Origin of the sequence: Bacillus sp. 7884-1 (assembly GCF_002272245.1) — a bacterium.
GTDB lineage: Bacteria > Bacillota > Bacilli > Bacillales > Cytobacillaceae > Neobacillus.
The window spans coordinates 1-49081 of sequence record NZ_NPDD01000217.1; the positions used below are offsets into that span (position 1 = coordinate 1).

A 49081-nucleotide genomic window follows, 5' to 3' on the forward strand; every position below is an offset into this window, starting at 1 on the left:
CACATAAAATAACACTAAATGCGACGCGGTTATGTCTGTTCCTTTTTATCAATTTGATTTTCCCCCTAATATTTGCTTACATTAAGACTTGCATTAAGACTTGCGTTCAGGGTTATATTTTTTATTGTTGTAGATGAACACCATCTTTCTATGTATAGATTTGATCTCTGACCTTTTCCCCCCTTGCATGAAAATGAATATAATTCTAATTGTACATCCTCCTTAAAAAGTAGAGTATTGGGGAATTTCACTTTAAACAATTAATAAATTTTTTATTACTTTAATACTATAAAATGTCATTTAATCCATATTTTAATAGAATTTTCGATTTTTTTTTAGAATAACGTTGTGTGAATATTATAAATTTTCACTTAAAATTCGGGGGAATATGTAAATTTCTCGTAATTTTTTTAGAAATACATTTAAAAATAATAGATTAAAATAGGAAAAAAGTTCTAGGTTGATTTTCCAGTTAAAAAAACCTTGATAACACATCATTTACCAAGGCTCAGCATATAGTGGTTCACCTACATGTTAACTTGAAAAATCAAAGTAATTTCGCTTTAATAATTTTGGGATTTTCATTAATTCTACAAAGTCTATTTTTTTCCGATTTGCTTTGTATTTATTAAAAATAATTGGTCTTCTATCTCTCTTGTGCTTTTTTCATCTTAATAGGTCATCTGACAGTTAAGACATTTAATAGTTGGTGACTCAATTCCAATAGCTCTCGTTCCGTCTGGAGTTCCCAAAAAACAGTACTAACACTTTTCTCTATAAAAGAACCTTCGCACCATTCGCATTTACCTTCCAAATCTATCACCCTCCTATTCTTTTCCATGTGATGTCTCTATAGGTAAATGGTTTTTATCGACTTCTTTAGTTTCCTGGGCCTGAAATTTCTTTTCTTTTAACTCATCCCGTTTTTCCCGCTTATCCTTTAAGGTAGTATGGACTGGATTTTTTTCATAATCATGGCGGCGATTCATTCTTGATAAACCTTCAGGCACCAAATTAAATTACTTGTCATTCATTAAACCTGCAATTCCTGTGTTTGACCGTTTATTTTCCATATCTGGATAAATTTCTTTGAAATATTCTTCTGATCTTCCAGGAATATAGTTTTCAGGTTCCGGATAAGTTGTAATTACACCTTCAAAGTTTCTTAACACTACTTTATTTGTGCTTTGAGAAATAAGGTAGTTTGGCTGCAAGGCGATTTTTCCTCCACGGTGCATCGACAACGAAGGTAGGGACTGCATTTTTTATAATAAGTATAATTAAAAATAGATTTATAGGTTGATATGATGCATTTTATATAAAAATAAAAACAAAAAAAGAACCACTATTTACATCAGTAGTTCAGGTTGATTTGATTTAAAATGATTTTGTCATTGTCCAATATACTAAAACAAAAAATATACTTGGCGATTGGGGCTTACATTATTATTTCGATTAGAATAGATATTTATTAATTTAATATAGTAATACTCATTTACATTTGATTTTATAAACTTATGTAAATCTTTATAAAGCAATTTTTTCTGTAAATAAATATCAGCTTCCGAAAATTGAGTATATCCAGTTAATTTTCCACTTTTTAAAAAATCCATAGCACTAATAAATTGTTTTTCATCATTTTTTGGTAATAGAAAATTATTTTCAGCCAATGTATGTATTGAGTTTTGTATGAGAACCACTGAAAAATATAAAAACAAACAAAATGATCAAGTAAGGTTTCATCATTTATGACACTCCTTTTTTGAGGATAGGGTGTCCTTAAAGTTGTTCAACTATCATGCATTTAAGTTCAAATAGCCATCAAAATAACCGAATACATACAAGTAATGATATAAACTTGTATATTTTCGGCTTATTAGGATTGTACGAAGTGAAAGAATAGCTTGTAAGCATCATATTTTTTAACAATCTTTTTAATAAAATCTTTAGAAGGTTGGAAGAGTGTACAGCAACTTCTCTAAAGATGGATACAAGTTGTCGTATCCTTCATATTCTAATTGATAGCTCCAATAAGAATCCTGCATTTTCTTGTTTTTTATTATTGTTTCACGTTTTCTTTTTATTTCAGAAGGTATGAAGTTAATATTTCTCGTTATTTCATTAGAATCTAAATCAACCCCGCGAATAATAAAACTTAAGTAGCCTCCGGTAAAAGTCTCATCCATTGCCGATTCACTTCCTAAAATAAAAAGTCTAAATTTGTTCCTCTTTAATATATAGGATAATTTTTGTTAAACTATACTCCTGTCTATTGTAGTTTAAACAATAAAACCCTGAAAATATAATACATATGAATAAAAAGGTATATTTTTACGGTTTGTTTAGATCCTTGGTTCTGCTATAAACGCTCTCGTTAGCTAACGAACAGTTTAGTTCCATAGACCATAAATTCCCCCAATAAAGATTGTTTTCCGCGTAAAATTTCAATTTCAAGAGTAGATCCGTTGGAATTGTACTCATTGGAATTGGTGGCTTTTTCAATGCCTATTCCCCTTATATTAAATTGTTATCAAACAAATACTGGCGTATGATTTTTTTCACGACTTCGCTTTTATTACCGCTATTGATACTAGATAGCACTTTGGCTATATCATAATATCAAAATAACATCCCATAGACTTAGTACCCTTAAATAGACTAGCGATTAATTCAGCTGAATCAATATTGCTAGTTTCAATTTCATTCGAAATGATATTACCTTTCATCCTAGCTCTATTGACAATAAAGCTTAATTCCTCTATGGATTGTTCTAAAATAGTTGAATCCTCGCCCTCATACTTCCAGCCACTTTTGCCTCTTCCGTTAGACTTACATCCACTTTTGACTAAAATAACTCGCAATGTATGTTCTGAAATTGATAGTGATTTCGCCAATTTTTTATATGATTTTTCTAATGTCAATTCCAACAATTCTCTTAATGTTATTATTTCTAACAATTCCAATAATTCTTTTTCTTGCACTCTCCCTCTCCCCTTTACTGTTTTTTCAACCTGTATAAAATGTCGCTTGGTATAGCGCTTATAGAAATAAAAGATTTTGGCCTCATTTCCAAAACTCCCACCATTTTTTCTTTTTTTCTTGACGCTCTTCAAATGAAATATTCAACTCTTTGCATTTTTTCTGTAATTTTTCAAAGTGTTAGTATTACTTGATACCCCTCACCCTCTCCTCTTGCAAGAAAAAAGAGATGTAGCAATCCACTATCTTGTGGTTCCCCTAGAATACGTATTAAAGCATTCTTTATATTATGAAAATTAGGATTGCGTCTTAATTTTTTTTATTTCTTTACAAGTAATGTTCATCAAAATTCCTCCAATCTATTATTAATTCTTAGTTTATAATCGGAATATGAACAAATGATGAACATGAAATTACATTTGGCGTGAAATTTAAATGATTTTTGAGAAGATGGTTTCATCTAGGGTATCTAAAAAAGCTGAGATGTATGTAGGCAGATAAAGATTGATTCTAAAACTAAAAAGCAACAAATATACCAGTCTTTGTGCAATGTATAAAAATTCAGCGACAAAATGTAATTGACAAAAAAATAAAGAAAAGCCCCAAGCCCTTGTCTACCAAGGATTTGAGGCTTCTCAAAGCGATGACCTGTGTGGGACTTGAACCCCCGACCCCTTCCCTGTCAATTTTCCAAACTATCTGTTATTCAGTATTTTTCTCGTCATGTCTGGGAAGGCATAAAGAAAAGGTTAGATTAAATCGCCTATCTAAATCGGGTAAAATGCTTTATAAATTTAGAAAAGAAAAAGTGGAGCGAAGCTTCAAAGACTCAAAAGAGCTGCATGGGCTTCGCTATTGCCGGTTACGGGGAATTAAAAGCGCAAGTGAGCAGGTTCTTCTAACTGCAGCTTGACAGAACAAGAAAAAGATTGCGACTCACCTAGCCAAGCACTGCATCATGTCTAGTACCATGCTTTGCTTCGTTTGATTCCGCCATGTTATACCCGAAATCATGCCCAAATAAACGGATGTGTCATTCATCGGGAGTAAGGCGAAGTGCAGAGTATCTCGTTTCGATTTTCTGATAAAGGTAGTCTTACCGCTACAAGAGAGTCCAACCATTAAGTTAAGAGTTTCCACGTAATTCCATCTCCTTTTCTTGAAACAAATGTACAGCAATGTTTTTGAATTAAACTGCAACGTTACTTGAATAAGAAAGGGGCTTTACTCCCTATTGAAGTAAAGCACTATAGTTTAAGTAAAGAAACCTTTACAATCTCTTATACACTTTAACATAATCCAATCTAATTAAATGTATTGTTCTAGAATCTAACTCATTACAAAAAGACGCCTTATTAAAGAATGGCCCCCTTTAATTGAATAAACCACAAAATATTTTTGCTGTTCGAATGGAGGAGAAAATGTAACTAAAGCACCCTTTAACAAGAATCATTACTTTTATAATATATCTTTTCAGAACTTGCATTAACGATTTCTCCATTGAGCAAAATAACTGAAATTAATAGCGAGGTTAGTCCATGAAAAGAATCCCATTTATATTCATTTCCTGTTTGTATCTTTTATCTATTTCCTCAGTTAAAGCAGATACAGTAAATTACAACAACATATCATTCAGATGACAGGGGTCTATGGATTTTTTCGGAGAATAAAGGAAAAAGGAGACCAATATGCGAATACTTCTATGTGTGATCTTGCTTTTCTTTCCAGTTGTAATAAAAACGGATGCAAACGGGGTGAACGATTTGGATTACACATTTAATATGATCCCGACAGCTGGTCCTGAAATGGCGGAACTCGAAATGATCCTAAAAAACGAGGGAGAAATACCGCTCCACTTTGAATTTCCTACTTCACAAATGTTTGAAATTACAATTACCGACCAAACTGGTTCAGAGGTTTATATTTATTCAAAAGGGAAGTATTTTTTACAGGCATTTCAGACCATTAGTGTAAATCCGCATCAAACCATTAAAAGATATGAAAAATGGAACTATCAATTCAAGGGAAAAAGGGTTCCTCCTGGAGAATATACTGTCAATGCTATGTTAAAGCCGACCAGACTAAATGATGAACCCATCCAAAATCGTACGAAGCTATACAGTACTCAAAAACTGTATGTTCCAGAGGAAAACACTACCTTCAGGTTTGTAAAGGTGGCAGGCACCAAAGGAGATTATGTTATTACAGGAGAATTCAGGTCAACAAAAGGTATATTTTATTATTCGGTTGAGGATGGCCATGTGGAGTACATGAAAGTAAAACAGGTTGTTGGTAATGGGAAGCAAGAGTGGAAGCCATTCAAACTTCATATTCAAATTCCAAAAGAGAAACTTTCTTCTAATGGTCCATTAATATTGAATCTTTATGAACGGGATAAAGAAGATAAAATCACTAACCATTACCCATTGATTTTAGAAAAATTTTAATATGAAAAAGCGGAAGCAACGACGCGGGTGCTTCCGCTTTTCTTATTCCAATCTAAGTAATCTGATCAAGCTCTTGTTGCATTTGTTGGAGATGTGCTTGCTCTGCTGCCTATTTTCAACGTTTATTAGACTTTTACGGTGCAACTTTTTTTATAAAAACCATTGATTTTCCTTCGACGGAAATATGTGTTTTGAGTAAACTTTTTTCGAAAAAAAGTTCTACTATTTAACGTAAGAAGTAGGGATTGCCATTAATGAATAAAACAATTGTTGGTGAGTAGAATGTGTTTTGGTACAGATACTTGGACATCGCACACTTTGACTTATCAACCAAAGAACATATCAAGATTGTCACCAAGCCTATTCCAGTAGTTGGAACAGTGATGGACTGCTTAGAGTATGACACAAGCCTAAGAGGTAATTGGGAAGGCTTTGAGAACGATTGGGCATGGGAATAGGAGAAAACCCTTTTACCAGATTATTAATCTGGATAGCATATGTAAGAGTGTCTACTGACTAATAGTAACTTGACAGGCAATTGGGTGCCTTAGAAAAATCATGGTATTAGTAAATCTTCAATTAAGAAATGATTTATTTTTTTTTTATATCAGCCAAAACCTTCTTTGCCGCCATAGCCTCTCTCAAAAGCTTTGGTCTACAAATCAAGCGCCAACGATATTTTAAGGATAATTTTAGAAGGCAGCATTTCCAAATGGACATGGACCGTTCCTAATTTCGTTCGGAATCGAATGGCATTCCGAACTATCTTTTGCCAGTTTAATTATACAAAAATGTACCCTATCATAGACTTTTTTGTGTCTACTCTATAGGGTACATTTTAATTTTTCATCCTGTTTTGACTTTAAAACTTTGAAATCTGCCGAAAGTTTAAAATGTTTAAGCTGCCAATCAACTATAATTGGTGAGAATCAAGTTAAATTGTTTTTCTCAAGCATTGATTTTATTTAGAACAGAAAAGCTTTTAGTCTATCCTGTAGCGATTTCACTAATGTAAAAAAAGTTTCAGCAATAGCGCCCTTTAGTGGATTAACATGACTGGAGCTTTACAACATCAATAAGAAAAAAAAAGAAAAATCCTGTTTAAATTAATACATGCTTTTGATCAAACTTTATTACTAATTTTCAATCTTTATTATAAACGATCAGACTTTATGATATTTAATTAAACTTTATTCAAAATCCACTATTATGCTTAAATCCTCATTAAGCTTTTTACGCCAGCGAAAATCTTTAACGGAGAAAAAATAGAGGTGAGCAACTATAGATAAAAATCAATTACTTCAGCGCGAGTCATCAACAAAGAAACCAAAATACATGACAATCCCATCTGTAAAAGTTGCGGATGTCTTCGGAGTAAAGCCAGAGGAAGTCGAACAAGGACTCGAAGAACTAGTTGCAGATGGATACCAAAAACAGTCAAAGTTGGACAGCCCGCCTTATAACGATATATTTCTGCTGCCTTGAGAATGTAAAAAAGCACATTCCAAAATGGGAATGTGCATTGATTATATTATTTTGGTATTTTATTAACCTTTATCTTTTTACTACTCCGCCAATGCTGGTGATGATTGACCTCCGGCTTTTTGCAAAACCTTCAAGCCGGATCCTATATCAGATGCCAAAATATAGTTCCGGTCTACAAAAACTCCCCAAATATTTGCTCTGCTTGGGATATACATACCAGTTTGTTGTGGTGAAGATGGATCGGTGATATCGACCGTTCTAACTCCACCAGAATAATGTGAAAGATATAATGTATTTCCATGCACCTTTGGATCATGGACAGTAGCTCCATTAGGAATCGTTTCGGTAAAATCCGTCCTAAATGTGCTTAATAGCTTTGGATTGGTTTTATCTTTAATATCATAAATCATCGTATATCCATAAGCAGATTCGAATCCTTCTCTTTTTGGGCCGAATATTTCCCTAGTCTCAACCAGGACAGTTCCGCCTTTTGCAAGATCCATGGAATGTGCTGCTCCTTGAACATCAGAAGCAAAGTCTGTTCTTCCGAGATATACTGGATTTTTCGCATCACTTATATCTAGCATAATGGTTCCTAAATCCCAGTAAGAAAGGAAAGCTGTTTTTCCTGTTACATCTGTTTTTACACTATGGGCAAATGCGACACGCTTTACTCCTTCCTCATCTGTCCAATTGTAACCATCATAATTTTCATCGCTGACTTCAGGTATATAGTCACGTGGATTAAACTCATAAATGGTTTCCGGATTAGTAGGGTTGGATACATCAACAATGGAAACATCCATTTTTTTGCCATGCGAGTAATAGTCAGCATAGCAATCAGCTGTCAGAACATAAACATTATCTCCTTGAACGGTTAAATACAGCTCATGGGTACCCCTTGCTCCAGAAGAAGGTGATTCCCAGAAACCGAGCTTTTTAGGTTCACGGGGATTTGTTACATCATATAGCACAAAACCGCCCTTTGAATTTGGATCTTTTTGATCCATCTTTTGTACACTTACAGCAGCCAAATCTCCTTTGAAGTGTTTAGTGTTTACGGTTTTGACAATTACTTTTTCTTGCCAAGTACCTTCAATATCAGCAAAGGCTGAAACTTCAACAGGGTTAGAAGGATCCTTCATATCAAAAACTCTGACACCTCCCCCTCCGCCATTAGCTCGGTGCGTTCCTAAATAGGCAAACCCTTTATAGGCATATACATCCCCTGTTGAGTTTTTTACACCTTTTCGGATTTCTTTCAAAGGAACAGCCGCCACTTCCTTGAGATTGCCAGTATTCTTACTACCTTCAAGCAATGGGACAGCCAATTCCACACCAGCAAGGTTATCGCCTTTTTCAACTCCTCCCCCAATTTCATCATGGGCTAAAACGGAAGCTCCTCCTGCTGAAAATACTAATGCTCCTGCCAATGCAGTTTTCACAAAAATTCTTCTTTTCAGTGTAATTCCTCCTGTCAAAAAATTAAAATAACCAATTATGTACAAGCATCTTGGTCTCACACTATAACTGTCTGAAAGAAAATTTTCGAGACTGTAAATAGTGTAATTTAAATTATAATGAATATTCTGTCATTTTCATATACACTAGATTTCCTAATGTTTCTACATAAAAAGACATTCCCACCTTCATTCTTAATAACCAGAAATTTTTGGAAAATATGAGGTTTACACTATAACTAACTTGTTTATCACTAGGTCTTTTAACCCTCATCAAGACAATATTACTAGGCACCTTTCTATTAGAGGAACCTCTTAAATACTGTTATCTTCTAAAATTGTTATAACTTTTAGCGAGTATTTGGACTATTGGCTTGATAATCATTCAAAGTCAAATACTGCACCAAGAACTCATGAAAATTATCATTACATGATTACACAACATATAAAGCCCATATTAGGTCATATTAAAATTTCTAAGTTGCAATCATCACACCTTCAAGAGTACTATGCTCAAAAACTTAGCGGCGGTAAATTAGACGGAAACGGTCTTTCAGCTCAATCAGTGAAACATCATCACAGGTTAATTTCTAAAGCCTTAAAAGATGCGATGAGATGGGAATTCATAATTAGAAATGTAGCAGCAGTGATAACTCCACCAAAAACAAAAAAAGTGGAAATGCAGACATGGGATAATGAACAGGTTAAAGCCTTTTTGGAAGCGGCTAAAAGTTCTCCCTACTTTCCAATTTATTTCACTGCCATTAATACAGGGATGCGTCGCGGTGAGGTCTTAGGGGTGCGGTGGCAGGATATTGACTTCGATAATAAAGTGATTTATGTAAGACAATCCTTACAGGAAGTAAAAAAGGTGGGATTGACCTTTAAGGAACCTAAATCAGGTAAAAGTAGGTCTATAACAGTTACCCCTACTTTTACAAAAGAAATGAAAAAAGTCTATAAACAACAATTAGAAAATAAACTTTTATTTGGCCAAGCGTACCATGATTTAGATTTAGTCTTTGCTCAAAAAAACGGTAAACCAATCCAACCAACCGAAATGGCAAGAAACTATCTCATGGTAGTTGAAAGCTGTGGCTTGCCTTATATAAGGTTTCACGATTTAAGACATACCCATGCTACTTTATTGTTACAACAAGGGGTACATCCAAAGGTTGTCTCCGAACGATTAGGTCACTCAACAATTGGTATAACGATGGATACGTACACACATGTCTAACCAAATATATAAAAAGAAGCCGCTCACCAATTTGAGCAACTTATTAAGTAATTTATTTAAAATTAATTCCTTGTGACCAATATGTGACCAAAGAAGATATTTTTTAGTATTCAGCTAGCGAAATCTTCCTTTTTAACCTTAAAAAAATTCCTCAAAAACCTTTATATATCAAGGTTGGCGGGACTGCGTGGGAATCGAACCCACCAGACCTGGCACGCAGGTCTCAAGCAGTTTTGAAGACTGTGGGATAATATCCGGTTAATTATTCCGGTCACTCTGCGTGCAATATCAACGTTCAAACAGGCGGTTAAACAGTTTTAGGCCCATCACCGTTACAGTTTCCGTTCGACCTTTACGGTTTTATTATATTTGAAAGTCGCTGGTATCGTCAAAGTTTGGCAATCTCTAAGGCCAACGATATGTGCAAACTTAATCGTGCATACGCACCTCATCAGATTCAATCCGATTCCCTTTTCCGAATAGGTTCAGAATTGTGGATGAAGAGAGTAATACTTTCACCCCCATTAGCGATTAGTAACCTCAAACCCGCCTTTAAGCCTGATTAATGGATTTCATGTCCTTGTTCATTCACTAACGAATTTAACCAATTCCATATTACTAAAATCTGAATTCCTTGCTTCATCACTATCCATTCCAGCTAATCAATGTGCTTATCTAACCAATTACAAAATTCAAAGTGTTTAACCCAATATTTTTCACCCGCAAAATTTGATCGGCTGAGATTATATCACTTTTAAAAAGACAGAATCAATACATGATGATAAAAACATTATCATACCTCATTTGAACTTTCATAAAAGTGTTCAGGTATCCTGCTTGCAGAAGCTTCATCCAATATAATTGTTGCATTCATATGTAATTGAAGAAATGAAGCCGGGACTTTGGTTGTCACTGGGCCTAAGAAGCTTTGAGCAATTATGTCTGCCTTCTTTTCACCTGTCGCAACCAGGACAATGGACTCAGCTCTTAAGACAGTGCGTAAACCTACTGTGATGGCATGGGTAGGGTCCTTTTCTGAATTCAATCCTGAGAATTTTGGACGATTTTCTTCATCTAGCTTTACCACATAAGTAGATGACGGGATAGCATCTGCTGGTTCAATAAATGCGATATGCCCATTCAGTCCCAGCCCCATTAGCTGCAAATCAATGCCTCCTAAATCTTTCAGTAACTTTTCAAAGTTGCGGCACTCTTCCTCCGCGTCCATGGTTCCACTATTTGGAATAAATGTCTTTTCACCAGAAACACCCAAGCCAGAAAATAAATGTTTTTTCATGTACATTCGGTATGTTTGATCGTGATCCGCCGGCAATCCTAGCAACTCATCTGGATTCACAAATTTTGCACGTGAAAAGTCAATTTGTCTATTCTTTGATCGTTCTATCCATTCCTGATAAATCCCCAATTGAAGCGGCGTCGAACCCGTTGTCATCCCTAAAACGGAGTTAGGCTTCCTTTCAATTTGCCTTTCAACTATATCTGCAACAAATCCAGCAATTTTTTCCTTTTGAACGATTAAAATTTTCACAACATCCACTCTTTCCATTAGTTACTGGCCCTACTTTAAAATAACAGTTTACTAACTTCCTGATTGTTCACCTCCCCAAACTATGAAAAAATTTAAATTTGGTTAAGATGAAATGCAATTTTGTTTTCACCCACTATTTTGTGATTATCATTGTACACAGAACAAGTGGCTAACTGATGCATACGCTCAATTGTTTCAGAATTCTTGTAATTAATTTGTTCCAGTATCGCTGCAACGATTAGAGGCCAACTTTCCTCGGAGCCATCTTCTATTTTAAGGGAAACACCTAACCGTTCTTCCTTCAAACCGAGGCAATATACCCCTTTTGCTCCTCCCTTGGCGACAATGTTTCGGTCTTGAAGCAGTGTCGAGCAAATTTGCTTACTTCCTCCTACCATCGGATAGTTATCATTCATAAGCTGACAAATTTTTCGGATCGCTGTTTGCAGCTCTATATCATCAAGTAAATCCGGACATGCCATACGAACATAGGATATCGCTAGCTGTTTAAGCGGTAGGGCATAGACTGGAACACCGCAGCCGTCGACCCCGCTCTCAATTTTGTCCATCGGATAGTCTGATAATATAGAAAGATGCTGGAGAATTTCTTTTTGAACTAGATGATTTTTTTCCCAATAGTTTTCCTTAGAAACTCCTAATAGCTTGGCTAAGGCCATCATTCCAAAATGCTTCCCAGCACAATTATGGTAGATTCTCCGTTCAGGTTGATTTTTCCAAATCAATTCCTTCCTTGAATCTAGATTCAAAGGATATGTAGGCAAACATAGTAAGTCATGTTCCGTACATTCAATTTTTTCTGCTAATGACTGAAGGGCTTCGACATGATAGCTTTCTCCCCTATGTGAAGCAACAAGCAACGTACTCTCTTTCGGGGTTAAATTAAAAGCTATATCCACTTGCCTACGAAACGCGGGAATTGCCTGAATCGGTTTAACAGCAGAACGATAAAATGTCATGGATTCCACATTACCAAAGAAATAACGAACGGATCCTTGATCATCTACTACACAAATAGAACCGCGATGAACATTTTCTAATACCTCTCCACGATACTCGTTAATTAATACTTCAGACATGATTTGCATCAACCCTTTAAACAAATTTTAGTAGACTTGAAAACTATTGTTTCACCCCTTATATCTACACCTATTACCTTAGCTTTCTAAAGAGGTCAATGGTTTTTTCTGCATCAATAATCCCTTGTGTTTCACTGTTTATAAATGAAATTTAGGGCATGTGTCCAGTTGGTGTCCACTTGAAACACCTCGTAAGAATTTCATTTAGAATTTACATACTTATTTTCGATCTGTTCTCCGTAGTTAATACCATTATCCCTCCAGGAGGACACTTACACATCCTAGAGAAATTGCCTTCCGGATTCGGAGGCCGTTTTTATCGATATAATGTAACCCAACCTCTAACAGTAAAATCATCCTTGAGCAAGCAAGGGTTTAACAGCCCGCTGCGAAAAAAGGAGCCAGTGCTTCCTAACACTGAACCCTATAGGCTTGAATTTAAGCAGTTATCAAAATCACTAGTTCATTTGAATCAAACGTATCTTTAAAGAAAATTCCAATGGCTCGTTTTTCCTTAGCATAAATAAACTGTAATTTTCTTTTGCAATTAAAATATTATCATAATATCCATTTGTCGGTTCAAACGCACAATTGTAATCACCTCTAAAACCACCAGCAGTAATCCACATTCCTAAATAGGGGAGTTTAGTAGAATCATAAAGAATCTTACAATGCATGCCTTGACTTGGATAAATATATCCACAACATCCATGTTCTACTTTCCCGTTGACATAATATTTTATCATTGTATTAGAATTAATATTCGGTACATTGTTGAAGTCATATTCATCATTCAGATTATCATAAATTTTCCCTATTCTTCCAAGCTCCGGACTCTCGAGCACATTAATAAATTCCTTTACACCATTAGGATAATATAGTTGCATATCTTCTTCATAGCGAACAAGACCATGAAAAGCCCAGAGGCAAGGGAAAGCTTCTTCCTCTGTATTAGTGATTTTATATTTGTAAATAACTGATTCCCCATCAAGCATAATCCGCTTATGATAATTATAAGGGAAATTATCACTTGTAAAATTTAGATGTAAAACATCATCTTGTATTCGATAGATGAATTTTTCTCTCCAAATCTCTCCATGATCAGGATATTTCAAGCTTATACCATTCCATTCCAGCATAGCAGCTTCAATTGTCGGAAATGCGTCATCAAATCCTGATGCATCATAATTTGTAAATTCCGCATTGGGTGGTGGAATATTATAGCTATCTTTTTTATTTTGTGCTACCAGTTCAAACGAGTTTGATTTATGGTAAATAGAGGCTGTTTTCCCACCCAATTCAGGTAAAACAACCACTTGTAAAACTTCATTTTCCAATAATACACCTGTGAGATTCTTCCATTTCAAGCAACTTACTACTACCATAGATTTTCCACCACTAAATTTCTATTTTTTCCAAACGAACTAACAAACTATCATAGTCACCTATTAATTTAATTTCTATGCCCATATTCATCAAAAAGGCTCCTGATTTTGTCCATTCGGTACCATTTAATTCATATCGATATAAAGAAGAGCTATTTAATCCCTTAAGTTTTAATCGATGAAACTTTTTACCATATCTTTCATGATCCAAAAAGACAAATAAAGCACTGTTATCTTCCTTTACATACTGAATTGCCTGAATTTCATCCTTTTTCAATGATTTTAATCGATACAAGTATCCAAATTGAACAATCTCTCTCACATTTTTATATTCATCTATATATTTTTTAATTTGCAACAGTTTTTCTTCTTCGGTTTCATTTAAATTTGTACCAATACCTAACGAACCACACATAGCGGTATGCATGCTAAACTTAAGCGGAATAGAACGATTGTTCATTCCAAAATCGTCCGTCAGCCAGGCACGCATATATTTAATTGGGTAAATGAAACTATAATTTTCTTGTAAAAACAGGCGATCGAGGGGATCTGTGTTATCACTAGGCCAAAACTCATCAAAATATGTCATTGAACCATAATCCACTCTGCCGCCACCTGAAGCACAAGCTTCAAATTCAACTTTCGGATGCCGTTTTCTTAATGTTTCAATAACTTTGTAGACTCCTTGGGTATTTTTATACCAGATCGTTTTGTAATCCTCCGGTTTTTGAACGGAAGAGGCTATTTCAGAAGCATAGCGGTTCATATCCCATTTTATATACGCTATATTATTCTCTGATAATAAAGTATCAAAACATCCTATTAGGTACTCTACTACCTCCGGATTCGTTAAATCCAGCATGTATTGGTTTCTTCCCATCAGTACTTCTCTAGAATGATACCTATAAATCCAATCTGGATGTTTTTTATATAAATTACTATTCGCATTGACCATTTCCGGTTCAATCCAAATTCCAAACTCCATACCTAATTCATTTACTCTTTTTATGAGTGGTGCAAGTCCATCAGGAAACTTTTCACGGTCAACATACCAATCGCCTAATCCTGCTTTATCATTATTTCTCCCTTCAAACCAGCCATCATCAATCACAAAAAGTTCAACACCCAGCTTGGCTGCTTTTTCTGCCAGTCTTATTTGATCCGAACATTGTACATCAAATAATGTGGAATACCATGAATTATAGAGGACCGGTAACGGTTTTTCGGCCCAATTTTTAGGCATTATATGTTTTCTCGCGAATAATGCGAGAGTGTTAGACATATCTGTAAATCCATGATTTGAATATCCTGAAAATACGGATGGTGCTTTGAATATCTCTCTAGGTTTTAATATCCATTCAAAATCAGTATCACTTATCCCGATTAGGATACTTACATAACCATTTGGAACGGCTTCCACAACTGTTTTAAAGTTACCTGAATATTGCAACACACCATAATAAACTTCTCCGGTATCTTCGTCTGCATTCTTGTGAACGACGAAAAATGGATTTGCATTATGTGCTGTTAATCCAAACAAACTTTCATATACTTTTTTTCCACTATGAATAAGTTCACTGCTTTGCTGGAATTCCTTACCCCAATGTCCACTATAATTCATCGTCTCAAACCCAGTACCTTCGATTCCATACTCAGCAGAATAAAAACGCTCTAAAATAATATTTTCATTTCCAAAATTCTCTACTTCTCTCCACTTTTCAATAATATTCTCTTTCTCATATACACAATAATGCAGGGTAACTCTCAAAGAATAATAGATATCTTCTAAAACGATGGTTAGCTTGTTATCCGAAACGTTATGTTCTTTTACTTTATATCGAAAATCACGAACTCCATCAGTAAAAGTTACTTTCATGGATGTTTCTTTAAATCGCATTCCACCAAAGGATGAACATTCTTCCATAGATGTTTGAACATTGTTAGCTTTAAGAGTCTGCAGTACTTCAGCACCGTCAAAGTCTTCCATTCTATCTATTCGTTTTCCCCAATATACATTACTAACCAAGTGATGATGGTCAATGCAGATTACGTAGGATGTTTTTTCAGTATTAAGTATAAAAAACTTATCTTGATAAACGGTAATTGACATTGGTTATTCCCTCCAATATAAAACTAATGCTTATTTTATCCCTGAGGTTGCAACCCCTTCGATAAATTGTTTTTGAAATACTATGAATAAAATAATCATAGGAACAATGGCCATTAATGAACCAGCCATTAATTGTGGATAATCAACCGAATATTGCCCCATCAATGTGACCAAACCAGAAGATAAGGTCAATTTTTCAATTGACGAATTCACAACCAGAGGCCACATAAGATCTTTCCATGCAAAAAGGGCGGTAAAAATACCAACTGAAACCAATCCAGATCTTGTCAGCGGCAGCATGATAAACCAAAATATCTTCCATATTGAGCATCCATCTATAATAGCGGCTTCTTCTAATTCCTTTGGAATACTTAAAAAGAATTGTCTAAGCAAGAATGTACCAAATGCACTGACCACACCAGGAACAACTAAAGCTGTAACAGTGTCTAATAATCCTAGTTTACTCACGAGCATATACTGTGGAAGGATAAATATCTGGCCAGGTACCATCATTTGAATTAAGATCAGCATAAAGAAAAAATTTCTTAAAGGAAACTTCAGGCGGGCAAAAGCATATGCCGCCAAGGCACTAAAGAAAACAGAACCTAAACATCTAAAAAATACCATTAAAGATGTGTTGATAAATATTTTCACAAACGGTAATGTTTCATTTACCTTCTCATAGCTATTTAAGCTCCAGGATTCTGGCAAAATTTGAGGAGGAATTTTTAATGCTTCTGCTTGTGTTTTAAAAGATGTTAGTAAGGTCCAAATAAAAGGAAGGACCATACTTATTGCTCCTAGTATTAAAAGGACATAAACGATCAATAGTCCCCATTTTTTTTGTTTCATGTTCCCATCGCCTTTCCTAATCATTATAATGAACCCATTTCTTTTGCAGCTTTAATTGTATTAATGTGAGGATCAAAATAATAACCAATATTAATACTACAATTGCAGATCCATAGCCCTTATTATAATTTTGAAAGGTATAGCGATAGAATAAATATACAATGGATTCTGTATATTTAAAGGACGGACTTTCTGGTTTTAGCATCATAAAAATGTGATCAAAAACTTGGAAGGAACTAATCACCGTAATGACAGTAACAAAAAATAATGTAGGAGATAGTAAAGGTATGGTGATTTTATAAAACTTAGCAAATGCTCCTGCACCATCTATATCTGCTGCTTCGTATAAAGAGCGTGGTATATTTTGTAAACCTGCAATTAAAATAATCATATTATAGCCAACCATACTCCAAATGCCCACAATGGCTACTGCAATCACTGCTAATTCTCTACTTCCTAACCAATCGGGTCCTGGTATCCCAAATATCTCTAATAATTGATTGATTAAGCCGTATTGTTGGTTATACAGCCATCTCCAAACGAGAGCAACTGCTGCTGGGGCAGAAACTACTGGCAAAAAGTAAAGAGACCTAAAAATTCCTTTTCCCTTAATTTTTGTATTTAAAAATACAGCGACTACCAGAGACACAATGATTCCAAGCGGAACAGTTAAAATACAATATAATAACGTGTTTAGTAAAGCTCTGTAAACTTCTGTATCATGTATCAAACGTGCATAGTTATCTAATCCTATAAATTTGGGTGAATTAAAACCCTTGACCTCATTAAAACTATAATAGATTGATTGAATTATTGGCCATAGATTCAAAATAAAAACACCTAACATGGTGGGTGCAATAAAAAGATAACCATAAAACCACGTGGTTATCTTTCGATTTTTCAATAAATGTGGATATTTACTATTCATTTTCTTATGTAATCCTCCCATTCATTTGAAATTATTGTAATGTAGGATCTTTTTATACGGCTATTAAGGCTGTATAAAAAGAGTCCTACATTAAGAATTATCGATATTGAAATTGAAGGAGAATTTTATTTAAGTGCATTGATTTCATCTGTTATTTTTTTCAGCCCTTCTTTCACAGGCATCTTCAAGGAAAATATTTCAGGCATATATTTGTCGATGACTGCTGATGCCTCATTGTTTGTGGTAATCCCAGGACTTGTGTGCCCATAATCAATCACTTTTGCGAAAGGAGTCGTATCAATAGTAGTAAATCCATCAATCCACGGCTGTTGCGTATTTTTATAAGCTGAAATGGCGACACCTGATTTTGATTGAATGAGTTGTGCCTCTTCTGATCCTAAGAATTCAACTAACTTTAATGCTGCTTTTGGATTTTTGCTATCTTTAGAAACCGAGAAAGCCATACCACTTGAAATTGCTGCCCGTTTTTTTCCTTGTGGCAGTTGGGCAATATCAAAGTTAAGCCCCTTAATTGCCAGGTATTCAGGCAACATCCATGATCCTGCAAAAATCATACCCGCCTTACCAGCTTCAAAGTATTCATCCTGGCTTAAGTTAGCAAAATCAGCAACTGTCGGAGTATAGCCTTTTTCTATAAATGAAACGACGTATTTCATGGCTTCGATGTTTTCTGGTGAGTTAAATGTGCTAGTCTTACCGTCCTTGGCAAAAAAATCTCCATCATTTTGCCAAACTAAATTCCAATAAAAATTCTGGCCATCATTGGGTGCTACGATCCCATAGACATCTTTTGATTTATTTGTAATTTTTTCAGCTGCACTAAGCATATCCGCCCAAGTCCAGTTGTCATTTGGATAAGCCACACCTGCTTGATCAAATAAATCTTTATTGTAAGCCAATGCCATCGTTCCTATATCCTTCGGAACTCCATAAACCTTACCATCGAAGGAGAAGTCATCCACAACAAACTGAGGAAAACTTTCTAAACTAGTAATTTTACTCTTAGTAAACATATCTTTCAGATCCATAAGCTTTCCGCCTTCAGCGTATTTACTTACTTCATCAGGATGCATAACAACAATATCGGGCATGTTTCCGCCTTGTGCAGCAGCTTGGAGTTTAGTCCAATATTGTTCCCATGGAATCGTTTCTACGGTTACCTTGTAGTCGGGATTTTTCTTCATAAAAGAATCAGCCATGGCTTTGAGTCCCTTTTCTTGGTTACTATCCCAGAATACCATTTTTAATTCATTGTTCTTACTGCTGGTTTTTCCATTAGTAGAACTTGAGCTACATCCTACCAGCGCAAACAACAATATAACACCTACTAAAATACTGAGCATTCTTTTACACATTTTAAAAACCATCCCCTTTTCTTTTTTTTCAGGAATCCACCGTATAAACCGCTTACATTTTTGACGTTGCAATCAATTTTTCTTATGAATTTGTTTGCTATAAGAATAAAGAATGCTTAAACAAAATCGATTTTGTTTTTATGTACATATCATACAACTTTTATCTAACTTATTTATATAATTAATACTTGAATTCATTTATACAAATCTTGCATAAAAATGTTCTCTGAGAAATGGGTTTCAAAAACAGAACTTTTTACACTTTCTATTAATCATTAACAAAAGTGTTCTTCATAAAAATATTAAGAAAAGTATTGTACCCAAAATAAAAATCGTTCCTATGGTGGGAACGATCTTTTAACCTTTTTTTCTACTACGGTATTTGGAAGGTGAAAGCCCCATAATTTTACGAAATAGCCTCGAGAAATAATAGGGGTCGTTAAATCCTAATTGTATACAAATTTCTTTTACCGTCCATTCGCTCAAATCAAGATATTGGCAGGCTCTTTGTATTTTTAGCCGCAGATAGTAATCAATCGGGGTGTACCCTGTTTGTTTTTTAAAAACCTGAATAAAATGAGGTTTGGAAAGATTAGTTTGCTCCGCTAATTCCTTCAATGTTAAGGATGATTCAATGTGATCCAGCATGATTTGAATCGCATATTCGACCATATCATGATTAATTAGCTCGACTGAAGACTGTCGCTGATGAATAAAGATATGACTTAATAAATGTCCCATCGCCTGTGTAACACCTATTAAATTATTAATATAGTAGCCTCTTTCCAATAGCCCATAGCATTCATAGAATATTTCTATAAACCTTTGTCCCTGATTAGGAGGTAAGATTACACCTTGCCCTAGTATGTGTTCTGGAAAGTAATAAGAAGAATTCTTTCCTTTAATATGAAACCAGTAAATACTCCAGGGATCCTGTTCATCGGAACCATAAGTATGGCCAATATTCGGGGGAAGTACAATAATATTATTTTTCTCAATCTTCTGATGCTCACCTTTATAGGATATCCACCCTTTACCCCCAATGCAAAACAGGACAATATAAGAGTCACACCCACCTTCCCGTTCCCTATAATGATACTGCGCCCTTGGAAAAAACCCAATATCTGTAACGAACATCGATTGTGTAAGTGGATGTTGGACTAGGTCCTGAAGGGCAGATTCCGGCAATACTATAATTTTTTGATGCCTAAAACCATCGCTTTTCTTTAAGTTAATCATGTTTTTATTATCTTTTTGATCATTCTATCTGTCAATGCATCTTTCGAAAATTATGAATATACATTACACACTAAATCCTTTTACTAGAATATCTAATTTTTCACTTCTGCATTCTGCAGCCTGTAATCCGATGGATTTATTCCCATTATCTTTTTAAATTGTTTTGTAAAATGGGATTGATATTCAAAGCCCATCCATTCAGATATCTCTTTTACAGACATATCTGTTTTAATTAGCATTTCGCAAGCCTTCTGAACTCTTAATTTAGTAATAAATTGTAAAGGGGAACAATCTGTATTTTTTTTAAAAATACGGTATACTTGCGAGGTATCTAATCGTAGGTAACTTGCGAGATTCTCTATCGATATTTGATTACGAATATTTCTTCTAATATAGATAATGGCATCATCGAAAGGTGAAAAGGTTAGAATTTCTTTTTTCTTATCTGTCGTAGCTTGATGATTTTCGATGAGTTTGCCCAAAAATAGAAAGAAGTATCCGGTAATTTTGGCAATATTCCTAGTTGAACGGCTTTCGTAATAAATATCTTTTATACATTTTTCTAAAAAGTCATCTTTTTCATAATGGAAAATTAAATGATCCTGATTCAGTCCAGCATAATTCAGTAATTGATCCACTTTTTTACCGAAAAAGGCTATCCAGCAAACATCCCAAGGGTCTGTAGTATCGGCGGTGTGTACAATCGTGCTGCCAGGCGTTATAAGAAACCCATCATGTATTTTAAGATAATAGGTCTTTCCCCCAATTGTATAAGTCCCTTTTCCTTTTGTTACATAATGAATTAAATAGTAATCACGTGAATCTTTTCCATAACTATAATTTGGATCGGTGGAACAAAATCCGGAATGGAATACCACAACATCATCTTCAACAGCTGGTTTTTCAAGATATAAATATTGATCATAAACAAGCATGTAAAACTCCCACCTCACCATTTGTTAACTCATTAAGATTGTATATCCATTAAAATGGGGTATTTATTTGGAAATATCATGGAATTTCAACTAATATGGTTAATTGTAATTATCAGATAATTACTTAATTTATCTTTTATTGTGCCAATTTTCCGTTTCACTGTCAAATACCTCCACTCACAAAAACTAAAATTATTAGACAAATTATCAATCTATTAATCAACAGTTTTTGGGGTAAACGAGGGACAATGGTTAGTCCCCCATCTGCATTTAATCCTCGCACATATCTAAATGGATAAGAGCTCCTTGATGAGCGGGTTCAAGGTTCATTACTTTTGCTAATTGTTCTTTCGCATCATCATATAACTGTTTACCGATAAATCCCAGCGCCATCATAAACCTGCAATGGATTTCATTCTTCCTTTGAAGACTCTCATCAAAGACTAAAAAGTCAGGCAAAGAGACCGCAAAATAATCAATTTTTAATTCTTTAAAAATATGATTCTCTCCATAGTTAATCAACTTGTTAAAACGTTTTTTTGCTTCCTCAACTCTGCTTAACTTTAATAACGCCAATCCTTGATAAAAGATCATTTCTGGTGGTTGATCGTTATAGAAAATAGCACTTGACGGCTCATTTAAACCTTCAGATGCCTTTAAAAAATGTTCATTACCAACCATATTCTGACCTATTGCAGTGTAAGCACAGCCCAAATAATAGTGAATATGATTTTCTTGTGCACCTTCTAGTTTACCTTCACCAAGATTTTCTGGAAACACAAGAGCTTGCTCTAAATGTTTGATAGCCCTTTCAAATAACTCGTTTCTAATATGTTGTTTTGCCACTTCTACATGGCTTAGCACATATTGCGTCGTGATTTTTCCTTCTCCCCCTTCCCACGGGTGAAAAATTCGAGTAGAGAGCTTTTCCAAGGCTGCATCATACTGTTGATCTACATTTAACAGTGTTACATATTCCGTATATATGTCATCCCGCATGTTCACTAGCTGAAAATGGTCATTCATATTCTTTAATCGTTTTTTTGGTTCTACACCAATCTTTTTGTATAACTGATCTAACTCATAAAAAACCCTGGCGTCACTTTGATTTAAGGAAAAGGCTTTTTCTAATGCAGCCTGTGCTTGTTTCGCATTTCCTCTTTTGTTAAAGTAAGCTAACGCTAAATTTCGATGCACGGTTGGAAATGACGCATTTAATTCCACCGAGCGTTCCCATTGCATAATCGCGTCTTGATGACGTTTCTTATCGTACAATAAATTTCCTAGATAATAGTGAGCTTTGGCATCCTGGGGATAGATTTTAATGGCATACTCAATAACGATTAAATCCCAAATCATGGTAGGGAAACAATAATCTGAAGGAAGACTTGATCCTATTTGAATCTGTTTCAATGCTTCCTGTCTATCATTCATTTTTCCGTACACATAACCCAGATAATAATAGATCATAGGTGTTTGTAAAGAATTATCTCTATGAATATATCTTTCTAGTAATTGAATAGCATCCTCAAATAACCCTGCAGCAAGATATTCTTGAGCTAATGATAAAATGTTATGAGGCTCATCCCTTAACAGATTATTCAGGTTTTCAAGGGCTCGTTCAACTGATTTTTTATTTGCTTTTTTGCTTAGAATTTTATATAGCTGGTCTCTAGCAAAGAAATCAGTGATGTCCATATCTATGGTGTTCAACAACATGTTTTCTGCATCTGATATTCTGTCCAGTTTGAATAAAGCAGCTGCTTTTAGATTTCGGGCCTGGATATTTCTAGCATTATGGACCAGTGATTGATCCACCAACTCCAACACTTCCTCATAATCCCCACGTTCATATGCTATCTGTGAAAGTGTGAAGAACGCCTTATCCTTACATGTCCCAGACCAGGTGGCTTTATAAAGAGCATTAAAGGCTTCTTCATATCGATTTTGATATTTAAGTGACAAACCCAAATTGTAGTAGGGCTCGCCATCATAGGGATTTAGATTATGACGGGTTAAGGTCTCTACTGCCTTACGGAAAAAAGCTTCACTTTCGCTAAACTCTCCACGTCTAAGCAGTAAGCTGCCATAAGCATTGTTAATACGAATATCGTCCGGGTCACGATTTAGCCCTTCAAGGTAATAAGAATCAGGTTCATAGGTGGCATGTCGATATTGTTCGAGGTGCTGACCTGCTAGAAAAAGTGCTTCCGTATTTCTTAACTCTTTTGGTGCACCGATCGCCTTTGCAGCTTCGGGGATTTCTTTAAAATTAGGCGAAGCAGGTTGATATTGGACTAATATTCGATTCTCTTGATCTTTTATAATTATTCTTAAAGCATGAGTTTGATCGGCAACTTCCAGATCCAACACTTCACTAAAAGTCTTCGAAGGTGAGATATCTACATTTTTACTCAAATAAGTTTTGGATTTTCCTGTTAGTTCAATCTTAGCTTTTTTAAATTCTGAGGTAGCATAAACAGATACGTATATCTTGTCTTCAATAATTTCTAAATTCACTGCTGCGTCTATTGTTGCATTTTTTACCATACCTATATCTTTGTATGGCATAAAATACTGGGAAAATGTTTTTTCTTCATATGGATGCAGCCAAGTAAAATCAGGCTGATTGTCCGTATACACTCCGGTCATTAGCTCAATATAGGGACCATCCTCATCGGTTAAATTACGATCCCAGGATTTTCCGAAGTCACCATTACCCCAGGTCCATTGCTTTTTACCGGGAGAAATGTGATGATTTGCAACATGCAATATCCCAGCATTTTTTGAATGATCATAACCACCTACAAAATTATAATCTGAGTGATAGGCCATATATGATGTTGGGACAGGAATATTTTTATAACTTGAAATGTCTACACCTGCTGAGTAATCCATTTTGTAATAAGTTCCTGTTGCAATCGGAAATGTAGAAACATCTCTCTTTCCATGGTCAAATACGGCATTAACATCTGGAGGGAAAACAGATTGTGTGTATTGATTTGCAGCAACAGCCGGGTTTGCCCACCATAGGAATGTTTGCGGTTGAGTGGTTCGATTGTAAAGTTGCCCATTAATTTCCAGGTATGCTTTATCAGGGTATAAAGTGAATCCGGCCATACCTTTGGTTCCATACATTCTATCAATCTCACTAACCCAAACCGTCACACTTCCATCTTCATGATGTTTAATGGTATGATCCACCTTACCGAACGTATTTGGCCGATGGTGCTGTGGCCAGTTAAATTCAATACCTCCTGATATCCATGGACCAGCAAGTCCCACTAAAGCAGGCTTAATGACTCTATTGTAATAAACAAAATCGTAGTTATTCGTTTTGTCTAAAGCTCTGTATATCCGCCCGCCAATTTCAGGCATGATTTGAATTTGAAGATATTCATTCTCTAAAAAGATTATTTTGTAAGATTTTAACTTTTTCTCATCTTCAATTTGGTCAATAACAGGGTAGGGATACACCTTTCCTGAACTCCCCTGGTACACCCGCTTTTCAAGAAACATTGGATTTTTGTCTGGCTTGCCCACTTCATAAGTAGGTATTTCTACATTTTCCTCCCAAACACTAACCCGTTTTCCCTCTTTCATAATTTTCACCTCATTATATTAGTGGCATGAATCACCATGCATCTTATAGATAGTGTAGAGGAAGAATGAACGATCAACAATTGAATATATTATTTTAATGATGGATTATATTATGACTAATGTAGGAAGAGCTTTAAATATTGTATTTACCCAATTTGCTTTATCTGCAACTGTTAATCCTTTAATTCTATCCTCTGCTGTTTTCATTAGCTTAACCTTCTCATGAATAGGCTCGTAAATAAGTTTCCCTAAAAAGTACCAGCGGAGAAACGCTCTCATCGTCCTAACACGTATAATTACCGTTGTAGGTTGAAACCCTTTTTCATTTATCATTAAGTCAATCCATTCATTCAAGGAAAACCTCAAAAGTCATTTCTTTGTTGGACAAATCTTGCTGCAAATTATCTAGTAACATTGAAAATGAATATGATACTCTTCCATTGTTCTAGGAGCTAAACCTTCCGATTGTTTGAACCAAATGAACCTCTCAAACATTTCCGGCATGGTTAATTTCTCCGTCACCTTCTTAGTTGCTGTCACTCTTCCGTGCTTTCTGATACTTTTTCGCATAAAAAAACCTTCAAATATTATTATTTGAAGGCTCTGCAATAAGAGTTTTCCAGATTGCTATTCCTCATCAAGTTCCACCCTTCCGGCTTGTTCTGGTATGTTCCAGATTGAGCTGGCTCAAGGGGAAGATAAGGAATTTAAGATTACTCGATTGGAGCAATTCTTACTTCGTAAGACAAATGAGGTGGCATTGAATCTTTTTAATTTATATTGCTCAAAATCGAAGAACTTTCATTTTCTTTTATTTCTTTTATATTATTGATTTCTTGTTCAACTTCAGAAAGAACATTTTCAAACTTAGTTATAACGTCCTTCTCCAAAAGGTTTTTCCAAGCATTTTCCTTTTTTATAAAATAATCTTGCATTTCTAAATGGAGGTGGTTTACTTGTTCAATTACACTTGGAACAGTTGAATAATCGTGTACATAATCTTCCATTAGTTGATTTTCTTGATTTTCAAGAGAGATAAGGTCAAAGCTAGTAGCTTTTGAGAAATCATCATAAAATTTAAAACAAGTAATTAGCTCAATATGTAAATTATCATTTTCTATCTTCTCTAAAAACTTATAGGTTTCTACATTTAACAATTCAATTTTGTACTTTTTGCTAATGACTTCAAATTCTTCAATTCCCTCCTCTTCATCCTCGTCTTTAAGTCCACCATTAGCTAAAATAAAATAATCCCTTTCCTGTTTAACTTCTTTCAATTGATTAATATAGTTCTCTAACTCTAATTTTATTCTAACCAAAGAAGGTAACTGAGCTATTCTTCTTGCAAACTTTTCTTTTGATAAGTCCAGCTGTAATTGTTTTTTTATTTGAAAGTTAGCAACCAGATAAGCGACAATTGCACTAATAACTCCTCCAGAGTAATTACCCCAAAAACCCAGCCAAACGTCTCCATCACCATATGCGTAACTTGAGTTGAATTGAAATAAAATAAAATTAAGTGCAACAGGGAAGAGCAAAACAATTAATCCATAATACAAATAACGCTTGTCAAACATCTCAATAACCCTCTTTCATGGATTCTTTAAAAATCTATTTATCTTAATATGAGTAGTGTGAAATTCTTTAATATTCCTTAATGTCAATTTGACTCTCAATGTATTTAATTATTAAAAACTCAAGAAACCTCTTACTCTCATGAGTTAGCTCCATAGTAATTGGATTGTTTTTCTTTTGATCAGAATATACCTTCCCATGTCCAGCTCGATTTCTTGCAATTAGAAGCTGTTTGATCATGGTTTTTACTTTGGAATACTTCTTCTTGCTTAAATCGTCATATCTAACCCCATCAAACACGGGGCTGGGCGGTTCCGGTTGGAGAAAGCAGAAGCGGTCTAATCGTTCACAACTTCGAAAAGAAAGCCCATATTATCGTGGCTGGTACAACTGATTTCGGCAAATCGAATTGGGTAAACTGCGTTATTAATACTTTGTTACTGAACAAAGGGGAAGATGTGACGTTTACGCTGATTGACCTAAAGGGGGGGCTGGAATTTAACCGTTACCGCCATTTAAAGCAAGTGAAAGCCTATGCGACCGACGTTGAGAAAGCGAGAGAAGCTTTGAAATCAGCAGTCGAGAAAATGGATGAAGTGACAGAGTATTTACTTGAAAAGGGATTTTCGAACGTGAAAGAAGCTGGGTTCAAGGAACGCCACTTTATCATAATTGATGAAGCTGCGGATATGGCGGACGATAAAGGCTGCCAGGAGTTGCTGAAGGAGATTGCTAGAAAGGGCAGGGCTAGCGGTCTGCGCTTGGTTTATACGACACAATATCCAACCATGGAGACAATCAGTTCCCAGGTGAAAAGAAATTGCATAGGGCGGTTATGTTTCGTTCTGGATACAGCAACGGCAAGTCAGGTTGTACTAGATCAAGGCGGGGCAGAAAAACTTCCTGCTATACAGGGTAGGGCTTTATATAAAGATTTGCGCTTGATTGAAGTCCAAACACCTTATATTCCAGGTGGTGCCATTACAGAAATTATTCAACCACATATAAGCATAAGACCTCGGAAGGAAAGGGTTGAATCGAGTGAGGAAGGAAATCGCAAGGCAGCAAAGAGAGGAACGCATACTCTTGTCATTGAAGAAGCTTGATTACCTTAGTCGTTCGCAGCTTCAAACCTTGCATGGGCTAGGGAGTGCTAGGAACGCTTCCAGGGTGTTAAAGAACATGGAACAGTACATTAGCAGCTTTCGAGATTCAGAGAACATTTACTACCTCAACAAAGAAGGCAGGGAACGGGTGAATTGTCAGAAGGTATTTAAGAAAACTATGCAAGCCCGTCATGTACTTATGAGAAATGATTTATATATCGCTTGCGGCCAGCCTGCAACCTGGAAGAACGAAATGAAACTGGAGGTAAAGGGGCGGGTTTCGGTTATTGCGGATGCTTTATTTATTCGAGAACGTCGTTACCACATTGTTGAAGTGGACCATACGCAGAAAATGGGGAAGAACAGGACGAAGGTGGAACGATATCGAAAGCTAATTGATTTAGGAGTATTCGAGAAGCAGCCGTTATTCCTTTGGGTGACGATGACAGAATACCGGAGGAAGCAACTCCTAAGTTTGTGTGAGGGGTTAGATGTGAAGGTGTTTACGATTAGAGACTTTCATTAAGGGAGGCGTTCGCGTGGCTAAGCGTATGGAATCCATGAGTATCAAGGAGTTTTTAAATCGTGAGGAACGGCAGCAGCCAGCTGGCAACAAGATAAAGAGAATCGTTACTACAAGCGTTCTTCCTTTAGCAGCGCTTACCCCTACAATCGCCTTTGCAGCAGAAGCAGGAAGGGTGGAACGGTATGTGAACGGTGAACTGTACGAACGGGTTGTGCACGCCTTTGAACCGGTAATTGGATTGGTCCAGGCGTTGTCTTATCCGATTGGACTGGTGGTTATGCTGGGCGGGGGACTGTTCGTGATGATCGGTAATAGGGAGAAGGGATTCGATATGATAGCGAAAGCGGGGATAGGTTATATCTTGGTCCAGTCGTTGCCTATGTTAATGGATTTATTGGTTGAGATTGCACAAGCAATTTAAAAGGAGTAGGTGCAATGCCTACTCCTTCAGATACGAAAGTTTATTATTCTGTTCGATCTACTAATGTGAAGGTGGGATACTCCCTTTTATGTAATTCAAAAGCTTCATTTTTCGAAGTCAATTCAAACCAGGCACCATCTCTTCCCATTTTATTAGTCCCCTTGAATTTTGGATTACGAGACTTATTTTCGTTATGAATCCCAAAATGCTTTGTAGGTTTATCGATGTCTACCCAAATTGTCATAAAAATCCCCCTATTAGATAGTGTTCTTCCAATTTCCTTTGGTGCTAATCATACATTATTCGGCACATCATTCTTTATTCCTTTAGAAAGAATAGCTAAAGCAATTTGAGGGGGGAGAATGCCTGCCCCTTTTTTATGATTTAAGAAAGTATGAGATTGATTGCTTCTTCAACTAACGAAGCAGTTTAATTGAAAAAGGGATGGTTGCAGGAGTAATTCGATTCGTTATCGAATTTATTATAAAATTTGATAAAGGGTTAGGTTATTTATGAAGAATTTACAGTACCCACGTTCAGGTTTAAGAGTAAGGTGCGAACAAGGTGTTAATCCAAAGGTAAGACAATCCTGTTTGGATTTTGCTAAATGGTTGCGATTATATTTGGAATTTCCAATTAGAGTGGTTGTTTATTTAAAAAAGGCTTATCAAATTAAAACACAAGACGGCAAAGAAATGGTTAGTGCAACTTTTCTGGGTCCTTATAGTAAAGATGAGGAACCATATATTAGGGTGGCAACTGGGGATTTTCAAGAACTCGTTTCTGAACGGGGAGAAGAAAATGCAATATTGGCAATTCTAAATAGTATTGCACACGAAATTATCCATTATCAACAATGGCTTAATAATCCTGATTTGGATGAAGAAAATGCTGAAACGGAAGCCATGGAGCATAGTGTTAAGTTGATGGATGAATATTTAGGCAATAACTTCATAAACGAAATTATTGATGATCGGAAAGTTTGGACAATTGAAAGTGAAGAAGGTGTCCCTATTACTAAAAGTGATACACAAGATTCCATGCCATTTTGGTCATCAAAATTAAGGGTACAGGAAGTTATAAATTCTATCTCCGTATATCGTAACTACAAACCACTTGAAATATCTTTGCAAGATTTCATCGAGAATTGGATACCTAATTTGAATGAAGATGGACTTATCATCGGAGCTAATCTTAATGGTGAAAGTTTAATTGGTCATAATTGGGAGCCAAATGAGTTACTAAATCATCTCCAATATGAATTAGATGAATTAAGATAAAGCACTTGAACATAACTATAGATTGTGAAGGAATGTACTTACGCTAACGGGTGCTAGAGTTTAAGATTGGAACTGCTACGGCAATCCCCCTACTTGTTGAACGAACAGTTTAAATGAATGAGCCTTATAAAGGACGGTTTAAAAAATGTGGTATAAAAATAAAGTTGCTTGGTGTCCGATTTGCAATCAAGGATGGGTTGAAATTTTCAAAGATAAAAAAACAAATATATTATTTGTGTGTTGCGATGAATGTGAATCATTATGGGAACATCCTGACTTAATAAAAGAAGTCGGTATAGCAACATCCACATTTGACTTTGATTATGAAATTGTTGTACCCTCTGAAGAAGAAATTAAAAATAGAGGCTGGGATAAATACATTATTAATGATTAAACAGTACGAGTCCTTCTTCAAGTAACGGGTGCTTTTCAGGATGATGATCGCTACGGCGGTCCTTTTTTTGTTTTTCAGCTAACTGGCAGGATAGTTGAATGAGAATTCATCTTAGGGAACAATAAAATGAGGTGTATTCTATGAAAACATACTGTATCTTAGTGTCAGTATTTATTCTCTTTTCTGTGCCAAAAAGTGTAAGTGCAACAAACGAAGGATATGAAGTGGTATCGAAGCTAACTAAAGAAGATATAGTCTTGTATGCTAAGGAAGTAAACGGCTTATATCGAGACTTTAAAATTCATTTCAAGGGAGAAGTTTACTCAAGACCTTTTTGGTTAAGTGCTGCAAATAACCCCACTTATGCACCACAAATTTATTACGAAGACATTAATAAAGATAAAAAGAAAGAGTTAATCATAATTCTGAATAAAGGCTATGGAACTGGTGTATTACAGGAAGAAATTTATGTCTATAGATATACCAATGGATTAATTGATGTTATTGTCGATAATCCTTTAGCAATTATCTATAAAAATGTAAAAACAAAATTAACTACTGAAAAGGCAGAAATCATTTTGGGGGACAAAGTATCCATTATCGATACTAAGTCAATAGAACCATCGCATTTATTTGAGGATATAGGATTTGGCAGCATTATTGATTATGAAGTATTTAACAAAAATCTAATGGTAAGAGTAAGTGGTCAAATAACACCAGCGATGTCTGTTGGAGATATTATAATAACTTATGAGTACCGTGATAAAATGTATCAAGCGAAAGCAATTAAATTTATAACGGATATTAATAAAAACCCCTTTTACGGTCCAGTAATAGATTAAACGATCTTCAACAAACTGGGGGTTTTCCTTTAAGTACAGGCTGCTAATCACCGCAGTCTTTTTTTTATTGAACTAACGTGCAGGTTAGTGAAATAAGAAAAAGACAGCTCATTTTCATAATTTCCTAAAATTGTGGGGAGAGTATAATAATACCAACAATACTATAGGATTGATAAGATGTATATTTTAATTAATGTTTTGTATGCGATAGCAAGTTTTATATGGGGGGATTGGAGGAATTGGCAAAGATATTATCCGACAATCCTCTTCTTTATCATTGGAGATTTTTTATACAACTTTCTTCTCTATAAACAATCAATGTGGTTATTTCACGATTTAATCTTACCAAACCATACAACGATTACAATTTTAGCTATGGTGGTTTCTTATTCTGCAACTGTATTTATTTACTTAGGCAGGTTTCCTGATGGATGGAAAAAACGTTCATTATGGTTTTTGTTATGGGTGGGAATATATTTAGGTGTAGAGTATCTTAATAGTAAATTCGGTTTTATTACATACCATAATGGGTGGAATATGTGGTGGTCTGTAATATTCACAGGGATTATTTTTTTTATATTGCCTATTCACCATAAAAGACCTCTGTTAGCTTGGCTAATATCAATAATAATTATTGTATCGTTGTTAAGTATCTTTGATGTGAAAATTAGTGAAATGAAGTAAATTGTATAATTTTTTTATCAAGAGATGAGTGGTGAAAATAGTTATAATATCTTGAGTTTCCACTAACGAAGTTGATGCCCATGGTTTATTATGAAAGCAAAGAATGTGAAATAGTGTACTTAAACTATAGGGTGCTTTAGTTGAAGAACAAGACTGTCAATAGACGGTCTTTTTTTATGCTATTAAGTGTTAAAGGGAGTGGGCGGAACGCCTCCCCCTTTTCTTCTATGGAATCGTTCCCATGGAAACACTGTTTAAATCATTTGCTTAAAAGAATCTGCGTCTTCTTTCGAAGTCAAAGCCAAAAGGGCAGATTAACTTAATCCGCCCTTTGTTCCGTACAATTTAGCAAAAAGAAGCCCCTACAATGATCAGTAGGATGAACAATACAACGATTAACACAAAGCTGCTGCCTCCATTGAAACCCATATTTTTTTCACCACCCTATGAAATATCCGAAGGAAAAAACTTATCACTATGTAAAATATTCTTTAAGACAAGAATGGACTAGACAATCTCCCTATTGTTAGGACAAAATTAACGTTTGCCTAAAATAAAAAAGCGTCTGCGATACATGCAAACGCCTCTTCGGAGGTAACATGGTGTCTGGTGGGTGGTCGGTGGTAATATACCTTATGACACTCAGAATAAAGGTGAATGGGACAAGTGCTGATTAAAAGTAAATTAAGCAGAGAAAAAAGCATCAGATAGGTTACATAGCCGAAATAGCAAAAGCGATTTAAGGGAGTAGGCGAATACAAACAACTTTACAAATTGTAGAAAAATTACTATAATTTACTATAGAACTTTGGTTCGAAAGGGTTTCGTTGATGTGGAAGAACCACTTGAATATTCTGACTGTGTCAGTTTCCCTGCAAGAAAGGGGCTTCAGTCAACTGAAAATCCTACCCTTTCTAAAGGGTGAAAACCTTGGAAATCTCTATAACTATAAAGATTTCAAGTGAGGGAATCCAACTCATTTCGAGTTTGGTGCAACTTGCGGCAGCGGTGCTTAGCCTTTAGGCTAGGCATTTTTGCTTTTTCAGACGAAGGGGGTGGGCGAACGCCTACTCTCTTTTTTATTCTCGGCATATCCTTGCACATATCAGATCGAATATAAACGGCAGCAGGCGAACATGGCTGAAAAAAATGTCGGGGTTAAATCCTATTAAAAATCCACCACAACCAGAAAAAAGTTCTATTTCCTCTAGTTTATCGTCGTGGTCGTGTAACAGTTGATACCTTCCGCACTAGAAGGCATTAAAGGTAACTAAATGTTTACGAAATACAACAGCATAGCCTATAATGGGATTAAATTAGTTACCTTTTTGGGTAACTAAAACGGGAAGATAACCATAAAAAAAGACCAGGAATGTTGGCAGACATCCTGATCTAACACAAACTTCATGATGTTGTTTTGGGGTTTTCTTACCTTGTTTTTGGAAATACTCTTTATAAGCGATTTGTGGAAGAACTACCTGGTTGGCAGACTGGGTGGTTCTTCTTTTTTTGGCGATACTAAGCCAACTATGACAATTCCAATCTTAAAATTTGAATCCGACGTTAAAAATCCAGAGAAATCTTGAAGCAAGCTGTACAGATCGGCAATTAAACTTAATAAACTTAAAATTTCTATGTTCCCCACCTCCATTCCCCAAGGCAGAGATAAACCACCAAAAACGTGTTGTGCTGTCATTTATTTTATAGGCTATCATCAGTTTAATAAGGACGATTGAATTTGTCTATAGAGATAAAATGCGGTAAAAATGGGGTGCTACCAGGTTTAGGCCGCTTCTACGTTTTCTTCACGCCTCCTTGCTATCACCTGAAAATTTATTTTTTTGTTTTTGTACTTCGGAAGAGGATTCTTCTTATAAAATCACCCCAACAGAAAATAACCAATGAATAAAGTAACGATTATCACCTCCCTCTTAATAATAGGCGCAACTTTACCATTTCGCGCACTCGTTAGTAGGTATAACCCGATTTTGCTCAAGGTAGGGATAAACTACTAAATTATAGCAACCTAAGGTGTTTGGAGAAAAAGAAAACACTAAAATGTTTTCGACACTTACTTTTCCTCCTACTATGATTGTCGCATGGCTTTTCCATTTCGGACATTTCCGTTAATGATTTATTTATTCAAAAGCAATTTCATGTATATGAACGGGTATGACAATACCCGGATTTTCTAAAAAACAGAAAAAAGGGTTATTTTTGCCCTCGTTTGGATGTTATGCTTCTTCATCGGGTTCCTCATCAGCCTCTTCATCCAATTCCTCGTCAGCCTCTTTAATTTCGGGGTCTTCTTCTTGAACCGGGAGGATTTCATCTTTGTCTCCATAAATAAGCTTTGGTCGATCTTCTAATTTCCAAGGTTCAATTTCGGCTAATTCCCTTATTAAATCCAAAATTTCTTTTATTGCTGTTTTACTCTTACCTCCAATAGCCGGAAATGAAGGTAAAGCTAGTCCGACCACATTAGAGTCATGAAAGCGAAACGGACTATTAAATATAGCTGGTTCTTCTATATCTAACTGACTTACGCAAAGATGATCTGACTTTCTCAGAGCGTATAAATGGCCAATCAATACACCGTTATTTCGTTTTGTGATAATCAGAAGGTATTGTTGACTTCGATCCCGATTGACTGGCTTTCCTTTTTGCTTCTCCCATTGAAATAAATGATGAACTTTAACGATTTCTCCGTAAACAGCCCGAAGTTCTTTTATTTTCATTAACAGATCATCAAGCGACTCCTGATTATCACTGGCACGCTTTTTTGATGCTGAATGTCTGACGATGGTGTCACTGAAAGGCAGCAGATAGGTGGTATATGATTTTTTTCCCTGCGATGCCCTGTAGATTAAATTTTTATCGACTAACGTTTTTATCCAGTTATCGATAGTTCGTGTCTGTGCGCCATTGAAAAACTCAGCTATTCTTGGAATGCTATGCCAACTATCACCGGTTTCATTGGCTGCATGAAAACAAAAATATAGGTATAGCTTTAAGGCGCCATCTCCCAACTCTTTTAAATATTTATCTTTAAAAGCGTTATCCAAGCGCATGAAACCCGACTTCGCTGTTTGATTAAGGTCACGCCAACTCTTGTAATAGTGTTTTAGTGCTTCATCAGTATCGGATACTGGCACAACCAATCTGAATCTATTTGTGGAAACCATGATAATAAGCATCTCCTTTCGGGTATTAGGTAAATTTAATTTACCACGAGAGTCATTGCAGTATCAAACGCGCAGGGGAGCACAGGTTTATCTAATCATACGCATTGACATTCGTGTATATACTGCGTCAACTTTCGTACAAACTATACGAATACTATACGATTAACAAAACTTATAAACGTAGACGATGAATACGAAAAATAACAGCGAATTATTTTGCGTGGTGATGCAATTTTAAAAAATTTTTTAAAAAGTTTCGGTTAAATTCCCAGTGTAAGAAAATAGCCAAAATCATACACTCATTTTCTTTTATTTATTGCATTTCTTCTTATTTGGGCGCATAATGAAAATAACATAAAAAAATCGTACACTCATTTCATTGGTTTCACTGAAAGGAAAGGAAGTGGGGCGAAAATGGCGACTGAAAAAGAGGTTTATGATGTCCAGCCGTTAAGAAGCAAAGAGAAGATCGAGGACATGAAGTGGAGTTTGAAACAATGGTGCGGTCAACGAGATTACATACTTTTCCTTATCGGAATCAACACGGGCCTGCGCATTAGCGACTTGGTTAAACTCAAGACCAAAGATATAAAACGAAAAAAGAGTATTACCGTCCGTGAAGGTAAAACCAAAAAGCCCAGGACCTTAAACCTTACCAACATCTACGAGGAAATCCAGGCTTACATCGCTGAAATTGATTCAGAATGGCTTTTTCCAAGTCGGCAGGGTGGAAGCCACATCACAACAACTCAGGCTTACAGACAGCTTGTAAAAGCCGGAAAAATGGTGGAAATCGAGGAAGGCATCGGAACCCATACCATGCGAAAAACGTTTGGCTATTGGTTCTATAAGCAAACGAAGGATATTGCCAAGCTGCAAACCATCTTGAACCATTCTAAGCCGGAGATCACGCTACGCTATATCGGTATCACCCAAGAGGAGATCGAGGACAGTTTGAATGACTTTGTACTATGAGAACATCTAGAAAATGTGCATACTGCACCTAACATGGACACGATTAGGGAAGTCATTAAGGCATTATAGAAAATTGACCCCAACATAAATTCAAGTGACTTTTTTGACATGTAAAAAAGTCCAGGATATAAATACCTGGGCTTTACCTATTGCAATAAAAGAAAAAAAATCAATACCGGTCCCCGCCAAATAAATAACCAGAAAAAAGCCAACCTTCATATGTATCCTTATACCACATGGCAGAATCTTCTTTTTCTACCTTCATTTCCTCAAATTCACTAATGAAATACCAATTATTTCCATCCCCTCTAATGTATTTAATTCCTTCAAATAAATCGTTTAATTCTTTTACTACATCATTTAATAAATAAGAACTCATTTCTTTCTGGGAGGAGGCTGATATCTGTAAAAGCTGCTGCTTTACCTCTTGGGATTCCTGTAATAATTCTATCAATTTACGGTTATGTTGTTCTAGGTGTTCATCAATATAAGTCTTTAGTTGTTCAGACCACTGCACAACTTTACTATTTAGGTATTCCTGCCGTTTCAGACTATTCAGCAATTCGCGATTAACTTCTTCTTGCGTTCTGATATGTTTAAGTAAAACTTCCATTATCATCTCTTCATTGGAGCGCAATAAATCACGCTGTAAGTCAAGCTGTTTTTCCTCTGTTTCTGCTGGAACTCCTACTGTTCCTTCTTCGAACTCACCTTCACCGAACCAGTCTACATCAAGCTTTTTATCGTTCGGCATTGGCGTAACATTTTTATCCAATTTATAACCTTCTCTATTTTGCGAGTTAATGGCTTTTGCTATCGTCATACCGCCATAGGTTGTATCCCCCCGCCGTTCGTGCCATTTTTGACGATAAAGGCCGGATTGCTGGAATAATGTATCCACAGTGGAGTAATCCCCGTTGGCGTAGAACGCTAAATACCAACATAACGCTAGATCTGCTTCTGAAGGACTCGTATACATGCTTGTATCGCCGTTCCATAGTGCCCGTATTTTTTGGCCATTGCGTGCATTGAACATTTTTTCTTTGATTGTTTTTAAGTCTGGTATAGTCATAGAGGTTGGAGTAGGTTTCGTGTACGATTCTTTGTTGTGTTTCTCTTTGAAATACGTTTTATATAATCCATTAATTAAAGGCTGAGCCTCTATGATAGGTACAGAAAAATAGGCATGACCGGTTATAGTTACCCACCCGCTGTCGCCGAATATTTCTAGCTTCTCGCCTGCTGCTGTATAGCCATTCTTCCCCATTCCTGCGGGTTTTTTACCTTTTAGCCATATATGATAACCTTTGCCACTTGGGCTAACTTCTGTGTATCCACAGGGTATTAGGTCCTGTAATTCATCTGATATGTTGGCGGCGCTGACGTCGTTATCCAGGTCAATACAAATAAAATCCGTTCCTTTTAATGCAAACCCCACACCCGTAAATTTTCCCGTTTGAAATGCATTTTCTACTTCTTCAAAGCTATATAGATGTTCTGGATCATTCCAACCAAATCCTTTTCCATCGATTGTTACAGGAAATTTTCTAAGTTCTTCTGGCTTGTCCCTATTTGGCACAGCTTTCCATAATAGCCAATGCGGGCATCGCTTCAATTCCTCAGGCATTTCTTGAAAATTGGGTACTGGAATTTGATCTCCTTTTTTTAGCACCATACTACTGCCCCCTGTCTTTCCATTCATTCCAGAATACTTTTGGCCGAAAACTAACTTACATGTATTCAAATGCTTATTTTAGTTAAAACCCAATAATGTTGCAATGGAATAAATCACATCACTTATCCTCCTCTAGTTAATTGTTTGTAATTTCGAGCATCGCCACAAGCGCTTTTTGCTTGGCAATTTCCTTCCCCCCTTTTGTCTGTTCAAAAATCAAATCCCTTTCAAATTCAGCGAATGCAGAAAAGATATGAAATATTAATCGTCCCGGAGGCGTATCTTCAATAACACCCATGTTCATAGAGTGTACCCTTACACCATTTTCAGAGAGCTTTTTTACCGTTGAAATGACGTCAATTCTAGAACTAACGAATCGGTCAAGTAAAGTGACGGTAAATGTGTCTCCTTGCTTACATGTTTTCAACAGTTTTAAAATTCCTGACGTTCGGCTGGTTCCAGTAAACTTTTCTGAAAAGACAATATCGTAGCCTACATTTTCTAATTGATTAATTTGCGATTGTAATTCCTGTCCCAGGGAACTAACACGAGCGTTTACATAATACATTTTTTCACCTTATTAATGAACATAAGTTATGACACCCGTAAATACCTTTTTGATTTATTGCCGTTTTTTTTGGTATCAATACTTTTAAGTTATGACACTTATTACATAACAAAAGACCGTCTATTGACAGTCCTTTGTTATACTAAAGCACCCGTTAGTTGAAGAAGAATATCTATCTTTACCTTTTAATTAAAGACTTTTAGAATTTCCGACCGAAACTTCTCAGTTCTTGTACAGGCATCAAGGCTCAACTTTAGAAGTTCGAGTGTTACTTCTTCTGATTTTACAAGACCTTCAAAACGTAAGTCCTTAATCCACTCCCAGATATCTTCAAGTTTTCTCTTTAAGAAATAAAATTCAAAGGCATCAAAATCAGGAGTCTCATACTTCATAAATTTCATGTATTCATTTAAGAATTGTTCGGCATATGGCTCTGTTATGATTAGGATTAGGTCTTGTTCTTGTGGAGCAAGTTTTACACATTCCCAATCAATAAGCATAAGGTTTTGCCCCTGCATAAGATTCCAATTATGAGCATCGGCGTGGGACAAAACAAACTGGTGAGATTTGCTTTTCAAAGTATTTGATAAATACCTCATCCTCTTAATCTTTTCTAATAAAGTGCCAGTATAAGGCATTACAATGTCTAAAATGATATCGTCTGTATTAGCCAAATCGTTATGAATAAAAGAAGATAGGTATTCGCAGAAATCAATATCAAAACTTTCCTTTACTTGTTGCTTTTTTAATTCATTAGGGATATTTGAAGTGTTTTTATGAAGTATTCCCAGAATCTTAGCCAGTTCTTTTACCTGATTTGGACTTAGCTGCTTCTTACCAATTGTAGTTCCTTCTAAATGCTCTGAAAGCAAATACACGTACTGTTCGTCTTCACATTTATTACTTTGTGACCTCGTAAAGATTGGATTGACGAGATTGTTTTGTAAATCAGTATGGTTATGCAACCATTTTACTAAAGGGGTATATCTGTCGATTGCAATGATCCACGGAGAGCTGGAAGGCTTTTTTTTGTTGTACACTTTTAAAAAATACTTTACCCTTTTATCTTCTACGAAAAAAGGCTAAAGCCGACCATCCACCTGGACGCTGTTCTATTGAAGTCGCTTCAATTCCATAGTTATGTTTTAAAATAGCAGAAATACGATTATTTATCTCCATTAGATCTCCATTCCTTTATTAAATTTTTTTATCATCAGGATGATATTCTCTTAATTTATGTATTATCCTTTCTTCAACTCCCTCAGTTTGATAAGTATATCTCTCGAATGCTAACCTGCCAAATAGTTCAAAAGAAAAGGCACACTCCTTCTTGAAGTAATCTGCTTCGTTAGTTCAATAAGAAAAAGCTGCCTCAATGACAGCCGTGATCTTTCACTCATGCACCCGTTAACTTAATAAAATTTAACCATCAGTATGTTCCTCTATTACAAATTATGTTACAAGTAAATTGAAACGTCACCTTACCAAACTACATTTTTACTGATCATGTAACTTGGTTATTTAATAATTTTCCAATCAAATGATGTTGCAAACTCCTCGACTTCTGGAGTTATTTTTTCGACCTTTGAAGCTGCTAAAACAACGTTTGTCATTGGCTCACTATTATTAGGAACAAAATTTGTAATGTCAACGGTATATTGTAGGACTCTTTTGTCTCCAACCATTACTCCGACGGTCAAAGTATTCGCTCCTTCGATGTCTTCTTGTTGAACAAAATCATAGGTTTGGTTGAGAACGTGTTGTGAAGCAAGACCTTCTTTTAGTTCATTACTCATAAACACCGTGACGGTAATATGTTTAGTAATGTCACGAGCGTCCGTGACTTCAACCTTTTTTGCATATTGGAAAACCGATATGTCAATTGACGGTTCTTCTTCTTTAACTTCTTCCGTTGCTTCTTTTGCTTCTTCCTTCTCTAGTTTTTCTTCTTGTTGTTCCTTAGTTGCTTCAACCTTTTTTTCTTTCACTGGTTCTTCCGTTTCGTTTTTGTTACAACCAGCCAGTAGACCGACGATTAATAATAGACTAAGAAACACTCTCATCTAAAATACCTCCTATTTTGTTGTATGAGGAGGATTTTACTGTAATCTACAATCTTTTTAAATTCCGTAGTTTCCATTGGGATTCTCCTCTTTGTTCTTAAGATAATTATTCTATGCTAAACTCGTCTATTCCTTCTTCAACAAACCTGCCCTTCAGTAGAATAAGTTCTACAAAAAGAGCTTAATCCTTCTTAGATCAACAATATACGTAGTTTTATCTCTAGTGATATTAGGATATAATCAAACCAAAAACTGGAGGAAAATGTAGTGAACCAATTAGGACCAGTACCAGCCCTTAAAGAAATTAAAATGTATTGTAGTAATGGAAAAAGTTTTCCTTTCCTCGGTGGGTTGGCAACCCTTAGAAGGAGAGCAAAATATCATCATTTCCGACTTTCCCAATGTATTAATGATCCTATTTTTGAAGAAGTAGGTCGACAATGGATAACAGGAGGTGTCGTTGACCCCTTAGAATTTTTAGAACGTTCAGATCAATTAGTAGATATTATTGATCCCGAGTTGGCTGCCATGATGCAGGCTCTAAGATCCCAGTTTGATATATTCGCTCAAATAATTAATACTGAAATTTTAGACTCTAAAATTGATTTCCATAAAAATTCTTTTAAGGATATAACAATGCATTTAGAGAAATACCCAACCCTCAAAAAGACGATTAACTCAATAAAAGGGAATCAAAATTTTGTGTACTTAGATGACTTTGTTAATACAAATAAGCATATCCTAGTTCCCAGAATAAGTTGGAGTTCTTCAGGGAAAGAGCTTCGATTAATGGATGGAACTTCAATTAATGAATTTGAAAGAAAAAAAGATAAAACTGTGTCTTCAAAAAAAATTATTTGGGTATCAGAAAAACTCAAACCTTGGGTAGATGAATGTATGAAGTCTTTAACGGTATCCCTTAAAGAAAGTCAAATACAAAAACTAAACACATTTGGGGAAGAATGGCAATATTTCGATTAACCCTGTATTTGTAGGGTCATTTTGATTTTAGAATCCCGTTAGTACGTAAAGAAGCCGCTGACTTGCAGCTTCCGATCTTCAACTTAAGCACCTGTTAGCTTAAGTACAATTTTTCACAACCTTGCTTTCTTTGATAAAAACTGCTATCCATATTCCACTCTTTTAATAAATGCGGGTGTTTTGTAACAAACTTTTTGCTCCTAATTTCCTGTTTTTTAAACAGATAGAACAATTCGTTGCGTTTTTTTCTCTTGTCCGATTGTAAACAATGGCTTTAAATTCATGCCCTTCTTTACATTTCCACCAAACCTCTTGTGCTGATTTGGTCGTCACTTCCCAAGGGTTAAGAATTCCATTCTTCTCATAATCCCATTCTTCGACTAAGTGTGGATGGGTAAAAGCAATACTTCTACATTTCGGACAGGTGGAAGGATTTTTATTGCTTCTTGTCCGATTATAAATATGGGCTTCCCAATCGTGACCGTTCGGACATTTCCACCATATTTTTTCATGAGAACCAAAGGAATATTGTTCGGGTAATTTGCCAATATTCTTTTTGTAGTTCCATTCATTTGCTAAGTCGGGGTGTGTATGAACAAGTGTATTCTCCCCCAAATCTCTATAACAATCGGGGCATCCAGAGGGATTGATAGACTTTGTTCTATTAGATACAACTGCTTCCCATTCATGTCCTTTCTTACATCGCCACCAAACCGATTGCTTTGCTCCCCTTGGTACTTTAAAAGGAGAAAGACCGTGATTTTTTTCATAATTCCATTCTTTCATCAATTCGGGATGGCATATAGCTAAACTATTTTCCCAAGTTGTGGTTGAGATCTGACCGTAAATTGCCGTTCTTTCTGAATAAGAATCAATAATTAGAATTGATTGCGGAAAATCGTTATTTAAGTAACGCCCCGTTAGTTGAAATTGCATAATTTAACTAATTTTTCTACGATTCAAATGTTGTCCTATCGAGAAAAACACCATTCTCTCTAATAAAGCATATGGATAACCTTTGTGCAGCTCTGTCAAAGTAGAATTTTGTTGAGTTATTACAATCAGTGACAGGTCCTATTTCAGTAAATTTCCTTCTTATTTGTTCTAGTTCTATTTTTTCCATTGAATTCTCGTTAGGCCCAAATCTGTAGACTACTTTTTCTTCATCTTAAAACTCCTTTAGTAACAAAACAAACACAGCCATTTGGAAAGAGAGTGTGCCTAACAATTGAGCCTATTTAAAAATGACTTTGTTTAAGAATGCTGTTGAATTGATATAGTTATTAAAAAGTTCTTTCACAGTTATGAATAAATGGTGAATTAACTAAACCTACATGGGTTTCTACATATATTCTACATAACCTTAGATTACTATTAAAATATAATTTATAGGAGGTGTTATAATGATAGGTCAAGTTTTAGCTCAATGTATTACAATGTGTGATATGCGAGGACAAGAATTAGCAAATTGTATTTTAATGATGTTAGGTATAAACTAAATTTCTTTAAATTTTTATCCATAAAGACTTGTGGTGACACTTATCACGAGTCTTTTAATAATGTTTCGACTAAGTGTTTCGTTAGCTTAATAATAAAAGGCTGCCATTTTTGTAGCTGTTGAATATAGGTTATTGCTGTAAAGCCCCCGTTAGCTTTATAACCTCTTTATTTTATTAAGTATTCTCAAAAGTTCTATATGGTCTATGTGATGGCAATGAAGTCAAATATTGCACTAAATCATCATACTCTTCTACTGTAATTTCAAACGGTTCCCATTCACCCGCACAAGGAAATGCACCTGCTAAAAATATTCCGTTAAGAGTCTTAAGAGAAGGTATAACTTTGTCATAATTGGACCATAACAGCATTCCTGTATCAATTATCAAATCAGCAATGGTCCCTTTTTTACCATATACTAATTTGCCTTTTGAACCATAGGCTTCTGAAGATAAGTCATATTTAATAATCCTCATTTTTTACACACTCATCCTTTTCCATCTTTAAGTATATAGTATTCGGACCCTGGTTTATCAATTCCTGCCAACGCATTCTCTTTTAGTCTTATTAAACTAACCTGCCCGTTAGTTCAACAAGAAAGAGCTGCCATTATGACAGCCCTGATCTTGTTTAACTAAAGCACCCTTTAGTTGAAGAACGGTTTTTCTTTTTTTTGATTTTTGGTATCTTGATAGGCATAAATTTCTCCCCAAATCAGATACCCTACCCCTAAAATCAGTGCCAATATACTAAAAATATCTAGTGTATTTCCTACGTAATTTAACATCGTCTGAAATAAAATTCGTATCCAGGTGGACCGGTGTATCGGGCTGTCGCAACCGTAAGTTTACTGCGTTAGTGTTTATTTTCTTCGCTTTGACGGATGATCTCGTCAACGACGTGATCGATCGGTGCGGTGGCGTCGATTATAATCCCGTTTTTGGGAACGCCTTCTTTCGTTTGATGCAAGCGCGAACAGATTTCCCGTTCCTCTGGTCTGCCACCCCAGTCAGTTGGGTCCAGTGCCACTCGCTCATCAATCCGCCGGAGACAGGTTTCCAGGTCGACCTCAAGGACAAACACGCCGTCGAAGAGATCGATGAATTTGGGGAAATTCCGCGAACCACCGCAGAAAAATGTTACCGCCTCATCCTGATTGGCGACCAAAGATTTTACTTTATCTACATGCCAAATGTGTTGTTCGGGTTTAAAGCCATCCGTCGAGGCACCAGTTTCCGGATCGCCTTGATAAGCCAATTCACGGTCACCATGAATGGCATGGTAGCCGCGCCGCTGTAATTCGTTGCAGACCGTAGTTTTGCCGGCGCCGGAAACACCTCCAATCAGATAATTCCTAATGCCCATGATTAGACCCTCCATTCAACTAAATAAGCGCACTATATTAGATATGTCTATCTGTCGCTAAACTGAACCGTTACTTCAATAAAGTTCAACAAAAAGAAGCGTTAATCCTTCTTTGATCAACGCACCCTTTAGTTTAAGTGCAACTCTTCACAATATATCAAACATAATTCATAATGATATTAAAAAAAGTCCTTGCTGTTAAATGTGAAGGACTTTAAACGTTATTTACAATTAATTCTTTTTTCTTATTAATTCATCTCTATCGGATGCCATTGGAGGCTGTTCCAACCATCCATTTTTAATCATGATATTGGCTCCATCTTCAGAATACATCTGAACTTCCATGGATAGCCTGTTATACATTGCACTAAGATCTCCTCTAGGACTTTGACTAACAGCTGTACCATAATAACCAACGCTCAAAGAAATCAAACCACTTGTGAAGAACATCATCAGTTTATCAGAAAAAGTATGGGATGTACTATTTGATATTTCTGAATCCCAACCCATAGGTGCTGGAAGTTTACTTTCCTCTAGCTTCCCTCTAAATAATCTAATATGTTTATTCCCAACTTCTAAACCCTTTAAAAAGAATTGTTTTACATCCTTATCCTTTGCAACCTGACTGAAGCCAGTAAGTGTAGCTACTCCCAAGGCATTTCTTTGTAGATTCGCAAATAAATTATCGACTTCAGCAGCAACTAATGGTCTTTTTTCTCCGAACACATCTAACATAAACCATTGCTTTTTTACAAATTCAACCTCCTCTAAATTAGGCAGGCTAGGAGACCTGATAAACAATCCTTTAGACAATAATAATTCAGTTGACTTATCATATAATTGCATTGTTTCTGTAAGACATTCCATGTAATAGGATTTAATATCACTTCTTACAGATGTTCCAACACTACCAGCATAAGTTGTAAGCCCAACCTTGGACATTTGGTTTATAAAATTTAGTACAAAACCGTCGGAATAAAGTCTAGGAGCAGTTAAATCAACATCCTCTTCAATACTAAAACCATATGGAACTACATTTTTTTCCTCTGTAAGTATTGCAGTAATCTTTTGAATATGTGACTTTGATAATTCTAAAGCAAATTCAATTATAGGCTTTATTTCAACATCCTCAGCTTTTTCTAGAAAATATGTAAGAACACATAGGCTTGAGCTATCATTTAAGTATTGAAGCCAAAGTTGACCAATCTCACCCGCTGTTAGCCTAATCTGTTTTTCTTTTTCATCCATAAGTAACCCTCCAAAAAAGTTATACTAAAAAATACTTTCCCCAGAAATTACATATAGTATGTGATAGTTACCTTAATACCCTACCTTGCAAAATATGAGCCAGCAATCGCTAAAGTGCATACTACTTCTTATAGTGTTCTTTCTTCAACTAACCTGCTCCGTTAGTGCAACAAGAAAAAAGACCGCCGTAGCGATCACATCATCCTGAACAAAAGCTACCCGTTAGCTGAATAAGATTTTATTTTATTAATAAATCTCTGTTCATTGAGTTTTGTTTCTCCATAGGGGATTATCCATCACTACGAATGAGTTAAATAATGAATCAAATTTGTCACCTTCGAGAGAGAAAATAGAAATATGAGGTTCTGAAACCATCGACTCAAACAAAGTTTCCACTGGGTTTGAAATTGAGTATATGGATAGTTCAGAAATAATTTTACCCTTAAAAGTCTCCATTTCAGGGAAGTCCTCTAATGTCTCATCTTTTAACAATGGAAGAGCTTTTTTCATTTCAGATACTTGTCCATTTCCAGAGAACTTCAACAAATCTATCCAATAAGGACAAGTGACCATTACAGAGATAAACTCTTCCAAATTCTTTCCAACCTTTCCTGCTTGACCCTCAGAACTAATATAAATAACTGGTAAATTTTCAGGTTCTCCCTTTCCAATTAAAGCAAAAAATCCTCCAGATGCATCTTGGGCGATAATTGTTGCTTTATCATCAACTGTAAAAAAATAATCTTTTGTATTTGAATTAGCTTCTATTACTTCAAAATCAAAGTATTCCGAAAGAATATCGAGAAGTTCAGCATTTGCAACGATTTTTTTATATAAGTTTTGGGTTTCCAAAATATAAACCTCCTATGTTTTATCAATTGGACTTCTTAAAGTAAACTGCTCCGTTAGCACAATAACCACCATTACAGCATTATTAGTTGACTCTTCTTTTATTAGAAAAAATCTCAATCGTCCTTTTTGTTTTTATCAGGTGGTTTTATAAACACATTCTCTTCAGGTTCATATCCTTCTGGTTCCCAGTAGTGTTCCTCATAATTTTCTTGTTCAAATAAGTTACGTAAAAAGAATATTGCTTCTTCCCAAGTCGTAAAAACCCGAAAAGAATAAGGTGGTTGACCTACATCATTCCAAACTGCCCAACTCTTATTGGGTAACTCTGTTGCGTTCCATTGGGCATCTTCAGGAATACGGAAAATAAAAAAAGTGTTATCATAAGCTGCCTTCCAGTCTTGGAAGCCCATTTCCGAAGCAAATTCATCATATTTTTTAAAGATTAATCCCCTAAAGAACTTTTTAATATTCATCTTTGAACACCTCTTATCCTTGTTTAATTAATCTGCTTCGTTAGTGCAACAAGAAAAAAGACCGCCGTAGCGATCACATCATCCTGAACAAAAGCACCCAATAGTTCAATAAGCACAAGTGTATTTCACTACCCGTTGTGGATAGCATTATTCTTCATCTCCAAAGTTAATCATCACTCCAATAACCTCTTTTGAAATGTTATATTTTACTTTCACTTCGTATATTCCATCACCATAACCAGACATTGAAACTGCACCACCTGGAACAACTCCCCCTTGTGCATCTGAAGCAACCATGTCACAACATGCAACATAATATTTTAATCCAACTTCATCAATCTCTATGTCATAAACATTTTTCACTTCATATTGGATGGCTTCATCTCTACCGAATACTGCAAGATCAAAGATTCCAGCTTGTGCAGAGTCAACGGCAATCGGTTTATCGCAATCATGCCATTTTCCACTTGGTTTCTTTTCTCCATAAAATACAAGTAAACTTTCAACCACTTCTTCATCAGTGTAAGTGATGGATGCCGTCCAATTTCCGTTTTTTACATTTGAAAGTATAATTTGCAGGTCTTCTTCTTCATCCACCTGATAACATGGATCAGTAATGATTACCTTTCCACTTTCTACTGTAAAAGTACCAACTGTTTTGGGCTTATTAGTATTCACTTTCGGCACATACCAATCAATAAATTGGCTTAATGTTGATGCTTTACAATCGCTTATCCCAGTTTTTTCATTCCAAAGAAAGATTAGTTCCTGCATAAATTTTTTTCTAATGCGATAGCAAAGTTTATCACCATTAAATTTTTCACCAATAAAGATCATATCACTCGGTACATTTTTCGGTCTGTTCTCTCGATTTTGTTTTACAATATCAATTGTTAATCCAGATTGTTCATTAATTTGAATAGGGAACAAAGCCCAATCACCAAATTTTGCTCCATTCGTTTCTAAAAAGAGTTCCTTGTATTCATCTGGGAATATTGCACCAAGTGCTTTTTCTGTTTTTTTCAATGCAAGTAACGACACTCCAGCCACTTTGGAACTTGGGTTAATCATGTTTATTACTTTCTTCATCTTTTCCTCCATGATACTTTCGGATATTATGACATCCAAAATTGTAAAACAACTATCAGTGTTTTCGAGATTTATTATAAAAAACCCTTTATTTATTCACTAAAATAATGTCATTTCTTATTCAACTATCCTGCTCCGTTAGTGGAACAAGAACAAGGAGCTGCCGCCACAACTGCTTGTTTCGCTCAAGCACCCGTTAGTTCAAGTATTGTATTACTCAAGCTCCTCTGGTGAAGGTCGCTCGAAGATTTGTATCCACTCTTTAAGTTTAGCTTCGGGAATAACAAAAGTCGCTTCTGGTTTCTGAGCATTTCTAGTCCTTAAACGTTCAAATAGCTCCTCTTCTGATATATCATTAAAATGGATTTTAAAGTCAGCTCCTAGTTCCTTGGCACGAGAACGAAACTCATCCCGTTCACTTCTACTCCAGAATCCAAAATCTAGAATAACATCAACACCAAGAACTATAATTCTAGCTGCAACATCCCACATCAGAGATTCCACTGCTTCATGTCTAGCATTGTGTATTGCTTCGTCCGATTCCGTCATGTTATACCCGAAATCATGACCAAATCGCGTATGCCATTCATCGGGAGTAAGTCGAAGTGCGGAATATTTTTTTTCAAGTTTGCGAGCAAGGGTAGTCTTACCACTACAGGGGAGACCAACCATTAAATGGAGGATTGCCATGTAATACCATCTCCTTTTCTATAATAATAAATATGCAATATTCTTGAATTAACCTGCCCCGTTAGTGGAACAAGAAAAGGGATTGTTGCAGCAGTTCACATCTTTAACTCTAGCACCCGTTACTTTAATAAGCATTAGTTATTTCTTTTTCTTTTCAAAAAAGGATTGGAAACCATACAAAAGAAATGCTTTGTAAAAGAAGAATAAGAAAAATTGGGAATAATAAACTCTATCATCAATTGAAAAAAAGAACTTCGAATAAGAAAAACATAGGGAGATTTTAGTCTTCCTATGTTTTCATTCATATTATTTATCTGTTTGTTTTTGCTTCTTTTTCAAATACTCCGCACGCATTTTTTCAAGTTGCTGCTTTTTATCAAATTTGGCAGGCGTCTGTTTTTCATGAAACTTTGTCACAGCTACCTGACCTTTGTAATCCAATTGATATTTTCCCACTTTGTTCACCTACTTTTCTTGTCTTTAAAGAGAATCTATTCAACAAAACATATTTAAGTTCGCATTATCACCCCTTTCATCTATTAACTTAAACAAAAGGGGACATTTTCTTGCACATTAAGAAGCACCCTAACTAGGTGCTTCTTAACCTGCATACAATAACTTATTATTTTAAATAATAGTGAATTCCATTTCTTTCAATGTGCTTTGTTCCTTCAAAAACGAAAGAATCTCTGCCGTTGCTTGATTCCCAATCTACCTGAAAAGCTAATGGCTCTCCAATACCATTAATTTGATTAATGATATAATAAATCTGTTCTCCATTTGGACCCACTGTTTGTCCGGGATTTTGTCCTTGCATTCTTCTGTCAAAATAAACATTTTGCATAAGAGTGTTCCTCTCCTTTAATTTCACTTTTCTATACGTTTTCCATCCAATTATGTTTCATAA

46 protein-coding genes and 3 pseudogenes are annotated in these 49081 nt (G+C 35.6%); 14 read left to right on the forward strand and 35 right to left on the reverse strand.

What is annotated here, in order from left to right; translation table 11 throughout:
• Positions 1–827: 827 nt before the first annotated feature.
• The 3 genes and pseudogenes from CHI06_RS23515 to CHI06_RS23530 all read right to left on the reverse strand — a co-directional run.
• Positions 828–1260: pseudogene (locus tag CHI06_RS23515) on the reverse strand (lysine 2,3-aminomutase); the annotation flags it as partial.
• A gap of 686 nt (positions 1261–1946) precedes the next feature.
• A complete protein-coding gene (locus tag CHI06_RS23525) occupies positions 1947–2186 on the reverse strand; it encodes a DUF4279 domain-containing protein (protein WP_095250997.1) in 240 nt (79 codons plus the stop codon).
• 420 nt (positions 2187–2606) lie between these two features.
• Complete coding sequence (locus tag CHI06_RS23530; RefSeq protein WP_142301012.1) at positions 2607–2981, reverse strand: hypothetical protein; 375 nt, start codon at positions 2979–2981, stop codon at positions 2607–2609.
• Between the two features lie 714 nt (positions 2982–3695).
• On the opposite strand from CHI06_RS23530, the pseudogene CHI06_RS23535 reads away from it, so the two are divergent.
• Positions 3696–3892 (forward strand): annotated as a pseudogene (locus CHI06_RS23535) (transposase); the annotation flags it as partial.
• Between the two features lie 23 nt (positions 3893–3915).
• Here CHI06_RS23535 and CHI06_RS23540 read toward each other — a convergent pair.
• Positions 3916–4119: a hypothetical protein gene (locus tag CHI06_RS23540; RefSeq protein ID WP_095250999.1), complete on the reverse strand. Its 204-nt coding sequence runs from the start codon at positions 4117–4119 to the stop codon at positions 3916–3918.
• Between the two features lie 548 nt (positions 4120–4667).
• On the opposite strand from CHI06_RS23540, the gene CHI06_RS23545 reads away from it, so the two are divergent.
• From CHI06_RS23545 to CHI06_RS23550, 3 genes are all read left to right on the forward strand, one after another.
• Positions 4668–5426 (forward strand): BsuPI-related putative proteinase inhibitor, encoded by a 759-nt coding sequence (locus tag CHI06_RS23545; RefSeq protein WP_095251000.1) that lies wholly within the window; start codon positions 4668–4670, stop codon positions 5424–5426.
• A gap of 284 nt (positions 5427–5710) precedes the next feature.
• Positions 5711–5884: a hypothetical protein gene (locus CHI06_RS30005; RefSeq protein WP_179292753.1), complete on the forward strand. Its 174-nt coding sequence runs from the start codon at positions 5711–5713 to the stop codon at positions 5882–5884.
• Positions 5885–6761: 877 nt separating this feature from the next.
• Positions 6762–6911 (forward strand): hypothetical protein, encoded by a 150-nt coding sequence (locus CHI06_RS23550; protein ID WP_257009428.1) that lies wholly within the window; start codon positions 6762–6764, stop codon positions 6909–6911.
• An 80-nt stretch (positions 6912–6991) separates the two neighbouring features.
• On the opposite strand, the gene CHI06_RS23555 is transcribed toward CHI06_RS23550, so the two are convergent.
• Positions 6992–8362 (reverse strand): LVIVD repeat-containing protein, encoded by a 1371-nt coding sequence (locus tag CHI06_RS23555; RefSeq protein WP_373558165.1) that lies wholly within the window; start codon positions 8360–8362, stop codon positions 6992–6994.
• A 352-nt stretch (positions 8363–8714) separates the two neighbouring features.
• On the opposite strand from CHI06_RS23555, the gene CHI06_RS23560 reads away from it, so the two are divergent.
• Complete coding sequence (locus tag CHI06_RS23560) at positions 8715–9611, forward strand: tyrosine-type recombinase/integrase (protein WP_257009433.1); 897 nt, start codon at positions 8715–8717, stop codon at positions 9609–9611.
• 793 nt (positions 9612–10404) lie between these two features.
• Here the strand turns inward: CHI06_RS23560 and CHI06_RS23565 are convergent.
• The 13 genes from CHI06_RS23565 to CHI06_RS23620 form a co-directional block, all read right to left on the reverse strand.
• Entirely contained in the window at positions 10405–11160 is a 756-nt protein-coding gene (locus CHI06_RS23565) for a glucosamine-6-phosphate deaminase (protein WP_179292754.1), read from the reverse strand.
• 92 nt (positions 11161–11252) lie between these two features.
• Entirely contained in the window at positions 11253–12257 is a 1005-nt protein-coding gene (locus tag CHI06_RS23570) for an asparaginase (protein WP_179292755.1), read from the reverse strand.
• Between the two features lie 458 nt (positions 12258–12715).
• On the reverse strand, positions 12716–13642 hold the full coding sequence (locus CHI06_RS23575; protein ID WP_095251005.1) for a DUF5107 domain-containing protein: 927 nt from the start codon (positions 13640–13642) through the stop codon (positions 12716–12718).
• A gap of 13 nt (positions 13643–13655) precedes the next feature.
• Complete coding sequence (locus tag CHI06_RS23580; protein WP_095251006.1) at positions 13656–15752, reverse strand: alpha-galactosidase; 2097 nt, start codon at positions 15750–15752, stop codon at positions 13656–13658.
• A gap of 30 nt (positions 15753–15782) precedes the next feature.
• Positions 15783–16604: a carbohydrate ABC transporter permease gene (locus CHI06_RS23585; RefSeq protein ID WP_095251036.1), complete on the reverse strand. Its 822-nt coding sequence runs from the start codon at positions 16602–16604 to the stop codon at positions 15783–15785.
• A gap of 16 nt (positions 16605–16620) precedes the next feature.
• On the reverse strand, positions 16621–17532 hold the full coding sequence (locus CHI06_RS23590) for a carbohydrate ABC transporter permease (protein ID WP_095251007.1): 912 nt from the start codon (positions 17530–17532) through the stop codon (positions 16621–16623).
• A gap of 125 nt (positions 17533–17657) precedes the next feature.
• Complete coding sequence (locus tag CHI06_RS23595; protein WP_179292756.1) at positions 17658–18908, reverse strand: ABC transporter substrate-binding protein; 1251 nt, start codon at positions 18906–18908, stop codon at positions 17658–17660.
• 357 nt (positions 18909–19265) lie between these two features.
• On the reverse strand, positions 19266–20147 hold the full coding sequence (locus CHI06_RS23600) for an AraC family transcriptional regulator (RefSeq protein WP_095251009.1): 882 nt from the start codon (positions 20145–20147) through the stop codon (positions 19266–19268).
• A gap of 92 nt (positions 20148–20239) precedes the next feature.
• Complete coding sequence (locus tag CHI06_RS23605) at positions 20240–21082, reverse strand: AraC family transcriptional regulator (RefSeq protein ID WP_179292757.1); 843 nt, start codon at positions 21080–21082, stop codon at positions 20240–20242.
• A gap of 270 nt (positions 21083–21352) precedes the next feature.
• Positions 21353–24685: a DUF5107 domain-containing protein gene (locus tag CHI06_RS23610; protein WP_095251011.1), complete on the reverse strand. Its 3333-nt coding sequence runs from the start codon at positions 24683–24685 to the stop codon at positions 21353–21355.
• A gap of 105 nt (positions 24686–24790) precedes the next feature.
• Positions 24791–25039 (reverse strand): hypothetical protein, encoded by a 249-nt coding sequence (locus tag CHI06_RS23615; RefSeq protein ID WP_095251012.1) that lies wholly within the window; start codon positions 25037–25039, stop codon positions 24791–24793.
• 51 nt (positions 25040–25090) lie between these two features.
• The gene (locus CHI06_RS30010) at positions 25091–25255 is read right to left on the reverse strand and encodes a hypothetical protein (RefSeq protein ID WP_179292758.1); all 165 of its coding nucleotides are present in this window, start codon (positions 25253–25255) and stop codon (positions 25091–25093) included.
• Positions 25256–25455: 200 nt separating this feature from the next.
• On the reverse strand, positions 25456–26262 hold the full coding sequence (locus CHI06_RS23620) for a hypothetical protein (RefSeq protein ID WP_095251013.1): 807 nt from the start codon (positions 26260–26262) through the stop codon (positions 25456–25458).
• A gap of 339 nt (positions 26263–26601) precedes the next feature.
• Between CHI06_RS23620 and CHI06_RS23630 the strand changes: the two genes are divergently transcribed.
• The 3 genes from CHI06_RS23630 to CHI06_RS23640 are packed head-to-tail and all read left to right on the forward strand — an operon-like array spanning position 26602 to position 28313.
• Positions 26602–27366, forward strand: a complete 765-nt coding sequence (locus CHI06_RS23630; RefSeq protein ID WP_095251015.1) for an FtsK/SpoIIIE domain-containing protein — start codon at positions 26602–26604, stop codon at positions 27364–27366.
• Positions 27302–27892 carry a replication-relaxation family protein gene (locus CHI06_RS23635; RefSeq protein ID WP_306453842.1) on the forward strand — a complete coding sequence of 197 codons (591 nt, stop codon included), beginning with the start codon at positions 27302–27304 and terminating at the stop codon, positions 27890–27892. The genes CHI06_RS23630 and CHI06_RS23635 overlap by 65 nt, the downstream gene beginning before the upstream one ends.
• A 13-nt stretch (positions 27893–27905) precedes the next feature.
• Positions 27906–28313 carry a hypothetical protein gene (locus CHI06_RS23640; protein WP_257009429.1) on the forward strand — a complete coding sequence of 136 codons (408 nt, stop codon included), beginning with the start codon at positions 27906–27908 and terminating at the stop codon, positions 28311–28313.
• A gap of 43 nt (positions 28314–28356) precedes the next feature.
• On the opposite strand, the gene CHI06_RS23645 is transcribed toward CHI06_RS23640, so the two are convergent.
• Entirely contained in the window at positions 28357–28557 is a 201-nt protein-coding gene (locus CHI06_RS23645) for a hypothetical protein (RefSeq protein ID WP_095251017.1), read from the reverse strand.
• Between the two features lie 268 nt (positions 28558–28825).
• On the opposite strand from CHI06_RS23645, the gene CHI06_RS23650 reads away from it, so the two are divergent.
• The 4 genes from CHI06_RS23650 (at position 28826) to CHI06_RS23665 (ending at position 31513) form a co-directional block, all read left to right on the forward strand.
• The gene (locus CHI06_RS23650) at positions 28826–29593 is read left to right on the forward strand and encodes a DUF2750 domain-containing protein (RefSeq protein WP_095251018.1); all 768 of its coding nucleotides are present in this window, start codon (positions 28826–28828) and stop codon (positions 29591–29593) included.
• A 145-nt stretch (positions 29594–29738) separates the two neighbouring features.
• Complete coding sequence (locus tag CHI06_RS23655; RefSeq protein ID WP_088088132.1) at positions 29739–29987, forward strand: hypothetical protein; 249 nt, start codon at positions 29739–29741, stop codon at positions 29985–29987.
• A 140-nt stretch (positions 29988–30127) separates the two neighbouring features.
• Entirely contained in the window at positions 30128–30829 is a 702-nt protein-coding gene (locus tag CHI06_RS23660; protein ID WP_257009431.1) for a hypothetical protein, read from the forward strand.
• A gap of 177 nt (positions 30830–31006) precedes the next feature.
• On the forward strand, positions 31007–31513 hold the full coding sequence (locus CHI06_RS23665; RefSeq protein ID WP_095251019.1) for a CBO0543 family protein: 507 nt from the start codon (positions 31007–31009) through the stop codon (positions 31511–31513).
• A gap of 345 nt (positions 31514–31858) precedes the next feature.
• Here the strand turns inward: CHI06_RS23665 and CHI06_RS23670 are convergent, their stop codons facing one another.
• Entirely contained in the window at positions 31859–31942 is an 84-nt protein-coding gene (locus tag CHI06_RS23670) for a YjcZ family sporulation protein (RefSeq protein ID WP_095251020.1), read from the reverse strand.
• Positions 31943–33747: 1805 nt separating this feature from the next.
• A complete protein-coding gene (locus CHI06_RS23675; protein WP_095251021.1) occupies positions 33748–34698 on the reverse strand; it encodes a helix-turn-helix domain-containing protein in 951 nt (316 codons plus the stop codon).
• A 414-nt stretch (positions 34699–35112) separates the two neighbouring features.
• Between CHI06_RS23675 and CHI06_RS23680 the strand changes: the two genes are divergently transcribed.
• Entirely contained in the window at positions 35113–35673 is a 561-nt protein-coding gene (locus tag CHI06_RS23680; protein ID WP_257009432.1) for a site-specific integrase, read from the forward strand.
• A 169-nt stretch (positions 35674–35842) separates the two neighbouring features.
• Here CHI06_RS23680 and CHI06_RS23685 read toward each other — a convergent pair whose 3' ends face one another.
• The 4 genes and pseudogenes from CHI06_RS23685 to CHI06_RS23700 all read right to left on the reverse strand — a co-directional run bounded on the left by CHI06_RS23685 (position 35843) and on the right by CHI06_RS23700 (position 39979).
• The gene (locus CHI06_RS23685) at positions 35843–37348 is read right to left on the reverse strand and encodes a phage NrS-1 polymerase family protein (protein ID WP_095251022.1); all 1506 of its coding nucleotides are present in this window, start codon (positions 37346–37348) and stop codon (positions 35843–35845) included.
• Between the two features lie 136 nt (positions 37349–37484).
• A complete protein-coding gene (locus CHI06_RS23690) occupies positions 37485–37916 on the reverse strand; it encodes a recombinase family protein (protein ID WP_095251023.1) in 432 nt (143 codons plus the stop codon).
• A gap of 185 nt (positions 37917–38101) precedes the next feature.
• A pseudogene (locus CHI06_RS23695) lies at positions 38102–38980 on the reverse strand (phosphotransferase); the annotation flags it as partial.
• Between the two features lie 453 nt (positions 38981–39433).
• Positions 39434–39979 carry a hypothetical protein gene (locus tag CHI06_RS23700; protein WP_095251025.1) on the reverse strand — a complete coding sequence of 182 codons (546 nt, stop codon included), beginning with the start codon at positions 39977–39979 and terminating at the stop codon, positions 39434–39436.
• A 267-nt stretch (positions 39980–40246) separates the two neighbouring features.
• On the opposite strand from CHI06_RS23700, the gene CHI06_RS23705 reads away from it, so the two are divergent.
• The gene (locus tag CHI06_RS23705; protein WP_095251026.1) at positions 40247–40960 is read left to right on the forward strand and encodes a hypothetical protein; all 714 of its coding nucleotides are present in this window, start codon (positions 40247–40249) and stop codon (positions 40958–40960) included.
• 162 nt (positions 40961–41122) lie between these two features.
• On the opposite strand, the gene CHI06_RS23710 is transcribed toward CHI06_RS23705, so the two are convergent.
• The 10 genes from CHI06_RS23710 to CHI06_RS23760 form a co-directional block, all read right to left on the reverse strand.
• Complete coding sequence (locus CHI06_RS23710; RefSeq protein ID WP_095251027.1) at positions 41123–41896, reverse strand: zinc-ribbon domain-containing protein; 774 nt, start codon at positions 41894–41896, stop codon at positions 41123–41125.
• A gap of 737 nt (positions 41897–42633) precedes the next feature.
• Complete coding sequence (locus CHI06_RS23720) at positions 42634–42933, reverse strand: hypothetical protein (RefSeq protein WP_095251028.1); 300 nt, start codon at positions 42931–42933, stop codon at positions 42634–42636.
• Positions 42934–43312: 379 nt separating this feature from the next.
• Entirely contained in the window at positions 43313–43822 is a 510-nt protein-coding gene (locus CHI06_RS23725; RefSeq protein WP_095251029.1) for an AAA family ATPase, read from the reverse strand.
• A gap of 231 nt (positions 43823–44053) precedes the next feature.
• Complete coding sequence (locus CHI06_RS23730) at positions 44054–45070, reverse strand: DUF3231 family protein (protein ID WP_095251030.1); 1017 nt, start codon at positions 45068–45070, stop codon at positions 44054–44056.
• Positions 45071–45331: 261 nt separating this feature from the next.
• A complete protein-coding gene (locus CHI06_RS23735) occupies positions 45332–45922 on the reverse strand; it encodes a hypothetical protein (protein ID WP_095251031.1) in 591 nt (196 codons plus the stop codon).
• Between the two features lie 113 nt (positions 45923–46035).
• Positions 46036–46395: a hypothetical protein gene (locus CHI06_RS23740; protein ID WP_179292760.1), complete on the reverse strand. Its 360-nt coding sequence runs from the start codon at positions 46393–46395 to the stop codon at positions 46036–46038.
• 147 nt (positions 46396–46542) lie between these two features.
• Positions 46543–47484: an SMI1/KNR4 family protein gene (locus CHI06_RS23745; protein ID WP_095251032.1), complete on the reverse strand. Its 942-nt coding sequence runs from the start codon at positions 47482–47484 to the stop codon at positions 46543–46545.
• A 213-nt stretch (positions 47485–47697) separates the two neighbouring features.
• The gene (locus CHI06_RS23750; RefSeq protein WP_218833117.1) at positions 47698–48174 is read right to left on the reverse strand and encodes an AAA family ATPase; all 477 of its coding nucleotides are present in this window, start codon (positions 48172–48174) and stop codon (positions 47698–47700) included.
• Positions 48175–48480: 306 nt separating this feature from the next.
• Positions 48481–48630, reverse strand: a complete 150-nt coding sequence (locus CHI06_RS30015) for a hypothetical protein (RefSeq protein WP_095251033.1) — start codon at positions 48628–48630, stop codon at positions 48481–48483.
• 166 nt (positions 48631–48796) lie between these two features.
• Positions 48797–49018 carry a hypothetical protein gene (locus CHI06_RS23760; protein ID WP_095251034.1) on the reverse strand — a complete coding sequence of 74 codons (222 nt, stop codon included), beginning with the start codon at positions 49016–49018 and terminating at the stop codon, positions 48797–48799.
• Positions 49019–49081 lie beyond the last annotated feature (63 nt).

Excerpts from the sequence above, each read along its gene's own strand:
- CHI06_RS23525 (WP_095250997.1), bottom strand. The coding sequence starts at position 2,186 with ATGGATGAGACTTTTACCGGAGGCTACTTAAGTTTTATTATTCGCGGG.
- CHI06_RS23545 (WP_095251000.1), top strand. The coding sequence starts at position 4,668 with ATGCGAATACTTCTATGTGTGATCTTGCTTTTCTTTCCAGTTGTAATA.
- CHI06_RS23550 (WP_257009428.1), top strand. The coding sequence starts at position 6,762 with ATGACAATCCCATCTGTAAAAGTTGCGGATGTCTTCGGAGTAAAGCCA.
- CHI06_RS23570 (WP_179292755.1), bottom strand. The coding sequence starts at position 12,257 with ATGTCTGAAGTATTAATTAACGAGTATCGTGGAGAGGTATTAGAAAAT.
- CHI06_RS23575 (WP_095251005.1), bottom strand. The coding sequence starts at position 13,642 with ATGGTAGTAGTAAGTTGCTTGAAATGGAAGAATCTCACAGGTGTATTA.
- CHI06_RS23580 (WP_095251006.1), bottom strand. The coding sequence starts at position 15,752 with ATGTCAATTACCGTTTATCAAGATAAGTTTTTTATACTTAATACTGAA.
- CHI06_RS23585 (WP_095251036.1), bottom strand. The coding sequence starts at position 16,604 with ATGAAACAAAAAAAATGGGGACTATTGATCGTTTATGTCCTTTTAATA.
- CHI06_RS23590 (WP_095251007.1), bottom strand. The coding sequence starts at position 17,532 with ATGAATAGTAAATATCCACATTTATTGAAAAATCGAAAGATAACCACG.
- CHI06_RS23595 (WP_179292756.1), bottom strand. The coding sequence starts at position 18,908 with ATGTGTAAAAGAATGCTCAGTATTTTAGTAGGTGTTATATTGTTGTTT.
- CHI06_RS23600 (WP_095251009.1), bottom strand. The coding sequence starts at position 20,147 with ATGATTAACTTAAAGAAAAGCGATGGTTTTAGGCATCAAAAAATTATA.
- CHI06_RS23605 (WP_179292757.1), bottom strand. The coding sequence starts at position 21,082 with ATGCTTGTTTATGATCAATATTTATATCTTGAAAAACCAGCTGTTGAA.
- CHI06_RS23610 (WP_095251011.1), bottom strand. The coding sequence starts at position 24,685 with ATGAAAGAGGGAAAACGGGTTAGTGTTTGGGAGGAAAATGTAGAAATA.
- CHI06_RS30010 (WP_179292758.1), bottom strand. The coding sequence starts at position 25,255 with ATGCGAAAAAGTATCAGAAAGCACGGAAGAGTGACAGCAACTAAGAAG.
- CHI06_RS23620 (WP_095251013.1), bottom strand. The coding sequence starts at position 26,262 with ATGTTTGACAAGCGTTATTTGTATTATGGATTAATTGTTTTGCTCTTC.
- CHI06_RS23645 (WP_095251017.1), bottom strand. The coding sequence starts at position 28,557 with ATGACAATTTGGGTAGACATCGATAAACCTACAAAGCATTTTGGGATT.
- CHI06_RS23650 (WP_095251018.1), top strand. The coding sequence starts at position 28,826 with ATGAAGAATTTACAGTACCCACGTTCAGGTTTAAGAGTAAGGTGCGAA.
- CHI06_RS23655 (WP_088088132.1), top strand. The coding sequence starts at position 29,739 with ATGTGGTATAAAAATAAAGTTGCTTGGTGTCCGATTTGCAATCAAGGA.
- CHI06_RS23660 (WP_257009431.1), top strand. The coding sequence starts at position 30,128 with ATGAAAACATACTGTATCTTAGTGTCAGTATTTATTCTCTTTTCTGTG.
- CHI06_RS23665 (WP_095251019.1), top strand. The coding sequence starts at position 31,007 with ATGTATATTTTAATTAATGTTTTGTATGCGATAGCAAGTTTTATATGG.
- CHI06_RS23670 (WP_095251020.1), bottom strand. The coding sequence starts at position 31,942 with ATGGGTTTCAATGGAGGCAGCAGCTTTGTGTTAATCGTTGTATTGTTC.
- CHI06_RS23675 (WP_095251021.1), bottom strand. The coding sequence starts at position 34,698 with ATGGTTTCCACAAATAGATTCAGATTGGTTGTGCCAGTATCCGATACT.
- CHI06_RS23680 (WP_257009432.1), top strand. The coding sequence starts at position 35,113 with ATGGCGACTGAAAAAGAGGTTTATGATGTCCAGCCGTTAAGAAGCAAA.
- CHI06_RS23685 (WP_095251022.1), bottom strand. The coding sequence starts at position 37,348 with ATGGTGCTAAAAAAAGGAGATCAAATTCCAGTACCCAATTTTCAAGAA.
- CHI06_RS23690 (WP_095251023.1), bottom strand. The coding sequence starts at position 37,916 with ATGTATTATGTAAACGCTCGTGTTAGTTCCCTGGGACAGGAATTACAA.
- CHI06_RS23700 (WP_095251025.1), bottom strand. The coding sequence starts at position 39,979 with ATGAGAGTGTTTCTTAGTCTATTATTAATCGTCGGTCTACTGGCTGGT.
- CHI06_RS23710 (WP_095251027.1), bottom strand. The coding sequence starts at position 41,896 with ATGCAATTTCAACTAACGGGGCGTTACTTAAATAACGATTTTCCGCAA.
- CHI06_RS23720 (WP_095251028.1), bottom strand. The coding sequence starts at position 42,933 with ATGAGGATTATTAAATATGACTTATCTTCAGAAGCCTATGGTTCAAAA.
- CHI06_RS23725 (WP_095251029.1), bottom strand. The coding sequence starts at position 43,822 with ATGGGCATTAGGAATTATCTGATTGGAGGTGTTTCCGGCGCCGGCAAA.
- CHI06_RS23730 (WP_095251030.1), bottom strand. The coding sequence starts at position 45,070 with ATGGATGAAAAAGAAAAACAGATTAGGCTAACAGCGGGTGAGATTGGT.
- CHI06_RS23740 (WP_179292760.1), bottom strand. The coding sequence starts at position 46,395 with ATGAATATTAAAAAGTTCTTTAGGGGATTAATCTTTAAAAAATATGAT.
- CHI06_RS23745 (WP_095251032.1), bottom strand. The coding sequence starts at position 47,484 with ATGAAGAAAGTAATAAACATGATTAACCCAAGTTCCAAAGTGGCTGGA.
- CHI06_RS23750 (WP_218833117.1), bottom strand. The coding sequence starts at position 48,174 with ATGGCAATCCTCCATTTAATGGTTGGTCTCCCCTGTAGTGGTAAGACT.
- CHI06_RS23760 (WP_095251034.1), bottom strand. The coding sequence starts at position 49,018 with ATGCAAAATGTTTATTTTGACAGAAGAATGCAAGGACAAAATCCCGGA.